Consider the following 57,131-nt stretch of genomic DNA (forward strand, 5'->3'; position numbering starts at 1 on the left):
TCTCGCCCCCTCCCAGCGGCCGTAACCGAAGAGAGCAGGCCGCCGCCCCGCCCCCCCCCCCCCCCCCCCCCGGCCCTTTCTGTACGGGAACGTCAGACGCCGTGCAGGTCGGAGACCCGCCGCGGGCTCCGCCAGCGCGCCGGAATCTTGCTGTTCAGCCAGCGGTTCGCCGGCTCTTCGACGAACCGGTAGAGGGCCCAGGACATCACGAGGATGACAAGACCCATGCCGAGCATGGAGAAGAGCGCCGCGTCATTGTCCCTCAGCCGCCCGTATTCGTAGGTGGCCCAGCGACTCACGGAATGGTGCAGCAGATAGAAGCTGTAGGACCATACGCCGAGCAGGATCAGCGGCTTACTGTTCAGCAGGCCGCGGTGACCGGCGATCTCACGCTGTACGAAGGCCACGATGACGAGACCGGCCAATACGGCGAGCGTGGGGCGAAGCGTGTACTCGAGCTGCTGGTCCCAGAACTTCGGCAGCCGCGCTTGGGCCTGGTAGTACGCGAAGGTGTACGCAAGAAGCCCGAGAACCGGAACGGCCGGATGCAGCCGCGGCCGCCAGCCACGCTGGATGGCGAGCGCCAGAGTCATGCCGAGCAGGAACTGCGGCAGATAGACCACCGGGTGGCGCATCACCCAGCTCGCAGTCTTGGTCGCGAAGCTGCTGAAGGCCCAGTAATTGACGGCGTACATGCCGATGAGGCCGGCGACCGTCAGGAGCGCGATGTGCTGGGTGCGAAGGCGGACCGCCAGACGGGCCATGAACGGGAAGAGCGCGTAGAAGAGAATCTCGACACTGAGGGTCCAGGTGACCGGGTTTCCCGGAAGGCTCGGGTGCGCGTCGGGAAACCAGTTCTGCACCAGGAAGAGCGAGGAGATGAAGCTGCCCCAGTCCCGCTCTTCCTTCGCCAGCACGTAGAAGACGTAGTAGGCGAGTACGGCGGAGACCAGAACCGCGGGCCAGATCCTGGCTATTCGGCGCCAGTAGAAGGCGCCTATGTGCTGCTGCGGCTTGTACACCCAGGTGAGCAGGAAGCCGGACAGAACGAAGAAGAACGTGACACCGTGGGCGCCCATCTGGGAGTAGGGGAAAATCGCCGGTGCCGTACCGTAACCCGTCTTATGCCCAAGACCAGTGAAATGGTGGGCGAAAACGACAAACGCAGCAAAGAAACGCAGACTTGTCAGCGCGTCAAGCTGACGAGGCAAGGAGCCGGCCACTCCGTCAGCCGGGCCTGAAGGTGCCCGGCGGCGCGGACGGAGCGTCAAAGTCGAAGTCACGGCGGCAGTCCTGAATGTGAAGGGAACCCGAGTAATCGAACATCGGAAGAGCGCGTCATCCTACACAGCCCCTTCACAGCAAGGAGAACTGCGGGGGCTGTGACGTTCGTCCCCGCGTTCGAGGCAAAACCCGTACAAACAGAGCCGCCTGCCCGAAATGACACGGGCAGGCGGCTCTACAGGGTTCTGTGCGTTCGCGTTACCCGGCGCTGCGGTTCGCGACCCAGCCCGCCCACGCCGAGCCGATCATGTCACGGACGTCGTGCCGGGCCTTCCAGCCCAGCTCGTCGGCGATACGGTCCGCGGAGGCGACGACCCGGGCCGGGTCGCCGGGACGGCGCGGGGTGACGACCGGGGCGACGGAGTGGCCGGTGATCTCGTTGATCAGGTCGATCATCTCCGTCACGGAGACGCCCTCGCCACGGCCGATGTTGACCGTCAGGTCGCGCGGCTCACCGGCGGCGGCCCACTCGGCGAGCTTGCGCGCGGCGACGAGGTGCGCGTCGGCGAGGTCCTCGACGTGGATGTAGTCGCGGACGCAGGTGCCGTCCGGGGTGGCGTAGTCGTCGCCGAAGATCCGCGGGGCCTCACCGGCGTCGAGGCGCTCGAAGACCATCGGGACCAGGTTGAAGACACCGGTGTCGGCCAGCTCGGGGGTCGCGGCACCCGCCACGTTGAAGTAGCGCAGGCAGGCCGTGGAGATGCCGTGGGCCTTGCCGGCGGCGCGGACGATCCACTCGCCGGCCAGCTTCGTCTCGCCGTACGGGCTCAGCGGCAGGCAGGGCGTCTCCTCGGTGACGAGGTCGACGTCGGGCATGCCGTAGACGGCGGCCGAGGAGGAGAAGAGGAAGTTGCGTACGCCGGCGGCGGCCACGGCCTCCAGGAGGACGGTGAGGCCCTGCACGTTCTCGCGGTAGTAGTGGAGCGGGAGCTCGACGGACTCGCCGACCTGCTTCTTCGCCGCGAGGTGGACGACACCCGTCACGCCGTGCTCGGCGATGGTGCGGTCCAGGACCTCGCGGTCCAGGGTCGAGCCGACCACCAGGGGCACACCCTCCGGGACCCGCTCCGCGTAGCCCGTGGACAGGTCGTCGAGGACGACGACCCGCTCCCCCGCCTGCGTCATGGCACGGACCACGTGCGAGCCGATGTAACCCGCACCACCGGTGATCAGATAAGTCATTACGCCCCAAATCCCTTCGCTAAGAACGGCGCGAGAGCCGCCGGAGCCTGGCCCTGACCGCCCCGAGCCCGTCGCGGGCACCGGGTGCGATCCGCACCGCGAGCGAGCCGTTCGCCGTGGTGTACTGCTGCACCAGCAGTACACCGTACCGGCTGCTCGGGAGGACCGATCGCCGCTGGCAGCCCTCCGGCAGCCGCAGGGCCGTCGCGAAGGACTCCCCGTCGGCGCACGTCACCGTGATCCGGAGGTCCCAGAACTGGATCCCGGCGTTGCCACGGCTGCGGCCGGCCCGGGCCAGGCCGGTGAGGCCGGCCGGGACGCGGGCGGTCCAGCCGCCGTCCACCTCGGTCAGCTCGGCCCGCTCGGTGCGGGCGGGTGCGTCGGCGCCCCGGGGGACGAACGCGACCTCGGCGGTACGCGGGCCCGCCGTACGCACCCGGCCGTACAGATCGCGGACCGTGAACCGCAGCTCGGCCCCGGCGGCGGTGCGCAGGGCCGCGTCGACCACCAGCGGCAGGTCGGCCAGCGGCAGGGTGTCCACGCCGTCCAGTTCCACGTCGGGCAGGTCGTCGGACCAGACGGCGGAATCCCCCTTCCGGGCGTACGGCGGGAGCAGACGGGCGGGCTCGGCGGCGAGCCGGGACAGCCGCAGCAGGTCCCGGGGCTCCTCGGCGGCCAGCAGGAACCGGGCGGTCCAGCGGGCGGGCGCGGTCGCCGCGGCGATCTCGCTCTCCTCGAACGTCGCGAGGTGGTCGCGCGTCGACCGCCACCACGCGCGCTGGTACTCGGCACCGCGCTGCCTCAGCTCGCGGGCGTACAGGCGCAGGTCGTGTTCGAGGAACTTGGTGCGGCAGGCGGCGGCGAGCTCGGCGCGGCCGGCCTCCCGCAGGGTCTCCACGGCCTGGCGGTGGGCGGCGATCCGGGCCTGCCAGTTGGTGACGTCCTCCCGGGCGAGGGAGATCGACAGCTGGGCGGCGGCGCGGCGCACGTGCCAGACGTACACCGTGTCGGGGATCACCGCGACGCGCGGCGCGGCGGCCAGCACGCGGGCGGTGAAGAGGAAGTCCTCGTAGACGAACCGGCCGTCGGGGAACCGGATGGCGTGCTCGTCGAGGAAGGAGCGCCGGTAGATCTTGTTGACGCAGAGCGTGTCGTGCACGAGGGGGACGAGGTCGGCCGGGGTCTCCAGGAGGGCGGGCTCCCGGTAGAGGGCGGGCTGCCAGCGCACATCGCGGCCCTCGGGCAGCTCTCGTCGTACGCACACTCCGACCGCCACCGGGGTGCTGTGCCGCTCGGCCGCCGTGACCAGGGCCTCGGCCGCGCCCTCGGGCAGGACGTCGTCGCTGTCCAGGAACATCACGTACGGCGCCGACACCGCCTGGATGCCGTCGTTGCGGGGAGTGCCGCAACCGCCGCTGTTCTCGGTGCGGTGGACGACGCGCACCCGGGGGTGGAGGGCCGCCAGCTCGTCCAGGACCTTCGCCGTGGCGTCGCTGGAGTGGTCGTCGACGGCGACGACCTCCGCGACGACGGGTCCCTGGTCGAGCGCCGAGCGGATCGCCTCGCCGACCAGGTCCGCGTCGTTGTAGGCGATGACGACGACGCCGAGCTTGCCTTCTGTCGTGACTGGGGGCGCGCTACTCACAGCAGGATCCTACGGGAGCGGCCGATCTCATCGACCGCCCGCTCCCCGGGCCCGGAGCGGCCCTCGTTCCGGGCCCGGAACACAGTCCGTTCCGGGCCCGGAATCGCCCCTAGAACGGGTCGAACTCGTCGTACTCGCGCTGCGCGTCGTCGCGCTCCGCCTCGCGGACTGGCCCCCCATGGCCGCCCTCGCACGGATCGGCCCCAGGGGGCCTCACCGGCTTCGGACGACTGCTCCGGACTCTGTCCGTCGACCCTGGCGCACCGCCCCCGGCCTAGAACGGGTCGAACTCGTCGTACTCGCGCTGCGCGTCGTCCCGCTCCGCCTCGCGGTCGCGGCGGCGCTGGGCGGCCGGGCGCGGGGCTTCGAGGCGGTGGTCCTCGCCGCGGCGGCCGAGCATCTCGGCGCCGGCCATCATCGAGGGCTCCCAGTCGAAGACGACCGCGTTGTCCTCGGAGCCGATCGCGACGCCGTCGCCCGCGCGGGCGCCCGCCTTCATCAGCGCGTCCTCGACGCCCAGGCGGTTGAGGCGGTCGGCCAGGTAGCCGACGGCCTCGTCGTTGTTGAAGTCGGTCTGGCGGACCCAGCGCTCCGGCTTCTCGCCGCGCACCCGGTAGACGTCCTCGGCCTCGTCGTACGTGACGGTGAAGCCGGCCTCGTCGACCGCCTTCGGGCGGATGACGATCCGGGTCGACTCCTCCTTCGGCTTGGCCGCGCGCGCCTTGGCGACGATCTCGGCCAGCGCGTACGACAGCTCCTTCAGACCCGTACGGGCCACGGCCGAGACCTCGAAGACCTGGTAGCCGCGCGCCTCCAGGTCCGGGCGGATCATGTCCGCCAGGTCCTGGCCGTCCGGGATGTCGATCTTGTTGAGGACGACGATACGGGGGCGGTCGTCGAGGCCGCCGTACTGCCGCAGCTCCTCCTCGATGACGTCGAGGTCGGTGACGGGGTCACGGTCGGACTCCAGCGTCGCCGTGTCCAGGACGTGCACGAGGACCGAGCAGCGCTCGACGTGGCGCAGGAACTCCAGGCCCAGGCCGCGGCCCTGGCTGGCGCCCGGGATCAGACCCGGCACGTCGGCGATCGTGTAGACCGTCGAACCGGCGGTGACGACACCCAGGTTCGGGACGAGCGTGGTGAAGGGGTAGTCCGCGATCTTCGGCTTGGCGGCCGACAGGACGGAGATGAGCGAGGACTTGCCGGCGCTCGGGTAGCCCACCAGCGCCACGTCGGCGACGGTCTTCAGCTCCAGGACGATGTCCCGCGCCTCGCCCGGCTCGCCGAGCAGCGCGAAGCCGGGGGCCTTGCGGCGGGCGGAGGACAGCGCGGCGTTGCCGAGGCCGCCGCGGCCACCCTGGCCCGCGACGAACGTGGTGCCCTGGCCGACCAGGTCGGCGAGCACGTTGCCCTGCTTGTCGAGGACGACGGTGCCGTCCGGCACGGTGAGGACGAGGTCCTGGCCGTCCTTGCCGGAGCGGTTGTCGCCGGCGCCGGGCTGGCCGTTGGTCGCCTTGCGGTGCGGCGAGTGGTGGTACTCGAGGAGCGTGGTGATCGCCTGGTCGACGACCAGGATCACATCGCCGCCACGGCCGCCGTTGCCGCCGTCCGGGCCGCCGAGCGGCTTGAACTTCTCCCGGTGTACGGAGGCGCAGCCGTGGCCTCCGTTACCCGCGGCGACATGCAGCTCGACGCGGTCCACGAAGGTGGTCATGGTTCTGTGCCTCCAGTTACAAGGGGTACTACGAGGTGGAATGTCTATCTAGTAACACGCGAAAGGCGGACCCGCTTCCCTGTCGGGAAGTGAGGTCCGCCTCCGCGAAAGAACCGATCAGGCGACCGGAACGATGTTCACGACCTTGCGGCCACGGTGGGTGCCGAACTGCACCGAACCGGCCTCGAGGGCGAACAGCGTGTCGTCGCCACCACGGCCGACACCCGAACCCGGGTGGAAGTGGGTGCCACGCTGGCGGACCAGGATCTCACCGGCGTTGACGACCTGACCGCCGAAGCGCTTCACGCCGAGCCGCTGAGCATTGGAATCGCGACCGTTCCGAGTGGACGATGCGCCCTTCTTGTGTGCCATCTCTCCTCAGTCCCTTACTTCGCAGCCGTGGGGATGCCGGTGACCTTGATCGCCGTGTACTGCTGGCGGTGGCCCTGGCGACGGCGGTAGCCGGTCTTGTTCTTGTAGCGAAGGATGTCGATCTTCGCGCCCTTGTGGTGGTCCACGACCTCGGCCGTGACCTTGATACCGGCCAGCACCCACGGGTCGCTGGTCACGGCGTCGCCGTCGACAACGAGCAGCGTAGAGAGCTCTACGGTGTCGCCAACCTTGGCAGTGGAAATCTTGTCAACCTCAACGATGTCGCCGACAGCAACCTTGTGCTGGCGACCACCGCTGCGCACGATGGCGTACACGCGGATCTCTCTCTCACTCGGGAACGGACCCCTGATGCCAGCCGCTCACACGGGCCGGGGCCCGCGGTGATCCGGAAGTGGACGAGCGGCCTCTCCCGGCAGACCGGGAGGAGGGTGCTCAGGGGTGTGGCGGGTCTTACGACACGCCGATGGTCAAGGTTACGGGCCGGTGCCACAGGGGGTCAAATTCGGGTGACTCCCCCAGGGCCGGCCCCGGGGGCCGGGCCGGGGCAGGTGGGGCCGTCCCGTACGGAACGGCCCCACCCGACCGGGTCAGTCCTGCGCCGGAGCGGCCGTCTTCTTGGCGGCGGCCTTCTTGGCGGTCGTCTTCTTCGCCACGGTCTTCTTGGCCGTCGCCGTCTTCTTGGTGGCGGCCTTCTTCGCGGTGGCCTTCTTGGCCGTCTTGCGGGCGGCCGTCTTCTTGGCCGGGGCGGGGGCCTCGGGCTCGGCCTCCACGGCGGGTGCCGCGGCGGCGGCCGGGGTCTCGACCACCACGACGGCGGCCTCCTCGGCGCCCGTGGGCGAACCGGCAGGGGCGGTCACCTTACGGACGACCCGGCGACGGGCCCTCGGCGGGGCGGCCACGGGGGCCTCCTCGACGACCGGCGTCTGGATGACCGGCTCGGGCTCGGCGACGGGCTCGGCCTCGACGACCGGCTTCGGCGCGAGGGCCGGGACGGCCTCCACGAGCGGCTCCGGCGTGGGTGCCGGGGCCGGCGAACCGGCCGGGGCCGTCGCCTTGCGGGTGGCACGGCGGCGCGTACGGGGAGCCGGGGCGGCCTCCTCGACGGCGACCGGGGCCTCGGGCTCGGGCTCGACGACGAGCGCAGGCTCCTCGACCACGACCGGGACCGGGGCGACCGGCGGACCGGCCGGCGCGGTGACCTTGCGGGTCGCGCGACGGCGGCCACGACCACGCGTGGCGGCGGCCTCGGCCTCGGCGGCGCTGCTGTACAGCTCCTCGTCGGCGCGGAAGGGCTCCTCCACGGCCACCGGGGCGGCGATCTCCGCGGCCACCTCGGCCTCGGTCTCGACCTCCTCGGCCTCCTCGATCTCCGCGGCCTCCACGACCTCGTGCTCGTGGACGTGCTCGGCAACGCCACGGCCACGCTTCTTCGCGCGCTTGCCGCCACCGCCGCCGCCCGGGGCGGTCGGCTGCTCCATGTGCACGATGACGCCACGCCCGTTGCAGTGGACGCAGGTCTCGGAGAAGGACTCCAGCAGACCCTGGCCGACCCGCTTACGGGTCATCTGGACCAGGCCCAGCGAGGTGACCTCGGCCACCTGGTGCTTGGTCCGGTCCCGGCCCAGGCACTCCAGGAGGCGGCGCAGCACCAGGTCGCGGTTGGACTCCAGGACCATGTCGATGAAGTCGATGACGACGATGCCGCCCAGGTCGCGCAGGCGCAGCTGGCGCACGATCTCCTCGGCCGCTTCGAGGTTGTTCCTCGTCACGGTCTCCTCGAGGTTGCCGCCCTGCCCGGTGAACTTGCCGGTGTTGACGTCGACGACGATCATCGCCTCGGTCTTGTCGATCACCAGCGAGCCACCGCTCGGCAGCCAGACCTTGCGGTCCAGCGCCTTCATCAGCTGCTCGTCGATCCGGTACGTCGCGAAGACGTCGACCTCGCTCGTCCACTTGGACAGGCGGTCGGTCAGGTCCGGGGCGACGTGGTTGACGTACCCGTGGATGGTCTCCCAGGCCTCGTCGCCGCTGACGATGACCTTCGTGAAGTCCTCGTTGAAGATGTCGCGGACGACGCGGACGGTCATGTCCGGCTCACCGTAGAGAAGGGTCGGAGCGTTGCCGTTCTTCGCCTTCTTCTGGATGTCCTCCCACTGCGCCTGCAGACGCTCGACGTCACGGCGCAGCTCGTCCTCGCTCGCGCCCTCGGCGGCGGTGCGCACGATGACGCCCGCGTCCTCGGGAACGATCTTCTTGAGGATGGTCTTCAGCCGGGCCCGCTCGGTGTCCGGGAGCTTGCGGCTGATGCCGGTCATCGAGCCCTCGGGGACGTACACGAGGTAACGGCCCGGCAGGGAGACCTGGCTGGTCAGACGGGCGCCCTTGTGGCCGATCGGGTCCTTCGTCACCTGGACGAGGACGGACTGGCCGGACTTGAGGGCCGTCTCGATGCGGCGCGGCCCGTTGGCCATGCCGAGCGCCTCGAAGTTGACCTCACCGGCGTACAGGACGGCGTTGCGGCCCTTGCCGATGTCGACGAAGGCGGCCTCCATCGACGGCAGCACGTTCTGGACCTTGCCCAGGTAGACGTTGCCGACGTACGAGGTGGCCTGCTCCTTGTTGACGTAGTGCTCGACGAGGACGTTGTCCTCCATGACGCCGATCTGCGTCCGGTCGCCGTTCTGACGGACGACCATGACACGCTCGACGGCCTCACGGCGGGCCAGGAACTCGGCCTCCGTGATGATCGGGACGCGGCGGCGGCCCTGCTCGCGGCCCTCGCGGCGGCGCTGCTTCTTCGCCTCCAGACGCGTCGAGCCCTTGATGGACTGGACCTCGTCGGACGGCTCGGCCTTCTCGCGGGCCGGGCGGGGCTCGCGGACCTTGACGACCGTACGGACGCCCTCCTCCTCGCCCGCCTCGGCCTCGGCGGCGTCACCGCTGCGGCGGCGACGACGGCGACGGCGGCGCGAGCTGCTGGTGCCGGCGGCGGACGGCGTGCCGCCCTCGTACTCGTCGGCCTCGCCCTCCTCCTCGGCCTCTTCTTCCTCGGCGCGGGCCTCCTCGGCCTCTTCGGTCTCCTCGGCCTCCTCCGCCTCGGCGAGCTCACCGCGGCGACGGCGACGGCCGCCACGGCGGCGACGGCGGGACGGACGGTCCTCGTACTCGTCGGCCTCCTCGGCCTCCGCCTCGGGCTCCTCGGCCTCGACCTCGGGCTCGTCGGCGACGGTGGCGGGCACCGGCTCGACGACGACGGGCTCGGCGGTGTGCTCGACGGCGGGCTCACCACGGCGGCGACGACGGCGCCGGCCGGCGGGCTCGGGACGCTCGACGACCTCCTCGACCGCCTCCAGCGCCTCTTCCTCTTCCTCCTCCACGGCCTCGGCGGCGGCCATGGCGGCCGCGGTCTCCGGGGTCTGGAACATGGGCTCGGTGAAGACCGGGGCCTGGAAGACGGCGACGGAGGGACGCGCGGCGCGGCGGCCGCGCGGGGCCTCCTCCGCCTCGGGGGCGGCGACCGGCTCGGCGGTGAACTGCGGCGAGGTGGCGCGGCGGCGGGTACGGCCACGGGTGGCGGCCTTCTCGGCGGCGACGACCTCGGGCTCGGCCTCTGCGGCGGTGATCTGCTCGACGGTCTCCTGCGGCAGACTCTCGCCGCCGGCGGCGACCTCGGGCGAGGTGACCTTACGGGTGGCACGGCGACGGGTGCGGGCCGGGGCGGGCTCCTCGACGGGAGCCTCCTCGACGACCGGCGCGGCCTCGACCTCGACGGCCTCGGCCACGGGCTCCACGACCGGCTCGGGCGTGGTGGCCTTACGCGTGGCACGGCGACGGGTGCGCGCCGGGGCGGGCTCCTCGACGGGAACCTCCTCGACGGCCTCGACGGCCTCGGCCACGGGCTCCACGACCGGCTCGGGGGTGGTGGCCTTACGGGTCGCACGGCGACGGGTGCGCGCCGGGGCGGGCTCCTCGACGGGAGCCTCCTCGACGGCCTCGGCCACGGGTGCGGCCTCGGTCTCGACCACGGCCGGCTCGGGGGCGGCGACCTTGCGGGTGGCACGGCGACGGGTGCGGGCCGGGGCGGGCTCCTCGGCGGGCTCCGGCGTAGCGGCCGGCGTCTCCACGACGACCTCGGCCGCGGTGTCGGTGACCTCCGCCGCGACCGGCGGACCGGCAGGGCGGGAGGCCGCTCGGCGCCTGCGGCGCGGCGGCAGCTTGTCACCAGGTGCGTTGTTGTTTTCCGTGTTTTCTTCGTGCTGCTCGAGCATGCGGGCGGTTCTCCCGTCACGCCCCCGGGCGCCGCGCCTTGGTCCGGTCCAGCGGCACGATCGCGCGAACTGCGCGGTGCCGCCGTCCGGGGCGCGGGCGCCGCACGGGAGCTGATGTCTGGCTCGCCGGTTCCGTACGCGTTGTGCGTACGGCCTGGCGAAAGTCTCCTGGTCTGTGCGCTGCCCGACCCAGGTGGCTCCCGAGTGCCAGGGCGGCGCTACGACGACCGCTCCCTACGCGGAACCGGTACCCGGCGCCGTCGCTGAGGCGGTCGCGGCGGCCGTGGGTGGAGCGGCCGTGACTGCCTCGCGGTCGGGCGCGAGCGGGTCGGTCACCGTGCCGGACTCCTCGTCGAAGAGCCCCTGCGCCAGCCTGGTCACCGCTGCGGGGACCGGCGGCGCCAGGTCGGCCACAGCTCGGAGACCGGACAGGACGTCGTCGGGTCGCACGGCAGGTGCTACGTGCCGAACAACCAGCCGCAGTATCGCACAGGCATTGTCCAGGGGCCTATCAGCCTGTGGACGGTCGGCGACGAGGTCGGCGACGGCGGAGCGGGCGTCGAAGGTGCGGATGCCGTTCTTCGTCTTACGTTGTACTTCCACGGTCTCGGCCGCGAGGAACGCCCCGACGGCCTTCTCCGCTTCCTCGAAGGTGACGCCGTCGAGCCGGAGCTCCCACACGGAGGCGGTGAGCCGGTCGGCGAGTCCCGAGGTGCGGGCCTCGACGGCGTCGGTGATGTCGAGGCCGGCCGGGAGCGACTCGTCGAGGAGGGCCCGCAGAGTCTCGGGGTCCCGTGCCTCGGTGAGGGCGATCTCCAGGTACTCGGCCTCGGAGCCCGTACCCGTGGGGGCGGCGTTGGCGTACGACACCTTGGGGTGCGGGGTGAATCCGGCCGAGTACGCCATGGGCACCTCGGCGCGGCGCAGCGCGCGCTCGAACGCGCGCTGGAAGTCACGGTGGCTGGTGAACCGGAGGCGGCCGCGCTTGGTGTAGCGCAGTCGGATGCGCTGCACCGCCGGTGCGGGCGGCGGGCCTTCGGGCTGTCGCTTGCCCAGTGGTTCTTCTCCTCGGTGCGGAGCGGGCGCGGGTGGCGCGCCGCCCTCGAAATACGGGTGGCCTCTGGGGGTCCCGGCCGGCTCACCCCTGCTTTCGCAGGGAGATCTCGGGTGCGGGCGCCGCGCCGGAGGCGGTTGTTGTACTACCCAGAGTACGCGTAGAGGCCACCACAGGTTCCACAGGCTCGGTCACCCGGGGTGCCCCGACGAGCGCGCGCCAGGCGTCCCTGCGGGCCTGCCGTACGGTCTCGCGTGCGGAGGCGAGCGCGCCCCTGGCGACCCGCCCGGCCTCGACGGCCGCCCGCCTGGCCGGCGCCCAGACCTGGTCACGGACCCAGTGCCCGACGGGGGTGCAGACGCTCCGGTAGACCCAGGCGGTGGGCCGCCCGACGAGATTCCAGGCCACCCACTTGAGTGCACGGCCGACGGCCCGGGAGATGTACCCGGCGACGCGCCAGCAGACCCGGAACGCGTCGGCGATCTCCCGCCCGAGGGGCACGAGGACGCGCCGCCAGAGCCATCCGAGGGGAACGACGATCCCGTACCGGACGCCCGGCACCAGCACGTACCGCCACAGCCCGACCCACGGCCACACGAACAACGCCTTGATGAGCCAGCCGAGGCCGTGACCGAGCGGGGTGAGCACGGCCCGGTACAGCCAGGCGGCCGGGATCGCGATCCCGTACCGCCACAGCCCGACGGCCAGGAAAGCGAGGCCCTTGCCGAGCGGGGCGAGGATCCACCGGTACGCCCAGGCGACCGGGACACCGATCCCGTACCGTCCGAGCGGCACGAGCACGTACCGCCAGAGCCCGACCCACGGCCATACGAACAGCGCCATGCCGAGCCAGTGACCAGCGCGGCCCAGCTGGGCGAGGGCCCACGCGAGACCGTGGCCCAACGGCGTCAGGACCTGCCGGTACACCCACACGACCGGCACCACGACCCCGTACCGCCCCAGCGGCACGAGCACGTACCGCCAGAGCGCAACCCAGGGCCATACGAACAGGGCCCTGCCCAGCCACAGGCCGGCGACGCTCGTTCCGCGCCACAGTCGCACGGCGAGCCACCCGAGGCCCTGGCCCAGCGGGGTGAGCACCGAGCGGTACAGCCAGGTCAGGGGGATCGCCACCGTGTACCGGAGGAGCCAGGCGATCGGGGCGACGATCAGCGTCCGCAGCGCCCAGGCCAGGCCCCGGCCCAGGGGGCGCAGCACCGTGCGGTCGAGGGTCCGGGCGGAGACCACCAGCGCGTCCCAGACCATGCGGACGGGGACGACGGCCACCAGCACCACGATCCGTACCGGAATCCTGACGAACGCCGTCAGGCAGCCCTCCGGCTCGGGGTGTCGGGGCTGCGGCTTCTCCATGCTCATGCAGGGAATGACGCCACGGCCCGCCGGAGGGTTTCCGCTCGCGCCCGATCGTGGCCGCGGAGAAACAATGACGCCCATGCCCGAACCCCGAACCGACGCCACCGCCACGGGGTGGCAGGACCTGTGGCGCCGCACGGGCCTCGCCGGGGCCGCCGCCTACGCCCTGCGCCCCGCCAACTACCTGTACTGGTCCCTGGCCGCGCGTCGGTCGGGGTGCTGATCGGGCTGCGGGTGGCGCAGGGTCTCGCGGCGGCGGTGATGCTTCCTCAGGTGCTCTCCGGCATCCAGGACTTCTTCCCGCCCGACCGGCGGCCGCGCGCCCCGGCATTGGCGCTGGCCACCGGCGTACTGGCCTTGCGCCTGCCCGGCCCCGCGAGCCCCGCCCCGGACACGCGAGAGGCGTCCGGACCGTGACGGTCCGAACGCCTCTCGTCAGCTGGCTACTTCTTGCGGCTACTTCTTGACCGTCAGCGGCAGCAGCTTCTTGCCAGTCGGGCCGATCTGGATGTGCGTGTCCATCTGCGGGCACACGCCGCAGTCGAAGCACGGCGTCCAGCGGCAGTCCTCGACCTCGGTCTCGTCGAGCGCGTCCTGCCAGTCCTCCCAGAGCCAGTCCTTGTCCAGACCGGAGTCCAGGTGGTCCCAGGGCAGGACCTCCTCGTACGTGCGCTCGCGGGTGGTGTACCAGTCGACGTCGACGCCCATGGACGGCAGCGTCTTCTCGGCGCACTGCATCCAGCGGTCGTACGAGAAGTACTCGCGCCAGCCGTCGAAGCGGCCGCCGTCCTCGTACACCGCGCGGATGACCGCGCCGATGCGGCGGTCGCCGCGCGAGAGCAGGCCCTCGACGATGCCGGGCTTGCCGTCGTGGTAGCGGAAGCCGATCGAGCGGCCGTACTTCTTGTCGCCGCGGATCTTGTCCCGGAGCTTCTCCAGGCGCGCGTCCGTCTCCTCCGCCGACAGCTGCGGGGCCCACTGGAAGGGGGTGTGCGGCTTCGGGACGAAGCCGCCGATGGAGACCGTGCAGCGAATGTCGTTCTGACCGGAGACCTTTCGGCCCTCGGCGATGACCTTGACCGCCATGTCGCCGATCTGGAGGACGTCCTCGTCCGTCTCGGTCGGCAGGCCGCACATGAAGTACAGCTTCACCTGGCGCCAGCCGTTGCCGTACGCCGTCGAGACGGTCCGGATCAGGTCCTCCTCCGAGACCATCTTGTTGATGACCTTGCGCATGCGCTCGGAGCCGCCCTCGGGGGCGAAGGTGAGACCCGAGCGACGGCCGTTGCGGGTCAACTCGTTGGCGAGGTCGACGTTGAAGGCGTCGACGCGGGTGGAGGGCAGGGAGAGGCCGATCTTGTCCTCTTCGTACCGGTCCGCCAGGCCCTTCGCGATGTCACCGATCTCGGAGTGGTCCGCGGAGGAGAGGGAGAGGAGGCCGACCTCCTCGAAGCCGGTCGCCTTGAGGCCCTTCTCGACCATCTCGCCGATGCCGGTGATGCTTCGCTCCCGCACGGGGCGCGTGATCATGCCGGCCTGGCAGAAACGGCAGCCGCGGGTGCAGCCGCGGAAGATCTCCACCGACATCCGCTCGTGGACCGTCTCGGCGAGCGGGACGAGCGGCTGCTTCGGGTACGGCCACTCGTCGAGGTCCATGACGGTGTGCTTGGACACGCGCCACGGCACGCCGGAGCGGTTGGGGACGACGCGGGCGATCCGGCCGTCGGCCAGGTACTCGACGTCGTAGAAGCCGGGGATGTAGACCGAGCCCGTCTTCGCCAGCCGGAGGAGGACCTCCTCGCGGCCGCCGGGGCGGCCCTCGGCCTTCCAGGCGCGGATGATCTCGGTCATGTCGAGGACGGCCTGCTCGCCGTCTCCGATGATCGCCGCGTCGATGAAGTCGGCGATCGGCTCGGGGTTGAAGGCGGCGTGGCCGCCGGCGAGCACGATCGGGTGGTCGACGGTGCGGTCCTTCGACTCCAGCGGGATGCCCGCCAGGTCGAGGGCCGTGAGCATGTTGGTGTAGCCGAGCTCGGTGGAGAAGCTCAGGCCGAAGACGTCGAACGCGCCGACGGGGCGGTGGCTGTCGACGGTGAACTGCGGGACGCCGTGCTCACGCATCAGCTCTTCGAGGTCCGGCCACACGCTGTACGTGCGCTCGGCCAGGACGCCCTCGCGCTCGTTCAGTACCTCGTAGAGGATCATGACGCCCTGGTTGGGCAGACCGACCTCGTACGCGTCCGGGTACATGAGTGCCCAGCGGACGTCGGCGGACTCCCACGGCTTGACCGTGGAGTTCAGCTCTCCACCGACGTACTGAATCGGCTTCTGCACGTGCGGGAGCAGGGCTTCGAGCTGCGGGAAGACAGACTCGGCAGCAGACATCTCGAACCTTCGTGAGCTGGCAGGGGGCGACTCTCAAGCGTACCCGGTGCTCAGTGGGTCAGTTTCGCCCTCAGTTCCGGGGCGGAGGCCTTCGCCCAGACCTCGGGGAACTCGCGCTCGCGGGCCGCGCCGGCCGCCTCCTCCTGGCCGTGGAGGAGTCCCCAGGTGAAGGCGGACTCGCCGGCGGCGTGCGCCTGGATCGCGAGGTCGCGGAGGGCCTCGCGGGCGACGACGCTGTCCTGGTGGTCGCCGAGGACGGTCTGGACGGCCTTCATCCGCTTGGCGAAGCGCTGGGCGGGCTTGCCGAGGGTGGGTGTGGCGGCCTCGGCGGCGTAGCGGGCGCGCTTGGCGGCCTTGCGGGCCTCGTGCATCGACAGGTCGCGGTCGTGGCCGGGGTCCTGAGCGAGGGCGTGGTCGACGCGGGTGGCGAGGCGGTCGTAGTCCTTGAGGACGGCGCGGGAGAGGACGCTCTCCGGGTCCTTCGCGGCGGCCTTCCGCAGGGGCGGGTCGGCGAGCAGGGCGTCGAGGCTCTTCAGCAGCGCCAGGTGGCGGTCGGAGTCGAGGGCGGCGATGGCCCTGGTGCGGGCGTCGTCGCCGTGGGAGGCGGCCTCCCGCCGGAGCCGGGCGCGGACGGGGCCGAGGAGCAGGGTGTCGGGGAGCTCGTCGATCCGGGAGCTCAGCCGTGCGATGAGGACCTCCTGGTCGCGGGCGGCGCCGAGCTCGCCGGCGAGCCACTTGAGCTCCTCGCCGATCGGGTCGGTGACGGTGCGGTCGAGGACCTTGCGGTAGGTCTTGAAGGCGCTGCGGAGGCGTCGGCAGGCGACGCGCATCTGGTGGACGGAGTCGGGGAGGTCGCGGCGGACGGCGGGGTCGAGGGCGACGATCGCGTCGCGCTGTTCCCGTACGTAGGCGAGGACACGGCCGCCGGCGGTGTCCTCGGCGACCGCGCCCTGCTCGCCGGCGGCGGGCTCAGCTGCGTCCTCGGCGCGTTCCGCCACGCCTGTGGTGGCCGCGGGCGCCGTCTCCTCCAAGGCCCTCGACAGTTTCGACGGTGCCGACGACGGGTGGATGCCTGCCTTCTTCAGGTGCTTCTCGACCGTGTCGAGGATGGCCGGGTCCGCGTCGTCCGCCAGTTCGACCTCGATCTCCGTCCAGGAGGTGTCCGGGCCCTTCGGGAGGCGTTCGGCGTGGACCGTGTCGACGGAGACCTCCGCCAGTAGCGCGCCCGTCTCGTCCACGAGGTGGTGGACGGCGCGGGAGGAGCGGAGCCGGACGACGGGGACGACGTCTTCGTCGCGGGTGCGGGAGCGGACCAGGCCCGCCAGGGACTTCGGGAGCGTGTCGGAGAGCGGGGCCCTGATCTCGTCGCGGATCCCGGACGCGACCGGGAACTTGAGGTGCCAGCCCTCGTCCTCGCCGCCCGTGCGGCGGCGCAGGGTCAGGGAGTCGGCGGCGAGCCGCAGATCCGGGGTGTCGTAGTAGACCGCGTCGAGTTCGGTGACGCCCCTGTCCAGGGCCGACGCGACCCCGGCCGCCCGCGTCAGGTCGGGCAGCTCCGTCCGGGCCGTGGCCTCGTACTTCCGCTCGATCTCGCGCTTCGTCTCCGCCATGAATCGAATCTAGACGCGAAGTGAACGGAAGGGGAGTGCGCCTCAGGCCGTCATCGGCCGCTGCACCCTGATGGACTGGAGCAGTCCGATCGCCACCCACACCGCGAACATCGACGAGCCGCCGTACGAGACGAACGGCAGCGGAAGGCCCGCCACCGGCATGATGCCGAGTGCCATGCCGATGTTCTCGAAGCACTGGAAGGCGAACCAGGCGATGATGCCGGCCGCGACGATCGTGCCGTAGAGCTCCGTGGTCTCCCGGGCGATCCGGCACGCCCGCCACAGGATCACGCCGAGCAGCACGATGATCAGTCCGCCGCCGAGGAAGCCGAGTTCCTCGCCCGCCACGCTGAAGATGAAGTCGGTCTGCTGCTCGGGCACGAACTGGCCGCTGGTCTGGTGGCCGTTGAACAGTCCCGCGCCGTACAGGCCGCCGGAGCCGATCGCGATGCGCGCCTGGTTGGTGTTGTAGCCGACTCCCGCCGGGTCGAGCTCGGGGTTGGCGAAGGCGGCGAAGCGGTTGATCTGGTACTCGTCGAGCAGACCGAGCGCGGCGACCATGACGGCCCCCGCCACTCCGGTGCCGATGAGGCCGAGGACCCAGCGGTTGGAGGCTCCGGAGGCGAGGAGCACGCCGAGCACGATGACCGCCATGACCATCACCGAGCCGAGGTCCGGCATCAGCATGACGATCGCCATGGGGAGTATGGCGAGGAGCAGGGACTTGGCGACGGTCCGGTGGTCGGGGTGCACCTGGTCACCGGCGTCGACCTTGGCGGCCAGCATCACCGCCATGCCCAGGATGATCGTGATCTTCACGAACTCGCTGGGCTGGAGCGAGAGGCCGCCGATCACGAGCCAGGCGTGCGCGCCGTTGATGGTCGCGCCGAGCGGGGTGAGGACGGCGAGGATCAGCAGGATCGAGATGCCGTAGAGGATCGGCACCGCGCCGCGCAGGGTGCGGTGGCCGAGCCAGACGGTGCCGATCATCAGCACGAGGCCGATGCCGGTGTTGAGCGAGTGCCGGAACAGGAAGGCGTACGGGTCGCCGTCGTTGAGCTCGGTGCGGCCGCGGGTCGCGGACCAGACGAGCAGCGCGCCGAGGAAGGACAGGGCGAGCGCGGAGAGCAGCATCGGCCAGTCGAGCCGGCGCACCACCGAGTCGCGGGCGAGGAGCTTCGCCAGCGGGCCGCGCTCGGGGGCGTACCGGGAGACGGAGAAGCCGTGGGGTGCGGTCATCGGTTCAGTCCCTCTGCCAGACGGGTGGCGGGCCCGCGAGTGGCTGCTCTCCGTCTTTCTTCTTGAGCGGGTCGACGAGCTGCGCGGCGGGGTCGTACGCCTTGACCTCCGGCGCGTCGATGGAGCCGTCGGGCTGGACCTTCGGCAGTTCCTTCTGCGGCTTCGGCAGCAGGGCGCGCTTGAGGTCCTGGTTGCCCTCGTCGTCGAGGCCGTAGATGGCGTCGTAGATGTTGCGCACGGCGGGGCCGGAGGCGCCGGAGCCCGTACCACCCTGGGAGATCGTCATGACGATCGTGTAGTCGTCGGTGTAGGTCGCGAACCAGGAGGTGGTCTGCTTGCCGTAGACCTGCGCGGTTCCGGTCTTGGCATGCATCGTGATCTTGTCCTGGGGCCAGCCGCCGAACCGCCAGGCGGCGGTGCCGCCGGGCTCGACGACGGAGCGCAGGCCCTTGTCGATGTCGCTGATCGTCTGGGCGTCGATCGGCAGCCTGCCGTGGGGCTTGGGCGCGATCTCCTGGATCTTCTTGCCATCGGCGCTGATCACGGCCTTGCCGAGGGTGGGGCTGTAGAGGGTGCCGCCGTTGCTGATGGCGGCGTAGGCGGTGGCCAGCTGGATGGGGGTGATGAGCACGTCGCCCTGGCCGATGGCGAAGTTGATGCTGTCGAAGGCCTTCAGCTGGTTGCCTTCGAGGCAGCTCTCATAGGCGATCTGCTCGACGTACGTGCCGCCCTTCTTGCCCTGCTTGCACCAGGCGTCCTTGTTGGCCTCCCAGAAGCTCTTCTTCCACTGGCGGTCCGGGATGCGGCCCGTGACCTCGTTCGGCACGTCGATGCCGGTCTCGGCGCCGAATCCGAAGTCATGGGCGGTCCGGTAGAACCAGTCGTTGGGGTTCTTGGGCTTGAGGCCGCCGTCGCGGTTCCACTCCTGGTGACCGAGACGGTAGAAGACGGTGTTGCAGGAGAACTTGAGGGCGTCGCCGAGGGTGATGGGGCCGTGCCCCTTGGACTCGAAGTTCGCGAAGCTCCGGTTGCCCATGCTGTAGGAGCTGCTGCAGAGGTACTTGTCGTTGAAGTCGTAGCCGGCGCGCACGGCCGCGCTCGCCGACACCACCTTGAAGACGGAGCCGGCGGGCGCCTGGCCCTGGATCGCCCGGTTGAGCAGCGGGTAGTTGGAGCTCTTGTCGGTGAGCCGCGCGTAGTCCTTGGCGGAGATGCCGCCGATCCAGGTGTTGGGGTCGTAGTCGGGCTGGGAGGCCATCGCGACGACGCGGCCGGTCTTGGACTCCAGGACGACGACGGCGCCCGCGTCGGCCTCGTACTTCCGGCCGGTGATCTTGTCGGTCTCCTGCCGGACGGTCTTCATCGCCTGGTGGAGCTCGTACTCGGCGACCGCCTGGACCCGGGCGTCGATGCTGGTGACGAGGGTGGAGCCGGGCACGCCCGGCTCGGCCTCGGTCTGGCCCATGACCCGGCCGACCTTGTCGACCTCGTACGACGTGACGCCCGCCTTGCCGCGCAACTCCTTGTCGTAGGTGCGTTCGAGGCCGGAGCGGCCGACCTGGTCGGAGCGCAGATACGGCGAGTCGCTGTCCTTGGCCTTCTGGATCTCCTCGTCGGTGACCGGCGAGAGGTAGCCGAGCACCTGCGCGGTGCGGGCCTTGCCGGGCGCGGTGTAGCGGCGTACGGCGGTGAGTTCGGCGGTGATGCCGGGGAAGTCCTCGGAGCTCTCCCGGATCCGCAGGGCCTGCTGCGTGGTGGCCTCGTCGGTGATCGGGATCGGCTGGTAGGGGGAACCGTTCCAGCAGGGCTTCGGGGTCTGGGAGTCGCAGAGCCGGACCTTGTCCATGACCTCCTTGGGCTTCATGCCCAGGACGCCGGCGAGACGGGTGAGGACGGCCTTGCCGTCGTCCTTCATCTTCATCAGGTCGGTGCGGGACGCGGAGACCACGAGGCGGGTCTCGTTGTCGGCGAGGGGGACCCCGCGGGCGTCGAGGATGGACCCGCGGACGGCGGGCTGGACGACCCGCTGGACGTGGTTGCTCTTCGCCTCGTCGGTGTACTCCTTGCCGTTGCGGATCTGGAGGTACCAGAGGCGTCCGCCGAGCGTGAGCAGAAGGGAGAAGACGAGGATCTGGATGACGACGAGCCGGATCTGGACCCTGGGAGTCCGCCCGGTCTCCGGGATGTTGCTCATACTGCCGGTACCCCCTCGGTCACAGTCGCTTGACTCCCTTGATGCGTCCGGCGCGTGCCGCTCTGGTACGGGCGGCCTTGACGCGCAGGCCGCCGCGCTGGGTGCCGATCTGGAGGCCGGTGCCGGAGCTGAGCCAGCCGGAGGCGACGTCGGTTCCCCCGGAGGTGTCGGCGAGCGGGTCGTTCTCCGCACGCCGGGCCAGCGCCATGATCAGCGGCACGGTGAAGGGCGCGAGGAGCAGGTCGTAGACGGCCGCGGTGAACAGCAGGAAGCCGAGGCCGACATGGCGGGCGGCGGTGTCGCCGACGAGGGCGCCGACACCCGCGTACAGCAGGGTGGAGCCGATCGCGGCGGCGACGACCACGGCCATCGGCCCGCTGGCGGACTTGAGTTTGCCGTTGTCGGGGCGGGCGAGTCCGGCGAGGTAGCCGATGACGCAGAGGACCAGGGCGTAGCGGCCGGCGGCGTGGTCGGCGGGCGGGGCGAGGTCGGAGAGGAGGCCGGCCCCGAAGCCGATGAGGGAGCCGCTGACCGGCCCGTACACGAGTGCGAGGCCGAGGACGGTCAGCAGGACGAGGTCGGGTACGGCGCCGGGGAGCTGGAGGCGCGCGAGGACCGAGACCTGGACGACCAGGGCGACGACGACGAGTGTGCTGGAGAGCAGGATCCGGTTGAACTTCACGGCGTCTCCCCCTGATCCTGCTGGTCCTGCTGCGTGTCCTGCTGGGCCTGCTGGTCCTGCTGCTGAGTCTGCTGGTCCTGCGGGTTCTGCTGGGCCTGCTGCTCGTCCTCGGGCTTCCGTCCCTGCTCCGACTGCTGTCCGGCCTGCTCCCCCTCCGGTGGCGGCGGGGTCACCGTGACGGTGACGGTCGGCGCGGGTTTGGGCTTGGGCGGCAGGACCGTGTCGCGGGGGTTCGTGCGCGGGGCCTGGACGACGACGCCGACGATGTCGAGCTTGGAGAAGCCGACGAACGGGCGGACGTAGATGTTGCGGGTGAGGCCGCCGCCGAGCGGGTCGACGCGGACGACCTCGCCGACCGGCACGCCGGGCACGAAGGGCTTGTCGGCCTGCGAGCCGAAGGTGACGAGCCGGTCGCCGGGCTTCACCCTGGACTTGCCGTTGAGGAGCTGGACGAGGAGGGGCCCGTTGCCCTGGCCGGTGGCGAAGCCGAGTTCGTCCGTCTTCTCCATGCGGGTGCCGACGGTGAAGTCGGGGTCGTTGGCGAGGAGCACGGTGGCGGTGGAGGGCCCGACGGTGGTCACGCGGCCGACGAGACCGGAGCCGTTCAGTACGGTCATGTCCCGCTCGATGCCGTCGTCGGCTCCGGCGTCGATGGTGACCGTCCAGGAAAAGCCCTGGGCCGCTCCTATGGCGATGACCTGGGCGCCCTTGATGCCGTACTGACCGGCGCCGGCCGTCTTGAGCAGGGTGTCGAGCTCGCGGAGGCGGCTGCGGTTGCGGTCGTCGCTGCCGAGCTTGGCCTTGAGGGCGGCGTTCTCGCGCTCCAGGGTGGCGATGCGGTCGTGCCGCTCACCGGAGTCGCGTACCGCCCCTATGGCGTTGCCGATCGGATCGACCGCCGCCGCGACGCCGTTCTCGACGGGGCCGAAGACCGCGGCGGCTGCCTGCCGGGCGCCGTCGACCGGTGACTCCTCGCCGCCGCGGATGTCCACCGTGATCAGTGCGAACGCGATGGCGATCAGCAGCACCAGGAGCAGCCGGCTCTCTCGTGTGTCCCTCACGTGCGGCGGCCGTGCCTTTCCTCTTGGTTCGATTGGTCCGTGCGGTTTGTGTCGTGCGGTTTGTGTCGTCCGTTTGTGTTGCTATATCAACGATCGGCTGTACGGGGGGTCTTGCCACCCGTACAGCCGATCGCGAGCCAAATGCTGCGCACTTGTTATCGGCGGGGCTGGGCGTCCAGGACCTGCTGGAGAGCCTCGAACTCCTCCACGCACTTGCCCGATCCCAGCGCCACGGAGTCCAGCGGGTCCTCGGCGATGTGGATCGGCATCCCGGTCTCGCGGCGCAGCCGCTCGTCCAGGCCGCGCAGGAGAGCACCGCCACCCGTGAGAACGATGCCGCGGTCCATCACGTCACCGGAGAGCTCGGGCGGGCACTTGTCGAGCGTCGTCTTGACGGCGTCGACGATCGCGTTGACCGGCTCCTCGATGGCCTTGCGGACCTCGGCGGCCGAGATGACCACGGTCTTGGGCAGACCGGAGACGAGGTCACGGCCGCGGATCTCGGTGTGCTCGTCCTTGTCGAGGTCGTAGGCCGAGCCGATGGTGATCTTGATCTGCTCGGCGGTGCGCTCACCGAGGAGGAGCGAGTACTCCTTCTTGATGTGCTGGATGATCGCGTTGTCGAGCTCGTCGCCGGCCACCCGGATCGACTGTGCCGTGACGATTCCGCCGAGCGAGATCACGGCGACCTCGGTGGTGCCGCCACCGATGTCGACGACCATGTTGCCCGTGGCCTCGTGGACCGGCAGGCCCGAGCCGATGGCCGCGGCCATGGGCTCCTCGATGATGTGCACCTGGCGGGCGCCGGCCTGGGTCGAGGCCTCGATGACGGCGCGGCGCTCCACTCCGGTGATGCCGGAGGGCACGCAGACGACGACCCGGGGACGGGCCAGGTAGCGGCGCTTGTGGATCTTGAGGATGAAGTAACGGAGCATCCGCTCCGTGATCTCGAAGTCGGCGATCACACCGTCCTTCAGAGGCCGGACGGCGACGATGTTGCCGGGAGTCCGGCCGATCATCTTCTTCGCCTCGGCGCCGACCGCCAGGATGCCGCCGGTGTTGGTGTTGATCGCGACGACGGACGGCTCGTTCAGAACGATGCCTCGACCCCTGACGTACACCAGCGTGTTGGCGGTCCCGAGGTCGACAGCCATGTCACGGCCGATGAACGACATTGAGTTCCCCTTGTTTCCCATGAGGATGCGTCGAGCCTTCCCAATCGGAGCGTTGACGGCTTCTCAGGTAGGCGAGGTGGTGGGTGTTCGGGTGCTGCGGCGTGGAGTTTTCCATCGTAGTGCCGCCCACCCGGATACCGCGCGGTGGTCCACCTCTGTACAGGTGACGACAGGACGGTGCGATGCGTTCCCGATCGCGCCGTTCATATGCCCGGGGGCGACCGAATTCCTTCGGTCGCCCCAGGTTGTTGCGGTGGATGGCTGACACCCGGTCAGAATGGGACAGACCGGTCAGCCCTGGATCACGCCAGGCCGGGGAAGAAAATCTTCAGTTCCCGAATGGCGGACTCCTCGGAGTCCGAGGCGTGAATCAGGTTCTCCCGGACGATGGTGCCGTAGTCACCACGGATGGAGCCGGGGGCGGCGGCGATCGGGTCGGTCGGGCCGGCGAGGGTCCGCAGACCCTCGATGACACGCTCGCCCTCGACGACCAGGACGACGACCGGGCCGGACTGCATGAAGCCCATCAGCGGCTCGTAGAAGGGCTTGCCCTTGTGCTCGCCGTAGTGCTGCTCCAGCGTGTCCTGGCTCAGCTCGCGCAGTTCGAGCGCGGAGATGGTCCAGCCCGCCTTGCGCTCGATACGGCCGATGATCTCGCCGATCAGGCCACGGCGGACGGCGTCGGGCTTGAGCAGGACGAGCGTGCGCTGGCTCACGGTAGAGACTCCTTACGAATACGGTGTGCGGGACCTCAGAGGCTACAGGGCCCGCACGTCCGCCGATTACGCAGCGTCAAGCCCTGCCGAGGGGGTTACCCCGCCTCCGCCTCCGCCGCGTCCTGCGCCTCGGCCTGGGCGGCCCAGCGGGCCTTGGCCTCGTCGATCTTCGCGCCGTAGTGGATCGAGGCCCACCACAGGGCGGTGAAGGCCGCGCCCAGGAAGAACATCACCGGGACGACGAAGCCGCTCACGATCAGCGCGATCTGGAGCGCCCAGCCGAGCTGGACGCCGCCCGGGCGGGTGAGCATCCCGCACAGCAGCACGGAGAGCAGCATCGCGGCGCCGCAGACCCACCAGACCGTGGCCGTCGACAGGCTGTCGTCCTTCATGGCGACGAGCCCGGCGAAGCCGATCACGAAGAACTCGCCGATCAGCGTCGAGGCACAGAGCGTACGCATCGGATTCAGCGCCTTCCCAGCAGCAGCCGGGCGTCCCCGACCGTGAAGATCGAACCGGTCACGAGCACACCCGCGCCCGCGTACTCGCCCTCTTCCTCCGCGAGCGTGATGGCGGCCTCGATCGCGTCGTCCAGACGCGGCTCGACCACCACCCGGTCCTCGCCGAAGACCTCCACGGCGATCGCCGCGAGCGCGTCCACGTCCGTGGCGCGGGGGTTGGAGTTCGCCGTGACCACGACCTCCGCGAAGATCGGCTCGAAGGCTTCGAGCAGGCCCTTGGCGTCCTTGTCGGAGCTGGTGGAGACCACGCCGATGAGCCGGGAGAAGCCGAACGACTCGCTGATCCCGTCGGCCGTGGCCCGCGCGCCGTGCGGGTTGTGCGCCGCGTCCAGGACGACCGTCGGGGACTTGCGGACGACCTCCAGGCGGCCCGGAGAGGCCACGGAGCCGAAGGCCCGCCGGATGGTGTCGATGTCCAGCGTGCGGGCGTGCTCCGCGCCGATGCCGAAGAACGCCTCGACCGCCGCGAGGGCGACCGCCGCGTTGTGCGCCTGGTGCGCGCCGTACAGCGGCAGGAAGACGTCCTCGTACTCGCCACCGAGCCCGCGCAGGGTGAGCAACTGCCCGCCGACCGCGATCTCGCGGGAGACGACGCCGAACTCCATGCCCTCGCGGGCCACCGTCGCGTCGACCTCGACGGCCTTCTTCAGCATGACCTGGGCCGCGTCCACCGGCTGCTGGGCCAGGATCACCGTCGCGCCCTGCTTGATGATCCCGGCCTTCTCCCCCGCGATCTCGCCGGGCGTCTCACCGAGCCGGTCGGTGTGGTCCAGGTCGATCGGGGTGACGACGGCGACCTGCGCGTCGATCACGTTCGTGGCGTCCCAGGTGCCGCCCATGCCGACCTCGACGACCGCCACGTCCACCGGCGCGTCGGCGAAGGCCGCGTACGCCATGCCCGTGATGACCTCGAAGAAGGAGAGCCGGTACTCCTCACGGGCGTCGACCAGCTCCACGTACGGCTTGATGTCCTCGTACGTCTCGATGAACCGCTCGGCGGAGATCGGGGCGCCGTCCAGGCTGATCCGCTCGGTGATCGTCTGCACGTGCGGCGAGGTGTACCGGCCGGTGCGCAGCTCGAACGCGGCGAACAGCGCCTCGATCATCCGGGCCGTGGACGTCTTGCCGTTCGTACCGGTGATGTGGATGGAGGGGTACGCCCGCTGGGGCTCGCCGAGGACGTCCATCAGCGCCGCGATACGCGTCACCGAAGGCTCCAGCTTGGTCTCGCCCCAGCGGGTCGACAGCTCGGTCTCGACCTCGCGCAGCGCTTTGTCCACCTCCGGGTCGGAGGGCCGGGCGGGCACGGGGTCAGCCTGGGGCGACCCGGCCTGCGCGCGCAGGGTGCGGCTGCCGGCCTCGATCACCGCCAGGTCGGGGTCTCGGTCGGTCTCTGCATCGACGATCTCGTCGAACGGGTCGGACTCGTCGAACTGGTCGCGGGGCTCACTCACGGACCCAGTCTACGGAGGGGCACCGACAGCACCGTGGACCCACCCCTTTCGGGACGTTCGCCCCACCGTCCGCCGAACCGGAGGTGTACGCGTGAGGGGTCCGGAACCGACCGGTTCCGGACCCCTCACCCACGCTTACCGGCGCTTACCAGCGCTTACGCCTGCGGCAGGCGGTCCAGCTGCGCCTGGATGCGGGCGATGTCCTCGTCCGCCTTGGCGAGCCGCGTACGGATCTTCTCGACCACGTTGTCCGGCGCCTTCGCCAGGAACGCCTCGTTGCCGAGCTTCCCGTTCGCCTGCGCCTTCTCCTTCTCGGCGGCCGCGAGGTCCTTCGCGAGCCGCTTGCGCTCCGCCGCCACGTCGATCGTGCCGGACAGGTCGAGCGCGACCGTGGCACCGGCGACCGGCAGGGAGGCGGTGGCGGAGAAGCCCTCGCCCTCCGGCTGGAGCCGCAGCAGCTGACGGATGGCCGCCTCGTGCGGGGCGAGGGCGGTACCGGTCAGCTCCAGACGGGCCGGGACCTTCTGGCCGGGCTGCAGGCCCTGGTCCGAGCGGAACCGGCGGACCTCGGTGACGACCCGCTGGACCAGCTCGATCTCCTTCTCGGCGGCCTCGTCGCGGAAGCCGGAGTCGGTGGGCCAGTCGGCGATGACGACGGACTCCTTGCCGGTGAGCGTGGTCCAGAGCGTCTCGGTGACGAACGGGACAACCGGGTGGAGCAGCCGCAGCATCACGTCCAGGACCTCGCCGAGGACGCGGCCGGAGACCTTGGCGCCCTCGCCGCCGGCGAAGAACGTGGTCTTCGACAGCTCGACGTACCAGTCGAAGACCTCGTCCCACGCGAAGTGGTAGAGCGCGTCGGCGAGCTTCGCGAACTGGAAGTCGTCGTAGTACGCGTCGACCTCGGCGACCGTCTTGTTGAGCCGGGAGAGGATCCACCGGTCCGTCGCCGACATCTCGGACGGGTCCGGCAGCGGGCCCTCGACCGTCGCGCCGTTCATCAGCGCGAAGCGCGTCGCGTTCCAGATCTTGTTGGCGAAGTTACGGGACGCCTTGACCCAGTCCTCGCCGATCGGGACGTCGACACCCGGGTTGGCGCCGTTGGCCAGGGTGAAGCGGACGGCGTCGGAGCCGTACTCGTCCATCCAGTCCAGCGGGTTGACCGCGTTGCCGAAGGACTTCGACATCTTCTTGCCGAACTGGTCGCGGACCATGCCGTGCAGGGCGATGGTGTGGAACGGCGGGGTGCCGTCCATCGCGTACAGGCCGAACATCATCATCCGGGCGACCCAGAAGAAGAGGATGTCGTAGCCGGTGACCAGGACCGAGTTCGGATAGAACTTCTTCAGGCTCTCGGTCTGCTCGGGCCAGCCGAGCGTGGAGAACGGCCACAGGCCGGAGGAGAACCAGGTGTCCAGGACGTCGGTGTCCTGGTGCCAGCCCTCGCCGGTCGGCGCCTCGTCGTTCGGTCCGACGCAGACGATCTCGCCGTTCGGGCCGTACCAGACCGGGATGCGGTGGCCCCACCACAGCTGGCGCGAGATGCACCAGTCGTGCAGGTTGTCGACCCAGTCGAAGTACCGCTTCTCCATCTCCTGCGGGTGGATCTTGACCTTGCCGTCGCGGACCGCATCACCGGCGGCCTTGGCGAGCGGGCCGACCTTGACCCACCACTGCATCGACAGGCGCGGCTCGATGGTGGTCTTGCAGCGCGAGCAGTGGCCGACGGAGTGGACGTACGGGCGCTTCTCGGCGACGATCCGGCCATCGGCGCGCAGCGCGGCGACGATGGCGGAGCGGGCCTCGAGGCGGTCCAGGCCCTGGAAGGGGCCGTGGGCGGTGATGACCGCGCGCTCGTCCATGACGGCGAGGTTCGGCAGCCCGTGCCGCTGGCCGATCTCGAAGTCGTTGGGGTCGTGGGCGGGGGTCACCTTGACGGCGCCGGTGCCGAACGCGGGGTCGACGTGCTCGTCGGCGACGACCGGGATCCGGCGGCCGGTCAGCGGCAGCTCGATCTCGGTGCCGACCAGGTGCCTGTACCGCTCGTCGTCCGGGTGGACGGCGACGGCGGTGTCACCGAGCATCGTCTCGGCGCGGGTGGTGGCGACGACGATGGACGCGTCGCCCTCGCCGTACCGGATGGAGACGAGCTCGCCGTCGTCGTCCTGGTACTCGACCTCGATGTCGGAGATGGCCGTCAGACAGCGCGGGCACCAGTTGATGATGCGCTCGGCGCGGTAGATCAGCTCGTCGTCGTAGAGCTTCTTGAAGATGGTCTGGACGGCCTGGGAGAGACCCTCGTCCATGGTGAAGCGCTCACGGGACCAGTCGACGCCGTCACCCAGGCGCTTCATCTGGCCGGAGATCTGACCACCGGACTCGGCCTTCCACTGCCAGACCCGCTCGACGAACGCCTCGCGGCCCAGGTCGTGGCGGGACTTGCCCTCCTTGGCGAGCTCACGCTCGACGACGTTCTGGGTGGCGATACCGGCGTGGTCCATGCCGGGCTGCCACAGCGTCTCGTAGCCCTGCATCCGCTTGCGGCGGGTGAGGGCGTCGATCAGCGTGTGCTCGAAGGCGTGGCCCAGGTGGAGCGACCCGGTGACGTTCGGCGGCGGGATGACGATGGTGTACGGCGGCTTGTCGCTGCCGGCGTCGGCCTCGAAGTAACCACGCTCTACCCAGCGCTCGTACAGCTTCCCCTCTACTTCGGCCGGCGCGTACTGGGTCGGCAGTTCGGGGTTGGCTGCTGGCTGCTGCTGAGTGTTCTCGGTCACGGGGTCAGTTTAGGGGTGCGGCGGGGCTGCCCCGAAACTCGATTTTGACTGCTCCCCTCCCTGAGTGGAGGGGATTCCCTCTTTAAAGGGCTGAGCGGGGATTTCTGGCTCACGCCGCCCGGCGGGACGGCGTCCCGTCGGGTCTTCCGCGATCGGCACCAGCCGGGTCCAGACCAGCCCGGACGAGCATCACGCGTGCGGAGTTCTTGTCTCTCGGAGAGGACGATCCACATGCAGTGCAGGTGTACGTGCGCTCACCCAGCGGCAGTACGTGCTTGGCTCTCGCTCCGCACTGCGCGCAGTCCATCGTGGTGTGCGCGGGGTGTACCAGGTGCACGGTCCGCCCGTGCTTGCGGCCCATGTCGAGCAGGGCCTTCTTGGTGGCGCCGATGGCGGCGTCAGCAGCCTTGCGGGCCATGGAGGTCTTGGCAAGAAACTTCGGCCGGAAGTCCTCCACCGCCACGGTGTCGTGGTCGCGGACCACGCGCTTCGCCCATTTACGGGCGGTGTCCTGCCGCTGCCGGGCAACCTTCCTGTGCACCTTCGCGGCCTGCCGCTGAGCAGCCCTGTATCCCCTGGACCGGGCTCTACTCCTAGGCCGTCGACGGCGGGACATCATCCGCTGATACCGGGCCAGCCGAACGGCAGCCTTCTTGCCGTGCTCGGCGTGGGGGAGGTCGTGGGTATCGCTCGTGGTGGTCGCGGTCTCCTTCACACCCCAATCCACGCCGATCACCCGACCCGTGTCGGCCAGGGGGTCGGCCTGAGCGGGCACGACGAAGGAGGCGTACCAGTGGCCGAGCCCGTCGCGGTACACGCGCACGGACGACGGGTCGGCAGGCAGGTCCCGGGACCACACCACCGTCAGGACGACGCCGCCCACCAGATGCAGGCGACCGCCCTTCACCCGGAATTTGGGACGGGTGTAGTTCAGGCTTGGAGCAACCTCACGCTTCTTCTTGTACTTCGGCATTCCGGCGCGGCGGTGCATCGGCAGCCGGTCCTTGATGTCCTTCTGCGCCTTGGCACGAGACTTTGCGAAGTCCCAGATGATCTGTTGCTGAGGAACTGAGGACCCCTCACGCAACCAGGCGGTGCGGGCGCGGGCCTGGGTCAGCATCTTATGGAGCTGCGCAGGACCGCAGGTGCGCTTGATCTCCCCCACGGCCAGGCTCTGGTTGTGGGCGTGTGTCTCCTTGGACTTGGCTACACACTCGTTCCAGACCCACCGGCACCGCGCCCACTCCGCTTCGAGCGCATCGAGCGCGGTGGACGAGACGCGAAGTCGGTACGTGTACCTGGCGTGTCCCATGCGGCTCGCGGTCTCATCCATCACACCTGCCCCCTCTCGAACGGTTCAACGAGTGACTCCGGCGGTGGTCACGCGTTCGCGGTCCGAGCATGCGTGCCTCCCGGCAGCGTCACAGCCGTGAACCAATCGACACCCCGACGCTCCAAGCGGACCGAGGTTCCGACAGGATGTTCGCTACGCATAAACATCCTGTGAGGGGAACCTGTCCATGAGCTACAACCAGCCGGGTCCGTACGGCGGTCAGCCTCACCAGCCCGGACCGTACGGCCAGCCGGGCCAGCCTGGTCCCTACGGCCAGCAGCCTCAAGCGCCCCAGCCCGGCTACGGCTACCCGCAGCAGGCACCCCAGGGTGTGCCGCAGCAGCCGTACGGCTACCCGCAGCAGCCCCAGCAGCCAGGTCCGTACGGCCAGCCCCCTCAGCAGCCGCCTTACGGCCAGGCCCCCGGCGGCTACATGCCGCCCCCGCCGCCTGCGCCGAAGAAGAAGACCGGTCTGGTCGTCGGCGGCGCGGTCGTGGCGCTGGCGCTGATCGCCGGTGGCGCCTGGTACTTCACCGCCGGTGGCGGGAACAGTGATGTGGCAGCCGACACGAAGGGGTACAAGATCACCCCGGCGGCCACGGTCGGCGAGTACAAGAAGGAAGGCACCGAAAAGGGCAGCGACCTGTCCGACGAACAGAAGATCGCCGCCGAGGCCATGACGATCAAGAACCCGAAGTCGGTCCAGGCCGAATACAAGTCCGGCGACTCGAGCGACCCGCTCAAGGGCAAGAGCATGAGCCTGAACGGGATGTGGGGCGAGGTCGCCGACCCGGAGAAGGCGATCGACGCCGCGTTCGCGAACTACGGGAAGAACCAGGGCGGCAAGGACGAGGACGTCAAGGTGACGGCGGTCGGCAGCCCCGAGACCAAGACGCCGGCCGGCTTCGAGGGTGCGCTGATGAAGTGCCAGGACCTCAAGATCGAGAGCACCTCGACGGAAACGAGCCCCGGCCCCAAGTCGTTCACGGTACCCACCTGCATCTGGGCGGACTACAGCACCGTGGGCGTCGTCAACGCCATCGACCTCGGGACGATGCTGACCGGCGGCGCCGGCTTCACCCAGGACCAGGTCGCCGACCTGACGGCCCAGCACTACAAGGCGTCCCGCACCAAGGCCTGATCCCCCCGGGAGACGCGATGATGGTTGGCCGGTTCATCGAGCCGGCCAACCATCACGAATGAGCGCCGCAGAGCCTCTCGGCTAGGCCAGGTTGCAGGCCTCTCGCGCGTGCTCCGTCCTTACACCCAGTTGCACGAGCTCCCCGTAGCACAGGCCCCATTCCCAGTAGTCGCCGAAGCCGCAGGCACGAGTGACCCCCGGGCCGACGATGTACCCCTTGTTGTGCAGATATGTCTGGCATTGGGTGATCGAGGCCTGCGCAGGGGCTGCGGTCGCGACCGGCAGGATGCCCGCAGCAGCGACTACACACGCGGCGGTCAAGGCCCGCCGGATCCTAGCGGCGGCACGAGTACGCCCGGGCCGGTCACCGAACCGACCCGGGCGCCCACTTCGCGCGATAGCGGCTACGCGCTCTTCTCGTGTCGCCCGTCGTTCTTCACGATGCGCGGCACCAGCGTCGGGTTCACGTTGTTGTGGACGACGTCCGAGGTGATGACCACGCGGGCCACGTCCTTGCGGGACGGGACCTCGTACATCACCGACATCAGGACCTCTTCCATGATGGCCCGCAGGCCGCGCGCGCCCGTGCCGCGCAGGATCGCCTGGTCGGCGATGGCCTCCAGGGCCGGGCGGTCGAAGTCCAGCTCCACGCCGTCGAGTTCGAAGAGGCGCTGGTACTGCTTCACCAGCGCGTTGCGGGGCTCGACCAGGATCTTGAGCAGGGCCTCGCGGTCGAGGTTGTGGACCGAGGTGATGACCGGGAGTCGGCCGATGAACTCCGGGATCATCCCGAACTTCACCAGGTCCTCCGGCATGACCTCCTGGAACTGGTCGCTCGCCTCGATCTCGCGCTTCGAGCGGATCGTCGCCCCGAAGCCGATGCCCTTCGCGCCCGCACGCGACTCGATGATCTTCTCCAGGCCGGCGAAGGCGCCGCCCACGATGAAGAGCACGTTCGTCGTGTCGATCTGGATGAACTCCTGGTGCGGGTGCTTCCGGCCGCCCTGCGGCGGGACCGAGGCCGTCGTGCCCTCCAGGATCTTCAACAGGGCCTGCTGGACGCCCTCGCCCGAGACGTCACGCGTGATCGACGGGTTCTCGCTCTTGCGGGCGACCTTGTCGATCTCGTCGATGTAGATGATCCCTGTCTCGGCCTTCTTGACGTCGTAGTCGGCCGCCTGGATCAGCTTGAGCAGGATGTTCTCGACGTCCTCGCCGACATAGCCGGCCTCCGTCAGCGCCGTCGCGTCGGCGATGGCGAACGGGACGTTGAGCATCCGGGCCAGGGTCTGCGCCAGGAGCGTCTTGCCGGAGCCGGTGGGGCCGAGCAGCAGGATGTTGGACTTGGCGAGTTCGATCGCGTCGTCCCGGCCCTGCCCGCCGCCGTTCTCGCCGGCCTGGACGCGCTTGTAGTGGTTGTACACCGCGACCGAGAGGGCCTTCTTCGCGGGCTCCTGCCCGACGACGTACCCCTCGAGGAACTCGTAGATCTCGCGAGGCTTGGGAAGCTCCTCCCACCGCACCTCGCTCGTCTCGGCGAGCTCTTCCTCGATGATCTCGTTGCAGAGGTCGATGCACTCATCGCAGATGTACACACCGGGTCCCGCGATGAGCTTCTTCACCTGCTTCTGGCTCTTTCCGCAGAACGAGCACTTGAGCAGGTCGCCGCCATCACCGATGCGTGCCACGAGGTGCTTCCCCTTCGCCTGGGAGCGCTTGGTTCAGCGACTCCTGGTGCCTCATATTCGACGGTACCTTGCCGGGCCCCCCGTTCGGGCCCCCCTTGGCACGGTTCACATGGTCGTGATTCGGCCACGCGGACCGTGCCAGGGGAAGGTCGAGCGTCAGGCTGCCGCGGCGGCCGTGCTCTTGCGGGTCGAGACGATCTGGTCGACCAGGCCGTACGCGAGGGCGTCCTCGGCGGTCAGGATCTTGTCGCGCTCGATGTCGTCGCGGATCTTCTCGATCGGCGTCGAGGAGTGCTTGGCCAGCATCTCCTCCAGCTGCGTGCGCATGCGCAGGATCTCGTTGGCCGCGATCTCCAGGTCGGAGAGCTGCTCACGGCCGGTGCCGCCGGACGGCTGGTGGATCAGCACGCGGGCGTTCGGCAGGGCCATCCGCTTGCCGGGCGTACCGGCGGCGAGCAGCACGGCCGCGGCAGAGGCCGCCTGGCCCATGCAGACCGTCTGGATGTCCGGCTTCACGAACTGCATCGTGTCGTAGATGGCCGTGAGGGCGGTGAAGGAGCCGCCCGGGCTGTTGATGTAGATCGAGATGTCGCGGTCCGGGTCCATCGACTCCAGGCACAGCAGCTGCGCCATGACGTCGTTGGCGGAGGCGTCGTCGATCTGCACGCCGAGGAAGATCACGCGCTCCTCGAAGAGCTTCGCGTACGGGTCGTACTCGCGGATGCCCTGCGAGGTGCGCTCGACGAAGCGCGGGACCACGTACCGGTTGTCCATCGGCGCGCCGGTGTAGAGGCCGCTCGGGGAGAGGTTGTTCTGCATCTGGATGTTCACCGTCCTGGTGGCGTTCGGCGGGGGCTGGGGCTCTTCAGCGGTCTGCCGGGCTCAGGCGCCCGTGCCGCCGCCGCCGGGAACGCCCGCGGCGTGCGTGATGATGTCGTCGATGAGGCCGTAGGCCTTGGCCTCCTCCGCCGTGAACCAGCGGTCGCGGTCACCGTCACGGATGATCGTCTCGACGGTCTGGCCCGAGTGGAGCGCGGTGATCTCGGCCATGCGCTTCTTCGTACGGAGAAGGTACTCGGCCTGGATCTTGATGTCCGAGGCCGTACCGCCGATGCCGGCGGAGCCCTGGTGCATCAGGACGTCGGTGTTCGGCAGCGCGAAGCGCTTGCCGGCGGCGCCGCCGGTGAGCAGGAACTGGCCCATCGAGGCCGCCATGCCCATGCCGATGGTGACGACGTCGTTCGGGATGTACTGCATGGTGTCGTAGATGGCCATGCCGGCCGTCACCGAGCCACCGGGGCTGTTGATGTAGAGGTAGATGTCCTTCTCCGGGTCTGCGGCCAGGAGAAGCATCTGCGCGGTGATCTTGTTGGCGATCTCGTCGTCGACCTGCTGGCCGAGGAAGATGATCCGCTCGCCGAGCAGCCGGTTGTAGACATGGTCGCCGAGGCCACCACCGATGGACGGCTCACCCGCGGCGTAAGGCTTCAGATTCGTCACGTATCCACCTGCTCGTCTCCGACGGCTCCGGCCGTCTCAGCGTCTCGTTCTGAGGGCATTGCCCCCGTATTCATGGACCCTAACGCGCAGGTAGGACAACGCCATCCCGGTTCCCGAACTGTTCGCTGGGAGCGCAAGGTTACGAGGGCTCCACGGGCCCCCGAGGACGGGCACGGGCCCGGCGCACAGCAGTGCGTCCGGGCCCGTGGACCTGCGGTTCGGAGCGAGGCGGCTCAGGCCTCGTTCTTCTCCTCGGCGACCTCGGCCTCGCCGGTGACGGCCTCGACCGCCTCGGCGGCGGCCTCGACCACCTCGTCCTCGTCCTCGAGGTCCACGACCTCACCGTTGGTGTCGACGACCTTGGCGGCCTCGACGACGACCGCGAGGGCCTTGCCGCGGGCGACCTCGCCGACGAGCATCGGCACCTGGCCGCCCTCGACGACGGCCTGGGCGAACTGGTCGGGGGACATGCCGGAGGAGGCGGCGCGGCGCATGAGGTGCTCGGTGAGCTCCTCCTGGCTGACGTTGAGCTTCTCCTTGTTGACGAGCTCATCGAGGATGAACTGCGTCTTGATGCCCTTCTCGGCCTGCTCCTTGGTCTCCGCCAGGAACTCCTCCTCGGTCTTGCCCTGGATCTCCAGGTACTTCTCGAGGGTGAGGCCCATCTGGCCGAGCTGGTGGTGCTCCAGGTTGTGCTTGCGGGTGTTGATCTCGTCCTCGAGCAGCTTCTCGGGCATCGGGACGTCCGCCAGCTTCAGCAGCTCGTCGAGGACGCGCTCCTGGGCCTGGGTGGCCTGGTCGAACTGCTTCATGTTCTCGAGGCGCTTGCGGCTGTCGGCCTTGAGCTCGTCGAGGGTGTCGAACTCCGACGCGAGCTGAGCAAAGTCGTCGTCGAGCTCGGGGAGCTCACGGGCGGCGACGGCGGTGACCTTGACGGTGACCTCGGCGTCCTTGCCCTCGGCGGAGCCGCCCTTCAGCTGCGAGGTGAAGGTGGCCTCGCCGCCGGCCTCCAGGCCGGTCACGGCCTCGTCGATGCCGTCGAGGAGCTCGCCGGAACCGATGGTGTACGAGACGCCCGTGGCGACACCGTCGGGGAGGACCTCGCCGTCGACCTTGGCCTCGAGGTCGATGGTGACGACGTCACCCTCGGCGGCGGGGCGCTCGACCGGGTTGGTGGAGGCGAAGCGCTCGCGCAGCTGCTGCACGGACTTCTCGACGTCCTCGTCGGTGACCTCGACCGCGTCGACGGTGACCTCGATGCCGGAGTAGTCCGGGATCTCGATCGTCGGGCGGATGTCGACCTCGGCGGTGAAGGCCAGCAGCTCGCCGTCCTTCAGCTCGGTGATGTCGACCTCGGGCTGACCCAGCGGGTTGACCTCGGCCGCGTTGACCGCCTCGGTGTAGAACTTCGGGAGGGCGTCGTTGACGGCCTCCTCCAGCACCGCACCACGGCCGAACCGCTGGTCGATCACACGAGCCGGGATCTTGCCCTTGCGGAAGCCCTTGACCGTGACCTGCTGGTTGATCTTCTTGTACGCCGCGTCGAGGCTGTCCTTGAGCTCCTCGAAGGGCACCTCGACAGTGAGCCGAACCCGGGTCGGGTTCAGGGTCTCCACGGCGCTCTTCACGGTTCGGTCTCCTTGGTGGCTGATTCTTGGATTCTGCCGATGCCGCTTGGTGGCGGTTCCGGCCGATCGGCCCGGTCAGAGAGACACACGGGCACGCAGCTTGCATAGTAACCGCAAGCGGGATGACGCCCACAACGCGATCTTGTGATGCGTGATCTTGGTGGTCGGGGTGGCGGGATTTGAACCCACGGCCTTCCGCTCCCAAAGCGGACGCGCTACCAAGCTGCGCCACACCCCGTCGGTGCGACACGTAGGGTACATGCACGGAGACAGTGCGACGCCCCCTCTATACGGGGCGTGCGGGGACCGCCCGGGACCCGCTACGATGCTGTCCGTGCCGCGGCCCTCGTGACCTGCGGCGCGTCCTGTGCGGGCGTAGCTCAATGGTAGAGCCCTAGTCTTCCAAACTAGCTACGCGGGTTCGATTCCCGTCGCCCGCTCTTCCGGCCCCGAGGCGTTTTCCGTGGTGCGGCCGGAGAATGGGCACTGTCCCCACTGTTTCTGCCGCATCGGAGGCAGCCGTGAAGGATCTCAAGTTCGAGCAGAGCCACCCGCTGTCACGGATCGAGGCGGCGGATCTGCTGACGGAGCTCGCGGAGGCGATGAGGAAGGGCGAGGAGGCGGAGCTGTCGCTCATCACCGGGGTGCTGAGCCTGCGGATCCCCGACGAACTCTGGGGCGAGGTGGAGTGGGAGGTCGGCGACGGGAAGATCGAGCTGGAGATCGAGTTCACCTGGCCGATGGGGACGTCCCGGGAGGCCACCGCGTCGGCACCGGCGGCCGCGGAGAAGCCTGCGCGGAGCCGGAAGGCCGCGCCCGCCAAGCGCACACGGACGAAGCGGACCGCCGCCGCCGCGAAGAAGGCCTGAGCAGCAGCGGGTCCCGCGCCGTTCAGAACTTGATGGAGCCCACGGTCTGCGTTATCGAGTCCAGGAAGCGCTGGATGTCGTCGGCCATGCCCGTGGAGGCAAGGAAGAAGCCGAAGAGCACCGCGACGACGGCCGGGCCGGCCTTCAGGTTTCCGCCGCGGATCAGCACCACCAGGATGATCGCCAACAGCAGCACCACAGATAGCGAAATGGCCACAACTGATCACACCCTCGGTCGGTCCCACCTTGCCGCCCGGGAGCGCACGTCACAGAACACCCCCGCTGCATCCATCGTGCCACCAACTTCTTGCCCACCGGCGCCGGGTGACGAATCGTCGGGGTAGGAATCGAGCCAACCCGCACGGTTTTCGTCTTGATCGTTACGGGCGGACGCCGTCCGTCGTCAGTCGGGTGGGGAGCCCGAGCAGTCCGCGTACGGTGGCGTACTTGGCGGTCAGCCGGGTCCGCGTCGCCTCGTCGAGAACGGCAAGGCGGGCGGGGTCCGCGTTGTGCGCGAGGTCGGCCTCCTTGACGAGGAGGGCGCCGGGGACCGCGAGGATGCGTGCCGTGTACGACTCCGGCGACTCCCCCGGTCGTTTGGTGAGCGCCAGGACCATGTCCTTGACCGCGCGCGGGAGTTCGGCCGATTCCAGCCACTCTGCGGAGAGCGCGTCGTCCTCGACGGAGTCGTGCAGCCAGGCCGCCGCGATCTGCTCCTCGCTCCCGCCCCGCGCCCGTACCCCCTCGGCCACCGCCCGCAGATGCTCGGCGTAGGGGCGGCCCGCCTTGTCGGTCTGGCCCTCGTGGGCCGCGACGGCGAGGGATTCGACCTGGGCGAGGGTGAGGTACGCCATGACGTCAGCCCTTTCGGCTGATGAGGAGGAGCGCGCGGTCGTCGTTGACGTCCTTGGCGCAGGCCTCGATCAGGTGCCAGGCCGCGCCCTCGAAGCCCGCGGCGACATAGCGGTCGGCCTCGCCCGTCAGGCGGTCGATGCCCTCGGCGATGTCCCGGTCGGCGGACTCGACCAGTCCGTCGGTGAAGAGCATCAGCACGTCCCCGGGCCGCAGGGAGCCCTTGACCGGGTGGAACTCGGCGCCGTCGTAGACGCCGAGGAGCGGGCCCTCGGCGGCCTTCTCCTCCCAGCGCCCGCTGCCCGCGTGGAGCTGGAGCGCGGGCAGGTGCCCGGCGGAGAGGAGCTCGTAGTCCCCCGACTCCAGGTCGAGGACCAGGTGGATCGAGGTGGCGAAGCCCTCGTCCCAGTCCTGGCGCAGCAGATAGCCGTTGGCGGCCGGCAGGAAGCCGTGCGGCGGCAGCGAGCCGAGCAGTCCGCCGAACGCGCCGGAGAGCAGCAGGGCGCGGGAGCCCGCGTCCATGCCCTTGCCGGAGACGTCGGTGAGCAGCACCTCCAGAGTCCGGCCGCCGTGGGTGCGGGCCGCGACCACGAAGTCGCCGGAGAAGGACTGGCCGCCGGCCGGGCGGAGCGCCATCTCGCGGTGCCAGCCCTTGGGGAGCCGGGGCAGGGCGCTCTGCACCCTGATCCGTTCGCGCAGGTCGAAGAGCATCGTGCCGCCGCGCCGCCAGGGCACGCCGACGCGGGCCCTGAACTGGGCGATGAGCAGCCCGAAGAGCCCGCAGGCCGCGACGACCAGGACCGTGCCGGGGGTGACCCGGGCGGGGCCCTGGGTGTACGGGCCGAGCACGACGGACTCGACGATCAGGGCGCCGGCTGCCGCCGCGTACAGACCGAGCAGGCTCGCCGGACGCAGCAGCAGTCCCCCGGCGACGATCGGCAGGACGAGCGCGGCGGGCGCGCACCACACCGGATCGGCCAGCGTTCCCCAGGTGATCGCCGGGATGGTGAGCAGCAGCGCGACGAAGGCGACCCAGTCGGAGCCCTCGCCGCGGAAGTAGTCGACGCCGGATCTGCGCAGCGCGATACGGGCCCGGTGGGCGCTCCTGCGCATCCGGGCCGGGTACGTGGCGACACCCGCGCGATTTCTCATTGGCCTGGACCCTATCCACCCGGTCGGACCTCGCGCAGGGGGACCCCTGAGACATTGCGCGTGAAAACGGGTCGCCCCGGGCCGGTGCCCGCTGGTATCGATGGCATATGACGACTGAACTGCGGGTGTTCGATCCGGCCGAGTGGGACGAGTGGTACGGGACCCTGGAGCTCGCGTTCGGCGGGGTGCCGGAGGCGCCGGAGGAGAGCGCTCTCTGGCGGGAGCTGACCGAGCCGGATCGTTTCCTCGGGGCCTGGGACGGCGAGCAGTGTGTCGGTACGGCCGGGGCGTTCTCGTTCCGGCTGTCCGTCCCGGGCGGGGCGATCGTGCCGGCTGCGGGCGTCACGATGGTGAGCGTGGCCGCGACGCACCGGCGCCGCGGGATCCTCACCTCGATGATGCGGCGCCAGCTCGACGACGTACGGGCGTGGGGCGAGCCGCTGGCCGTGTTGACGGCCTCGGAGCCGGAGATCTACGGCCGGTTCGGCTACGGCGTCGCCACGTACACGACGCGGGCGACGATCGACACGAACCGGGTGCGGCTGACCGTGCCCGAGGGCACGGACGACGTGGTGCTGCGGCGGACCGATCCGGCGAAGGCGGCGGGGGCGTGCGAGGCGGTGTACGCGCGGCGGGTCTCGGCACGGCCAGGGATGCTCGCCCGGCAGCCCGGGTGGGAGCAGCTGCCGCTGCTCGACCCGGAGGGCGAGCGGAGTGGCGCCTCACCGCGGCAGTGCGTGCTCGCGGAGCGGAACGGGGAGGTCGTCGGGTACGCGCTGTACGCGATCAAGCCGGAGTGGTCGTATGCCGGACCCGAGGGCAGCGTCCTGGTGAAGGACCTGGAGGCGCTGGATCCGGTGGCGGGGGCGGCGCTGTGGCGGTTCCTCTGCTCGATCGACCTGACGTCGTCGGTCCGGTTCCAGAGCCGGCCGGTGGACGACGCGTGGCAGCACCTGGTGACGGATCTGCGGCGGTGCGAGCCTACGCAGCGGGACGCGATGCATGTGCGGCTCGTGGACGTGGGCGCGGCGTTGTCGGCGCGGGCGTATCAGGCGCCGGTGGATGTGGTGCTTGAGGTCGCGGACCCGTTCTGTCCTTGGAATGAGGGGCGGTGGCGGTTGAGGGGTGGGGCGGAGGGGGCGGTGTGCGTCCGTACGGACGAGGCCGCGGATCTTTCGTTGTCCGTACGGGAGTTGGGGGCGGCGTACCTGGGTGGGACCTCGCTGGTCTCGTTGGCCGCGGCCGGGCGGGTGCGGGAGCTTCGTGACGGGGCTCTCGTGGAGGCGTCCGTGGCGTTCGGGTCGCCCGTGGCGCCGTGGTTGCCGCACGGGTTCTAGCGCACCGGCCTCGTGGGCGCCGGGCGGTCGGAGCGGACGCGCCCGCCAGGGCGCCGTTCCGTTGTGCCCACCCGTTCCGCCCCAGCGGAACGAATGCCCACAACGAGGGTCAGCGGTGCTGGCAGCGTGGGCACCAGAAGAGGTTGCGGGTGGCTAGGGGGGCGGTGCGGATCTCGGTGTCGCAGATGTGGCAGGCCTGGTGGGCCCGGCGGTAGACGTAGACCTCGCCGCCGTGGTCGTCGACGCGCGGCGGGCGGCCCATTGCCTCGGGGGTGTGTTCGGGGCGGACGGTGTCGATGCGGTTGTTGCGGACGCCCTCGCGCATCAGGGCGGTCAGGTCCGTCCAGATCGCGGCCCACTCCTCGCGCGTGACGTCCTTGCCCGCGCGGTACGGGTCGATGCCGTGACGGAACAGGACCTCCGCCCGGTACACGTTCCCCACGCCCGCGATGACCTTCTGGTCCATCAGTAGGGCTGCGATCGTCGTCCTCGATCGGGAAATGCGGCGCCAGGCCTTTTCCGGGTCGTCGCCCTTCCGCAGCGGGTCCGGGCCCAGGCGGTCGTGTATCGCCTGCTTCTCGGGGTCCGCGATCAGGGCACATGTGGTCGGGCCGCGCAGGTCGACGTACGACTCGGGGTTCGCGAGGCGCAGCCGGACGGTGTCCGTGGGCGGCGGCGCGGGCGCGTCGCCGAAGGTCACCTTGCCGAAGAGGCCCAGGTGGATGTGGACCCACTCCTCCCCCGGGAAGCCGAGGAAGAGGTGCTTGCCGTGGGCCTCGGTGGACTCCAGGACCGTGCCGTCGAGCAGCGCCGCCGAGTCGGCGAACTTGCCCTGTGGGCTGGTCACCCGCACGGACCGGCCGCCGAACCGTTCCCGGTGGTCGGCGGCCAGTCGGTGGATCGTGTGCCCCTCGGGCATCAGGCGGTGGGCTCCTGCGGGTGGTGGGCCGGGATCGGAGGCATGACGCCCTCGGTCTCGTACGCCGTCAGCATGTCGATCCGGCGGGTGTGACGCTCGTCACCGGAGTACGGGGTCTTGAGGAAGACCTCGACGAAGGTGGTGGCCTCGTCCTGGGTGTGCATCCGGCCGCCGATGGCGACGACGTTGGCGTTGTTGTGCTCGCGGCCCAGGGCGGCGGTCTGCACGCTCCACGCGAGGGCGGCGCGCACCCCCTTCACCTTGTTCGCGGCGATCTGCTCGCCGTTGCCGGAGCCGCCGATGACGATGCCCAGGCTGTCCGGGTCCGCGGCCGTCTTCTCGGCGGCGCGCAGGCAGAACGGCGGGTAGTCGTCCAGGGCGTCGTAGATGTGGGGACCGCAGTCGACGGGCTCGTGGCCGTGGGCCTTCAGCCACTCGACGAGGTGGTTCTTGAGTTCGAAGCCGGCATGGTCGGAACCGAGGTACACGCGCATGGATCCGAGTGTGGCACGGCGGGGCCCGGGTAGCGGTCAGCGGGGTCGGGGCCTTGGTACGGATTGGTGCGGACCTTTGGCCCTCACGTGGCCCTTACGCAACGATCCGGAATCGGGTCTTCCGATCACCCCGTCCCTCGGTGTTCAATTCTCGGGCTCGCGACCCGAGCGCCCCCCATACTTAAGGAAGCGTTCATGATTACGCAGCCGACCCTTACGAAGGAAGGCGGGACGGCCGGAAACCCCGGTGATTCCCAGACCTCCGACGGGCTCAAGGCCGGTCTCAAGAACCGTCACCTCTCGATGATCGCCATCGGTGGTGTCATCGGCGCCGGCCTCTTCGTCGGCTCCGGCTCCGGCATCGCCGCGGCCGGCCCCGCCATCCTCCTCTCGTACGCACTCGTCGGCGCGATGGTCGTCTTCGTGATGCGGATGCTCGGCGAGATGGCCGCCGCCCGGCCGACCTCCGGTTCGTTCTCCGCCTACGCCGACCAGGCGCTCGGCCGCTGGGCCGGCTTCACCATCGGCTGGCTGTACTGGTTCTTCTGGGTCGTCGTCCTCGCCGTCGAGGCGACCGCCGGCGCGGTCATCCTGGAGAGCTGGATCCCGGCCGTGCCGCAGTGGGCCTGGGCGCTCATCGTGATGGTGGTGCTGACCGCGACCAACCTCGCCTCCGTCTCCTCGTACGGAGAGTTCGAGTTCTGGTTCGCCGGCATCAAGGTCGTCGCCATCGCAGCCTTCGTCGTCGTCGGCTTCCTCGCCGTCTTCGGCTTCCTCCCGGGCTCGGACAACCCGGGCGCGGGCTTCGCGCACCTCTCCGACGCCGGGGGCTTCTTCCCGATGGGCGCGGGCGCGATCCTCACCGGTGTGCTGATGGTCGTCTTCTCCTTCATGGGCAGCGAGATCGTCACCCTGGCCGCCGGTGAGTCCGAGGACCCGCAGAAGGCCGTCACCAAGGCCACCAACAGCGTGATCTGGCGTATCGGCGTCTTCTACCTGGGCTCGATCTTCGTCGTCCTGACCCTGCTGCCGTGGAACGACAAGTCGATCGTCGAGAAGGGCTCGTACGTCGCCGCCCTCGACTCCATCGGCATCCCGCACGCCGGCCAGGTCATGAACGTGATCGTCCTGACGGCCGTCCTGTCCTGCCTCAACTCGGGTCTCTACACCGCCTCCCGCATGGCCTTCTCGCTCGGCCGGCGTGGGGACGCCCCGAAGGCGTTCGCCAAGACCAACGCACGGGGCGTGCCGACGGCCGCCATCCTCGCCTCCGTCGTCTTCGGCTTCGTCGCGGTCTTCTTCAACTACTGGCGGCCGGACGACGTCTTCGCCTTCCTGCTGAACTCCTCCGGTGCGGTCGCGCTCTTCGTCTGGCTGGTCATCTGTCTGACCCAGCTGCGGATGCGCGGGATCATCCTGCGCGAGACGCCCGAGAAGCTCGTCGTGAAGATGTGGCTCTTCCCGTACCTGACCTGGGCGACCGCCGCCATGATCGTCTTCGTCCTCGGCTACATGGTCTACGACGGCGGCAGCAACCGTGAGCAGGTCGTGCTCTCGCTGCTCGTGGCCGGGCTCGTCCTCGCGATCGGCCTCGTCAAGGACCGGTTCGCGAAGCGCTCGGAGCTCACGGAGCTCACGGACAAGTAGTTTTACTGCCTGACGGACCGTCAGGAAGCGAAGGCTCTCCGTACACCGATGACCTCGGGAACGGAGAGCCTTCTCGCGTCAGCCCTTGCGGCCGATGAGCTTCCACGCCGTCGGCAGCGCGCCCATCGCCAGCGCGGCCTTGAGCGCGTCGCCGATCAGGAACGGGGTCAGGCCGGCGGCGACGGCCTGCGGGAGCGACATGCCGGTGGCGAACGCCAGGTACGGCACGCCGACCGCGTAGATGATCAGGGAGCCGAGCGCCATCGCGCCCGCCGTGCGGAGCACGGAGCGGTCGGCACCGCGGCGCGCGAGGGCGCCGACGACGGTGGCGGCGAGCAGCATGCCGAGGATGTAGCCGAAGGACGGCATCGCCCAGCCTGAGGACGCCTCCGCGAACCACGGCACGCCCGCCATGCCGACCAGGGCGTACAGCGCGAGGGAGAGGAAACCGCGGCGGGCGCCGAGCGCGGTGCCGACCAGCAGGGCCGCGAAGGTCTGGCCCGAGACGGGGACCGGGGAGCCGGGGACCGGGACGGCGATCTGCGCGGCGATGCCGGTGAGGGCGGCGCCGCCGACGACGAGCGCGATGTCGCGGGCGCGACTGGAGGGCAGCAGGTCGGCGAGGACCGTCCCGGAGCGGAGGGAACGGACAGGGGCGACGGCGGTGCTCATCGGTACTCCGCGGGGTGAGGGTGTGTGCAGGATGCATCGACCGTAGTCGAGGAGCGAACGACCGATCACCATCAGCCGCCCACAAAGGGGAGGTTGAGCCGTTCGTCGAGACCGGACAAAGAACCGCGCCCACACCTCGCGCCACGTGATGCTCGTCACGAGGAGGACCTGGCGAGAGGTCCTTTTTGCGCCAGAGGACGGTCAACAGCGAGACTGTGGGGTCTCCATAAACCCTTCCGCAACGCTTCCGAAGGCACGAGCCCCCCACATGCACGACGCACCTCCTGTCGCCCCGGCTCCCCTGGCCCCCGGACCGGAGCCCCTCTCCCACGGACTGAAGCAGCGTCACCTGACGATGCTGGGGCTCGGCGGGGTCATCGGGGCCGGGCTCTTCGTCGGTTCGGGAGCGGGCATCGCGGTCGCCGGGCCCGGCATCGTCCTCTCGTATCTGATCGCGGGCGCGCTCGCGATGCTGATCATGCGGATGCTGGGCGAGATGTCGGCGGCGATGCCGGCCTCGGGCGCGTTCTCGGTTCACGCCGAGCGGGCGCTCGGCCGGTGGGCGGGCTTCTCGGTGGGCTGGTTGTACTGGTTCCTGCTGGTCGTCGTGCTCGCGGTGGAGGCGACGGGCGCGGCGCGGATCGCGCACGGCTGGGTGCCGGGCGTCCCGCAGTGGGGCTGGGTGCTGATCTTCATGATCGTGTTCACCGTCGCCAACCTCGCGGCGGTGAAGAACTTCGGCGAGTTCGAGTTCTGGTTCGCCGCGCTCAAGGTCGGCGCGATCGTCCTCTTCCTGGTCCTGGGCGCGCTGGCGATCGCCGGATGGCTCCCGGACACCGACCCGGTGGGGACGGCGAACCTGACCGGCCAGGGCGGCTTCCTGCCGAACGGCTGGGAGGGCGTCGTCTCCGGAGTCCTCGCCGTCATCTTCGCCTTCGGCGGTCTGGAGGTCGTGACGATCGCGGCCGCCGAGTCCGCCGACCCGGCGCGCAACGTGGCGCGGGCGGTGCGCAGCGCCGTGTGGCGCATCCTCCTCTTCTACGTGGGTTCGATGCTGGTCATCGTGACCCTGCTGCCCTGGACCTCGATGCGGCCGGGCCAGTCGCCGTACGTCGCCGTGCTGGACTCCATCGGGGTGCCGGCGGCCGGCCAGGTCATGAACGTCGTGGTCTTCGTGGCGCTGCTGTCGGCGCTCAACGCGAACCTGTACGGCTCCTCGCGGATGGTCTTCTCGCTCGCCGAGCGCGGCGAGGCGCCGAAGGGGCTGCTGACGGTCTCGGGGGGAGGGGTGCCGCGCCGGGCGGTGCTCGCGTCGGTGGCCTTCGGCTTCGTCTCCGTCCTGCTCAATCTGAAGTGGCCGGATTCCGTCTTCCTCTACATGCTCAACGCGGTCGGCGCGGTGCTCCTCTTCGTCTGGGGTCTGATCGCGGTCTCCCAGCTGCGGCTGCGCCGCCGGATCGAGCGCGAGGCGCCGGAGACCCTGACCCTGCGGATGTGGGGCTTCCCCTGGCTGACCTGGACGGCGCTGGCCGCGATGGCGGCGGTCCTGGGGCTGATGCTGACCGACGACGGGGCGCGGCCGCAGGTGCTGTGGTCGGGCGCGGCCACCGGAGCGGTCCTGCTGGTGGCGTGGCTGCGGGAGGTGCGCACAGTTCGGTCATGAATCTTCACTTTGCGTCAAGATCGTGACCGTATAGCGGACATGCGTGCCCTGTAAGCGGTGACCCACCCAGACTGTGGGCCGTTCCCCCGTCGCAGCCAATGAACAGGGCGGCCCATGTCACGGACCACCGCGCCCGCACCCGTCGACCGCAAGGACGACACGGCGCCCCCCTCGCAGGGACTCACCCACGGCCTCAAGCAGCGCCACCTCTCGATGATCGCCCTCGGCGGTGTCATCGGCGCAGGACTCTTCGTCGGCTCCGGTGCCGGTATCGCCGCCGCCGGCCCGTCGATCGTCGTCGCCTACGCCCTCTCCGGCCTGCTCGTCATGCTCGTGATGCGCATGCTCGGCGAGATGTCGGCCGCCCATCCGTCCTCCGGCTCGTTCTCCTCCCATGCGGAGCGGGCCTTCGGCTCCTGGGCCGGATTCACCGCGGGGTGGGCGTTCTGGGTGCTGCTCAGCGTCGCCGTGGGCCTTGAGGGCATCGGTGCGGCGAAGATCGTCACCGGCTGGCTTCCCGGTACTCCGGAGTGGGCCTGGGTGGCCCTCTTCATGCTGATCTTCTGCGGCGCCAACCTGGCGGCCGTGAAGAACTTCGGCGAGTTCGAGTTCTGGTTCGCCGCGCTCAAGGTCGGCGCGATCACCCTGTTCCTCGGCCTCGGCGTACTCGCCATCCTGGGCGTCCTGCCCGGCACCGACTCCCCCGGTACCGCCAACCTCTTCGGCGAGGGCGGGTTCCTGCCCAACGGCAGCGAGGGCCTGGTGATCGGTCTGCTCGCCTCGGTGTTCTCGTACGGCGGCATGGAGACCGTCACCATCGCCGCCGCCGAGTCCGAGAACCCTGTCAAGGGCGTCGCGAAGGCCGTGCGGACCGCGATGTGGCGGATCTCGCTGTTCTACATCGGCTCGATGGCCGTGATCGTCACGCTGGTCCCGTGGAACGACAAGGCCGTCGCCGAGAAGGGCCCGTACGTCGCCGCGCTCGACCACCTGGGCATTCCGGCCGCCGGCCAGATCATGAACATCGTGGTGCTGATCGCCCTGCTGTCCGCGATGAACGCGAACATCTACGGCTCCTCGCGCATCGCCTTCTCGCTGGTCCAGCGCGGCCTCGGTCCGAAGGTGCTCGGCACGGTCTCCAGCGGCGTGCCGCGCCCGGCCGTGCTCGCTTCCTGCTTCTTCGGCTTCGTATGCGTGGGCCTCAACTACTGGTCTCCCGAGACCATCTTCCCGTGGCTGCTGAACATGATCGGCGGCGTGATCCTGGTCGTCTGGATCTTCATCGCGGCCTCGCAGCTGGTACTGCGCCGCCGGCTGGAGCGCGAGGCGCCCGAGAAGCTGGTCGTGCGGATGTGGGCCTTCCCGTTCCTCACCTGGGTGGCACTGGCCGGCATGGCGGTGATCCTCTTCCTGATGGCCCGCGAGGAGGGCACGCGCGTGCAGCTCTACGCGACGGGCGCCATGACCGTGGTGCTGGCCGTCATCGGCCTCGTCCGGCAGAAGGCGACGGTCGCGCGCCAGGACGCCTGACGCCACCGCGTACTGTCGCAGAACGAGAACCCCCGGACCGGTCGGTCCGGGGGTTCTTCGCGTGCCGTCGATCTTGTTGCTGCTAACCTGCACTTGCATATGATGTGCAATAAGCAGTGGGAGGGCCCGGCATGGCGATCTACACACTTCCTGAACTTCCGTACGACTACGCGGCGCTGGAACCGGTGATCAGCCCGGAGATCATCGAGCTGCATCACGACAAGCACCACGCCGCCTACGTCAAGGGCGCCAACGACGCCCTCGAGCAGCTGGAGGAAGCGCGCTTCAAGGAGCAGTGGGGCGCGATCAACGGCCTGGAGAAGAACCTCGCGTTCCATCTCTCCGGCCACATCCTGCACAGCATCTACTGGAACAACATGGACAGCCCCAAGGACGGCGGCGGTGGCGAGCCGCTCGCGGCCGACGGCCTCGGCGACCTCGCGGACGCGATCGCCGAGTCCTTCGGCTCCTTCGCGAAGTTCAGGTCCCAGCTGACCAAGGCGGCCGCGACCACCCAGGGTTCCGGCTGGGGCGTCCTCGCGTACGAGCCGGTCAGTGGCCGGCTGATCGTCGAGCAGATCTACGACCACCAGGGCAACGTGGGCCAGGGCTCGGTCCCGGTCCTCGTCTTCGACGCCTGGGAGCACGCCTTCTACCTCCAGTACAAGAACCAGAAGGTGGACTTCATCGAGGCCATGTGGCAGGTCGTCAACTGGCAGGACGTGCAGAAGCGCTACACGGACGCCAAGGGGCGCACCCCGCTGATCGCCATCTGAAGAACGTCCTGCCCGTGATCGTCTTCTCAACCTTCACGTCGCAGGCGGAAAGAGGAGGAACCCCCGTGAGGAAGGGCTCACGGGGGTTCTTCCGTATGCCGGGCCCTCCCCGGCCGGGACTCCGTGCTCCCCCCACCCGGGTTCGAGCCTTGCTCGAGGCCGAGCGCGGAGTGTGGTCCGCGCCAGTGTTTCTGATACGGCGAGAGGCAGGGACTGGGATGTTCGGTACGGACGGAGGCCGGGTCATGAGGCCCCGCCGGGCCCGCGTGGACGGCGAGGTCGCGCGATGAGCCGGCGCGTGGTGATCACCGGTATCGGCGTACGCGCCCCGGGAGGTGTCGGCACCGCACAGTTCTGGGACCTGCTGTCGTCCGGGCGCACCGCCACCCGGGCCATCTCCTTCTTCGACGCCTCGCGGTTCCGGTCCCGGATCGCCGGCGAGGTCGACTTCGACGCCGAGGCCGAGGGCCTCACCCCGCGGGAGGTCCAGCGGATGGACCGGGCCACGCAGTTCGCCGTGGCCTGCACCCGCGAGGCGGTCGCCGACAGCGGCCTGGACCTCGGGACGCTCGACCCGCACCGCATCGGGGTCAGCCTGGGCAGCGCGGTCGCGTCCGCCACCAGCCTGGAGAACGAGTACCTGATGATGTCGGACGCCGGCCGCAAGTGGCAGGTCGGCACCGACTATCTGTCGCCGCACATGTTCGACTACCTCAGCCCCGGCGTGATGCCGGCCGAGGTGGCCTGGACCGTCGGCGCGGAGGGCCCGGTGACGATGGTCTCCGACGGCTGCACGTCGGGACTCGACTCGCTCGGCTACGCGGTGCAGCTCATCCGCGAGGGCACCGTGGACACGGTCGTCGCCGGGGCCACCGACACCCCGATCTCCCCCATCGTCGTGGCCTGCTTCGACGCCATCAAGGCCACCACCCCGCGCAACGACGACCCCGCGCACGCCTCCCGTCCCTTCGACGGCTCGCGCAACGGCTTCGTCCTCGCGGAGGGAGCAGCCATGTTCGTCCTGGAGGAGTACACCGCGGCGAAGCGGCGCGGCGCGCACGTCTACGCGGAGATCAGCGGCTACGCGACGCGCTGCAACGCCTACCACATGACCGGTCTGAAGAAGGACGGCCGCGAGCTGGCGGAGGCGATCAGGGCCGCTCTGGACGAGTCCCGTCTCGACCCCACGGGCGTGCACTACATCAACGCGCACGGCTCCGGCACGAAGCAGAACGACCGGCACGAGACCGCCGCCTTCAAGCGGAGCCTCGGGGAGCACGCGTACGACGTTCCCGTCAGCTCCATCAAGTCGATGGTCGGGCACTCGCTCGGGGCCATCGGGTCGATCGAGATCGCGGCCTGCGCCCTGGCCCTGAGGCACAACGTGGTACCCCCCACGGCCAATCTGCACACGGCCGACCCCGAATGCGATCTGGACTACGTCCCGATCACCGCCCGCGAGCACCGGATGGACGCCATCCTCTCCGTCGGCAGCGGCTTCGGAGGCTTCCAGAGCGCGATGGTGCTGCGCCGGCCCGAGGCGGTGGCGGCATGAGCACCCGTACCGTCATCACCGGCATCGGCGTCGCCGCCCCCAACGGCCTTGGCATCGACCGCTACTGGAAGGCCGTCCTCGGCGGCGAGACGGGCATCGGTCCCGTCACCCGCTTCGACGCCTCGGGCTATCCGTCCCGGCTGGCCGGCCAGATCGACGACTTCACCGCGTCCGAGCACCTGCCCGGACGGCTGCTCCCGCAGACCGACGTCTCGACCCGGCTGGGACTGACCGCGGCGGACTGGGCGATCGCCGACGCCGGGATCGGCTCCGGGGAGGTCCCGGACTACAGCATGGGTGTGGTGACCTCCAACGCCCAGGGCGGCTTCGAGTTCACGCACCGCGAGTTCCACAAGCTCTGGAGCAAGGGACCCGAATTCGTCAGCGTCTACGAGTCCTTCGCCTGGTTCTACGCCGTCAACACCGGCCAGATCTCCATCCGCAACACGATGCGCGGCCCGAGCGCGGCGCTCGTCGGCGAGCAGGCGGGTGGGCTCGACGCCATCGGCCACGCCCGCCGCACCGTACAGCGCGGCACCCGTCTGGTCGTGAGCGGTGGCGTCGACTCCGCGCTCGACCCCTGGGGGTACGCCTCGCAGCTGGCGAGCCGGCGCGTGACCAGCTCCTCCGACCCCGAGCGCGCGTATCTGCCCTTCGACGCCCACGCCTCCGGCTATGTGCCGGGCGAGGGCGGGGCGATCCTCGTGATCGAGGACGAGAACTCGGCCCGAGAGCGCGGGGCACCGCGCATCCACGGAGAGATCGCGGGATACGCCTCGACGTTCGACCCGCGCTCCGACTCCGAGCGCCCGCCCGGTCTGCGGCGGGCGGCCGAACTGGCCATCGCCGACGCCGGTCTCGCACCCGGCGACATCGACGTGGTGTTCGCCGACGGGGCCGGCGTGGCCGACCTCGACCGGGCGGAGGCCGAGGCCGTCACCGGTGTGTTCGGACCGCGGGCCGTGCCGGTGACCGCGCCCAAGGCGCTGATCGGCCGCCTGTACGCGGGCGGCGGCCCGGTGGACGTCGTGACGGCCGTCCTGTCGATCCGGGACGGGGTCGTCCCCGCCACCGGACGGACCTCCCGGGTCCCGGAGGCGTACGGCATCGACCTCGTCACCGGCGAACCGCGCGGGCTCGCGGTGCGCCACGCGCTGGTCCTCGCCCGCGGACGCTGGGGCTTCAACTCGGCCGTCGTCGTGAGCGCTCCGCAGAGCTGAGCCGCACGGAAAAGCACTTCACTCACCACCGCACCGACCAAGGAGACGACCACCCATGGCAGTACTGGAACTCGACGATCTGAAGCGGATCCTCGTGGCCTGCGCCGGCGAGGGCGAGGAGATCGACCTCAGCGGCGACATCCTCGACACCACCTTCGAGGACCTCGGCTACGACTCCCTGGCCCTCATGGAGAGCGCCGCCCGGATCACCCAGGAGTACGGCGTCGAGGTGGCGGACGACGCCCTCGCCGAGGTCGAGACGCCGCGCGCGCTGCTCGACCTGGTCAACGGGGCGGTCCCGGCCGTCGGCTGACCACTCCCCCCTGCCCACCCCCCACACACACGGTGCCCGCACCCGCGATCGCGGCTGCGGGCACCGTCACGATCCCGTCGCACCCACCGGAAGCAGGAGACCCGCGTCCATGAGCACACCCCAGCTCCACCGCACCGAGCACAGCCGTCAGGTGTCCGCGTCACCGCAAGCCCTCTACCGGCTGCTGTCGGACGTGACCCTGTGGCCCGCCGTCTTCGGCCCCAGCGTCCATGTCCAGCACCTCGAACGCGGTGAGCGTGAGGAGCGCTTCTCGCTGTGGGCGACGGTCAACGGCGCGGTCGCGAACTGGACCTCGCGCCGCACCCTGGACCCCGAGGGGCTGCGCATCACGTTCCGCCAGGAGCACAGCCGTCCGCCGATCGCCTCGATGGCCGGGGAGTGGATCCTGCGCGCGCTCCCCGGCGGCGGAACCGAGGTGGTGCTGCTCCATGAGTTCACCGTCGCCGACGCCGATCCGGACGCCGTGGGCTGGGTCACCGCGGCCCTGGACCGCAACAGCCCCGAGGAACTGGCCGCGCTGGCCCGGATCGCGGAGCTGGGCCATCCGGTCGAGGACGTCGTGTTCTCGTTCGTCGACACGCTCGCCCTCAAGGTCCCGGTGGCCGACGCGTACGCGTTCGTGAACCGGGCGGACCTGTGGGCGGAGCGGCTTCCGCACGTCTCCCGGGTGCGGATGACCGAGGACGTCCCCGGCGTCCAGGAGCTGGAGATGGACACGGTCACCGCGGACGGTTCCGCGCACACCACGCGCTCGGTGCGGGTGTGCCGGGCCCCGGAGTGGATCGCGTACAAGCAGTTGGTGACGCCGAAGCTCCTCACCGGCCACAGCGGGCTGTGGACCTTCGCCGAGGGCCCGGAGGGTCCGGTGGCGACGGCTCGCCACACCGTCGCGATCGACCCCGCGGCGGTGAGCGACGTCCTGGGCCCCGACGCCACGCTCGCCGACGCCCGCGCGTACGTCCGCGAGGCACTGGGCCGCAACAGCATGACGACCATGGCGCATGCGGCTTCCGCCCTGGGCTAGGACGCGCAGACGACGAGATGCCCGGCCGCGGATCGCGGCCGGGCATCTCGTCGTCCGAGGAGAGCGCGCGGGATCAGGAGGCCGGCACGCTGGCGACGATCAGGCGGCGCATGTCGATGCTCGCGCCCTGGCCGAAGAGCCGGCTGCCCTCCGCGCTCGTGTCGTCGCGGAACGTCTGCGGGGCGGGCGCGCCGGTGCTGGGCCGGAAGTAGCGGTTCTGCGCAGGCGACAGGCGGACCAGCGCGCTGTCGTCCCGGGCGCCCGGCCGCGCGCCGTCGAGGATGGAGAACAGGCCCATGCCGCAGCTGAGCTGACGTGGCCTCACCTCGGTCTCCGTGCCGCCGTGGTCGAGGATCAGGTTCTCGCGGGTGTTCAGGCGGTGTCCGATGCGGTCGACCGTGAAGACCTCCTTGCCGTCGAGCAGCCAGCGCACGACACCGGCGGACCGGTCGTAGGCGATCTTGAAGCGGTGGAAGTCGCCCGGGGCGCGGTCGGCGACCGGGATCGCGTAGGTGAAGGCGGCGTAGTCGCCGAGCCGCGCGCGGTTGTCGGTGACCCTCTCGTAGAAGACGTAGACCCGCTTGTTGCTGACGAAGAAGTCGAAGATCATCGACGTCTCGGGGTCGAGGACGGGCATGCCGGCGGAGGCCAGTCGCAGATCGTCGTCGGGGTCCTGCACCGCGGTGCCGAAGGGGTGGCCCGACGTGCCGTACGTACGGCCCGACATCGTCGTCTCGCAGGAGAGCACCCGGCCGGGTTCGGCATCGAAGCCCTGGTACCCGGCGGAGGACTGGTGGTTGGTGAACGCCAGCCACTTCACATGGTCGAGGCCGCCCGGCAGGCCACCCTCGGGCGACTCCTGCGGCACGGTGTGCGTGAAGGCGGGCTCCCCGGTACGCGGGTTGGTACCGCCCGCCACCAGTCGCAGGCCCTGGGCGGAGGTGCGGGTGACGCCGTCGTTCGTGATGAACGAGCCGGCCTGGGGGAAGGCCCAACGGGGCTTCTTCCCCTCGGGGTTGAAGCCGCTACGGAAGTCGTCCCAGACGATCCGGTACGGCTTCCCGGCGGCCGGCGCGGGGTCGGTCACGCGGTCGGTCGCGGTGCCGTTCGCGGCGGCCGAGCCCGCGGCGGGCAGGGCCGCCGCGCACACGGCCGTGAGGAGCGGGAGAACGGCCAGACGAGGCCAGAGTTTCATAGGAAATACCCTTGTCGCTGAGCGGCTAGAAGGTGACGACGACCTTGCCCCGGGTGTGCTTGCCTGCCACGAAGTCGACGTACGCCTGGCCGGCGCGGTCGGCCGGGTAGGTGGCGCTGACCTCGACCGCGAGCTCGCCCGCCGCGACCTGGCCGACGATGCCCTCGAGGAGGCCGATGCCGCCCTCGACGCCGACGTGGACGGGGGTGATGGAACGCTCCAGCGTCTCGGGGACGCCGATGGAGGAGACGAGCCGGCCGCCGTCCTTGACCGCCGCCGCCGTCGCCTCGACGGCCGGGCCGCCGTTGACCAGGTCGATCGCCACGTCCACGCCCTCGGGCCGCAGCCGGCGCGCCTCCTCGACGGTGTCGGTCACGGTGTAGTCGATGGCGTGCCGGGCGCCCAGACCGAGGACGTAGTCGCGGTCCGTGCCCTGCGCGGTGGCCAGCACCTCGGCGCCCGCGCGGGCGGCCAGCTGGACGAGGAACGACCCGATGCCGCCGGTGGCGCCGACGACCAGGACGGTCTGGCCGGGCTTCAGTTCGGCCGCCGCGAGGAGCGCGGAGGCGGTCATCGAGGTCACGGGGAGCGCGGCGGCCCTGACGGCGTCCAGGCCCTCCGGGCGGCGCACCAGACCGGGCCCCTCGGCCACGATGGTGTACTCGGCGACGGTGCCCGTGGTGTCGTGGGTGAAGGCGACGACCTCGTCGCCCACCGCGAAGCCGGTGACGCCCTCGCCGACGGCGGTCACGACACCGGCGGCGTCCATGCCCGGCACGAACGGGTGCTCGACGGGGAGGACGGCCTTGAGGCGGCCGGTGATGAGGATGACGTCGAGCGGGTTGAGCGCCGCGGCGTGGACCTTCACCTGCACCTGGCCGGGGCCGGGGGCGGGGACGGGCAGCTCGACGAGTTCGAGCGCCTCGACGGGGCCGTACGACGGGGAGACGAGGGCCTTCATGAGTGTGTTTCCTCCACTGCGTGATGCTGGGGTCGTGGGCTTCCTGCCGGGTCGACGCGCTGCCACGTGAGGACGCGGGGCTGCGTCCGGCCGGCGAGGACCGCCGTTCCCCGGAGCGTGAGCAGATCGCCCGTCAGCTCCCAGTCCCGTACGAGTTCCGTCCCGGCCTGGAAGGCGTGGGCGCTGACGCTCACGGCGTGCCGCACCTGTCCGGCGTCGAGGCGCCACGTGCCCGCGTACCCCATGAAGTGCGTGGCGTCCGCCGGGGCGGTCCGGTGGTCTCCGCGCATCATGGAGACCGACATGTGGCCCCCGGCCTGGTAGATCAACAGTCCTGTGGGGTCCGGGCCGAGCGGCCCTTCGGTGGGTTCTCCCGACGCGTCGAGGTCCACGTACGAGACGAGCCGCCAGACTCCGACCAGTTCCTCTGCTGACACTCCGCACCTTTGTCTCTCGTGTGCCGGTGTGACGGCCGCAACCGCGACCACGGACTGCAGATGTCATCCCAGGTGTACGGAGCGCCGGTGGAGGACCACTCAATTCCCGGTCGAGCCACAACTCCAGCGGAGTTTGAGCCGATTTCCACTGCTCCGGCCGAAAGTCTCCGCGGACAACATCCGGCCATCGGTTCGAGGAGTGCCCAAGCATGCTGGACCACGCGCAGCCTCACAACGGACTCGCTTCGGCAGCCGTCGACATCGCGGCGATCGCCGCCGATCGCGCCGCCTCGGCCGAGGCGGCGCGCAAACTCGACCCCGACGTGGTCGAGGCCGTCGTCTCGGCCGGCTTCGCCCGCCACTTCGTCCCCACGGAGCACGGCGGGAAGGCGGGCACGTTCGTCGAGCTGTCCGCCGCCGTCGCCACGCTCGGCGAGGCCTGCCCCGCGACCGCCTGGTCCGCCTCGCTCTTCGCCAATCTGGCCCGGATGGCGGCCTTCCTGCCGGCCGCCGGCTTCGCCGAGATCTGGGCCGACGGCCCCGACGCCGTCGTCACCGGCTCGCTGATCCCCGTCGGCAAGGCCGAGGCCGCCGACGGCGGTTGGCGGATCTCCGGCACCTGGCCCTACGTCAGCGCCGTCGACTTCGCGGACTGGGTGCTGCTCTGCGCCATGGTGCCCACCGAGCGGGCCCCTCAGCCGACGATGTTCGCCGTCCCACGGTCGGCCTGCGAGGTGATCCACGACTGGTCGAGCATCGGCATGCAGGCCACCGGCAGCAACACCGTGATCGTCCGGGACGTCTTCGTCCCCGCCGTACGGTCCTTCGACCGCGGCGACCTGTTCACCGGCCGGGCCGTGGACTCCACCGCCGCCTGCCACTCGGTCCCGCTCCAGGCCGCCAACGGCCTCTCGTTCGTCACCCCCGCCCTGGGCGCCGCGCGCGGGGCCCTCGCCTCCTGGACCGCGTACGTCTCCGAGAAGGTGCGGGTGGGCCGGCAGCCGGGACGGCCGATCGTCAGCCCCTCCCCGTACGAACTGGTCCTGGCCGAGTCCTCCACCGAGATCGACGCCGCCGGGATGCTCCTGGAGCGCGCCTCGGTCGTCGCGGACCGGGGCGCCGCCGTCACCAAGGAGGAGACGGCGCGCAATCTGCGGGACTGCGCGGTCGTGGTCCGCCGGCTGACCGACGCCGTGGACCGGCTCTTCCGCGCCGCCGGCACCACAGGACAGTCCACGGCCAGCCCCATCCAGCGCTTCTGGCGTGACGTCAACGCCGCCTCGACCCACGTGGCGCTCCAGCTGGAGCCCGCCGCGAGCACCTACGCCGACCACCACCTCAGGGGCTGACCCCCCGGGGAGACCGAGGAGAGAACCCATGGCTTCCACCCGACGCGAAGTACTCGCCCTGATGGCCGCGGCGGGCGGTTCACTGGCCGTCACCGGAGCGCTGTACGCCCGTGGCCTCGGCACGGTCGAACGGTCGCCGGGGGCTCTCGGGCCCGTACCGGCGGCCGACACGGCCACCCAGCTGGCCCCGATCACCACCCCGTTCGCCACCGCCATGCCCATACCGCCGGTGCTGAGACCCACCAGCACCACGTCCACGACCGACTACTACACCCTTCCGGTCCAGCCGGCGTCGGTGGAGATCCTGCCGGGCGTGCAGACGCCGGTCCTCACCTACGGCGGGACCTTCCCCGGTCCCACCATCCGGGCCAGGTCGGGCCGCCGAACCGTCGTCAAGCAGACCAACTCGCTCACGGCCGGCACCTCGATGCATCTGCACGGCGCCGTGGTCGACCCGGCGAACGACGGCGGCCCGATGGACCTGGTGCAGCCCGGCGCCACCCGGAACTACACGTATCTCAACCCGCAGGTCGCCTCGACGCTCTGGTACCACGACCACGCGCACCACAAGGAGGCGGAGCACGTCTACCGGGGCATGTCGGGGTTCTACCTGATCACCGACGACAACGAGGCCGCGCTGCCCCTGCCCAAGGGCCAGTACGACGTCCCGATCGTCGTCCGCGACATCGGTCTCAACCCGGACGGCTCGCTGTTCTTCGACCACCAATTCGACACGCGCCCGCAGATCCTCGTGAACGGCAAGCCCCAGCCCTATTTCCAGGTCGCCGCGCGGAAATACCGGCTCCGTATCCTCAACGGCTCCAATCTCCGCCCCTTCGAGTTCCGGCTCTCCACCGGTCACGAATTCACGCAGATCGCCTCCGACCGGGGCCTTCTCGCGGAGCCGTACGTGACGACGAGCCTGCCCCTCTCCCCCGGCGAGCGCGGAGACATCGTCGTCGACTTCTCCCGCTATCCGGTGGGCACCTCGGTCGTCCTCCAGAACTCGCTGTTCCCCCAGGACTCGACGAAGGAGATCATGCGCTTCGACGTCGTGCGCACCGCGTCCGACACGAGTTCCGTACCGGCCCGGCTCGCCACGCTGCCCGCACCGCTGAAGCCCACCG

At 70.2% G+C, this 57,131-nt stretch carries 49 protein-coding genes and 2 tRNA genes (1 of these 51 only partly in view); 16 read left to right on the forward strand and 35 right to left on the reverse strand.

All coding sequences use genetic code 11. The features are described 5' to 3' along the window. Nucleotides 1-92: 92 nt before the first annotated feature. The 9 genes from ACZ4VI_RS13080 to ACZ4VI_RS13120 form a co-directional block, all read right to left on the reverse strand. The gene (locus ACZ4VI_RS13080; protein ID WP_467999252.1) at nucleotides 93-1,283 is read right to left on the reverse strand and encodes an acyltransferase family protein; all 1,191 of its coding nucleotides are present in this window, start codon (nucleotides 1,281-1,283) and stop codon (nucleotides 93-95) included. Nucleotides 1,284-1,482: 199 nt separating this feature from the next. Continuing rightward, nucleotides 1,483-2,466, reverse strand: a complete 984-nt coding sequence (galE, locus tag ACZ4VI_RS13085) for a UDP-glucose 4-epimerase GalE (protein ID WP_467999253.1) — start codon at nucleotides 2,464-2,466, stop codon at nucleotides 1,483-1,485. A 19-nt stretch (nucleotides 2,467-2,485) separates the two neighbouring features. Next, complete coding sequence (locus ACZ4VI_RS13090) at nucleotides 2,486-4,111, reverse strand: glycosyltransferase family 2 protein (protein ID WP_467999254.1); 1,626 nt, start codon at nucleotides 4,109-4,111, stop codon at nucleotides 2,486-2,488. 274 nt (nucleotides 4,112-4,385) lie between these two features. Continuing rightward, a complete protein-coding gene (gene obgE / locus ACZ4VI_RS13095) occupies nucleotides 4,386-5,825 on the reverse strand; it encodes a GTPase ObgE (RefSeq protein WP_467999255.1) in 1,440 nt (479 codons plus the stop codon). A gap of 117 nt (nucleotides 5,826-5,942) precedes the next feature. After that, nucleotides 5,943-6,197: a 50S ribosomal protein L27 gene (gene rpmA, locus ACZ4VI_RS13100; protein WP_031107501.1), complete on the reverse strand. Its 255-nt coding sequence runs from the start codon at nucleotides 6,195-6,197 to the stop codon at nucleotides 5,943-5,945. A gap of 14 nt (nucleotides 6,198-6,211) precedes the next feature. Then, entirely contained in the window at nucleotides 6,212-6,532 is a 321-nt protein-coding gene (rplU, locus tag ACZ4VI_RS13105) for a 50S ribosomal protein L21 (protein ID WP_114036861.1), read from the reverse strand. A 273-nt stretch (nucleotides 6,533-6,805) separates the two neighbouring features. Beyond that, nucleotides 6,806-10,486, reverse strand: coding sequence for an Rne/Rng family ribonuclease (locus tag ACZ4VI_RS13110; protein WP_467999256.1), 3,681 nt, complete (start codon nucleotides 10,484-10,486; stop codon nucleotides 6,806-6,808). Between the two features lie 234 nt (nucleotides 10,487-10,720). Beyond that, entirely contained in the window at nucleotides 10,721-11,500 is a 780-nt protein-coding gene (locus ACZ4VI_RS13115; RefSeq protein WP_467999257.1) for a TIGR03936 family radical SAM-associated protein, read from the reverse strand. A 124-nt stretch (nucleotides 11,501-11,624) separates the two neighbouring features. Continuing rightward, nucleotides 11,625-12,917 (reverse strand): hypothetical protein, encoded by a 1,293-nt coding sequence (locus ACZ4VI_RS13120; RefSeq protein ID WP_467999258.1) that lies wholly within the window; start codon nucleotides 12,915-12,917, stop codon nucleotides 11,625-11,627. Nucleotides 12,918-12,993: 76 nt separating this feature from the next. Here ACZ4VI_RS13120 and ACZ4VI_RS13125 point away from each other — a divergent pair, with 76 nt between their 5' ends. Next, a complete protein-coding gene (locus ACZ4VI_RS13125) occupies nucleotides 12,994-13,137 on the forward strand; it encodes a hypothetical protein (RefSeq protein ID WP_467999259.1) in 144 nt (47 codons plus the stop codon). Nucleotides 13,138-13,148: 11 nt separating this feature from the next. Then, nucleotides 13,149-13,331, forward strand: a complete 183-nt coding sequence (locus ACZ4VI_RS13130) for a hypothetical protein (protein WP_467999260.1) — start codon at nucleotides 13,149-13,151, stop codon at nucleotides 13,329-13,331. A 39-nt stretch (nucleotides 13,332-13,370) separates the two neighbouring features. On the opposite strand, the gene ACZ4VI_RS13135 is transcribed toward ACZ4VI_RS13130, so the two are convergent. The 12 genes from ACZ4VI_RS13135 to ACZ4VI_RS13190 all read right to left on the reverse strand — a co-directional run bounded on the left by ACZ4VI_RS13135 (nucleotide 13,371) and on the right by ACZ4VI_RS13190 (nucleotide 30,040). Then, nucleotides 13,371-15,299 (reverse strand): TIGR03960 family B12-binding radical SAM protein, encoded by a 1,929-nt coding sequence (locus tag ACZ4VI_RS13135; RefSeq protein WP_467999261.1) that lies wholly within the window; start codon nucleotides 15,297-15,299, stop codon nucleotides 13,371-13,373. A gap of 50 nt (nucleotides 15,300-15,349) precedes the next feature. Further along, nucleotides 15,350-16,909 carry a CYTH and CHAD domain-containing protein gene (locus tag ACZ4VI_RS13140; RefSeq protein ID WP_467999262.1) on the reverse strand — a complete coding sequence of 520 codons (1,560 nt, stop codon included), beginning with the start codon at nucleotides 16,907-16,909 and terminating at the stop codon, nucleotides 15,350-15,352. Between the two features lie 42 nt (nucleotides 16,910-16,951). Further along, entirely contained in the window at nucleotides 16,952-18,148 is a 1,197-nt protein-coding gene (gene rodA, locus ACZ4VI_RS13145; RefSeq protein WP_467999263.1) for a rod shape-determining protein RodA, read from the reverse strand. A gap of 4 nt (nucleotides 18,149-18,152) precedes the next feature. Next, nucleotides 18,153-20,342, reverse strand: a complete 2,190-nt coding sequence (gene mrdA / locus ACZ4VI_RS13150; RefSeq protein ID WP_467999264.1) for a penicillin-binding protein 2 — start codon at nucleotides 20,340-20,342, stop codon at nucleotides 18,153-18,155. A gap of 19 nt (nucleotides 20,343-20,361) precedes the next feature. After that, a complete protein-coding gene (gene mreD / locus ACZ4VI_RS13155) occupies nucleotides 20,362-21,024 on the reverse strand; it encodes a rod shape-determining protein MreD (protein WP_467999265.1) in 663 nt (220 codons plus the stop codon). Then, complete coding sequence (mreC, locus tag ACZ4VI_RS13160; RefSeq protein ID WP_467999266.1) at nucleotides 21,021-22,085, reverse strand: rod shape-determining protein MreC; 1,065 nt, start codon at nucleotides 22,083-22,085, stop codon at nucleotides 21,021-21,023. The genes mreD and mreC overlap by 4 nt, the downstream gene beginning before the upstream one ends. Nucleotides 22,086-22,240: 155 nt before the next feature. Next, nucleotides 22,241-23,260 carry a rod shape-determining protein gene (locus tag ACZ4VI_RS13165; RefSeq protein ID WP_017239313.1) on the reverse strand — a complete coding sequence of 340 codons (1,020 nt, stop codon included), beginning with the start codon at nucleotides 23,258-23,260 and terminating at the stop codon, nucleotides 22,241-22,243. A gap of 302 nt (nucleotides 23,261-23,562) precedes the next feature. Further along, nucleotides 23,563-23,976, reverse strand: coding sequence for a nucleoside-diphosphate kinase (gene ndk / locus ACZ4VI_RS13170; RefSeq protein WP_467999267.1), 414 nt, complete (start codon nucleotides 23,974-23,976; stop codon nucleotides 23,563-23,565). A gap of 95 nt (nucleotides 23,977-24,071) precedes the next feature. After that, nucleotides 24,072-24,437, reverse strand: a complete 366-nt coding sequence (locus tag ACZ4VI_RS13175) for a DUF4233 domain-containing protein (protein WP_467999268.1) — start codon at nucleotides 24,435-24,437, stop codon at nucleotides 24,072-24,074. Between the two features lie 5 nt (nucleotides 24,438-24,442). Further along, a complete protein-coding gene (folC, locus tag ACZ4VI_RS13180; RefSeq protein WP_467999269.1) occupies nucleotides 24,443-25,951 on the reverse strand; it encodes a bifunctional tetrahydrofolate synthase/dihydrofolate synthase in 1,509 nt (502 codons plus the stop codon). Nucleotides 25,952-26,106: 155 nt separating this feature from the next. Next, nucleotides 26,107-28,728 (reverse strand): valine--tRNA ligase, encoded by a 2,622-nt coding sequence (locus tag ACZ4VI_RS13185; protein ID WP_467999270.1) that lies wholly within the window; start codon nucleotides 28,726-28,728, stop codon nucleotides 26,107-26,109. Nucleotides 28,729-28,837: 109 nt separating this feature from the next. Further along, the gene (locus ACZ4VI_RS13190; protein WP_467999271.1) at nucleotides 28,838-30,040 is read right to left on the reverse strand and encodes an RNA-guided endonuclease InsQ/TnpB family protein; all 1,203 of its coding nucleotides are present in this window, start codon (nucleotides 30,038-30,040) and stop codon (nucleotides 28,838-28,840) included. 208 nt (nucleotides 30,041-30,248) lie between these two features. Between ACZ4VI_RS13190 and ACZ4VI_RS13195 the strand changes: the two genes are divergently transcribed. Then, on the forward strand, nucleotides 30,249-31,202 hold the full coding sequence (locus tag ACZ4VI_RS13195) for a hypothetical protein (RefSeq protein ID WP_467999272.1): 954 nt from the start codon (nucleotides 30,249-30,251) through the stop codon (nucleotides 31,200-31,202). 404 nt (nucleotides 31,203-31,606) lie between these two features. Here ACZ4VI_RS13195 and clpX read toward each other — a convergent pair whose 3' ends face one another. The 5 genes from clpX to ACZ4VI_RS13220 all read right to left on the reverse strand — a co-directional run bounded on the left by clpX (nucleotide 31,607) and on the right by ACZ4VI_RS13220 (nucleotide 36,256). Then, entirely contained in the window at nucleotides 31,607-32,890 is a 1,284-nt protein-coding gene (clpX, locus tag ACZ4VI_RS13200; RefSeq protein ID WP_467999273.1) for an ATP-dependent Clp protease ATP-binding subunit ClpX, read from the reverse strand. 156 nt (nucleotides 32,891-33,046) lie between these two features. After that, nucleotides 33,047-33,709 carry an ATP-dependent Clp protease proteolytic subunit gene (locus tag ACZ4VI_RS13205; protein ID WP_137994695.1) on the reverse strand — a complete coding sequence of 221 codons (663 nt, stop codon included), beginning with the start codon at nucleotides 33,707-33,709 and terminating at the stop codon, nucleotides 33,047-33,049. 63 nt (nucleotides 33,710-33,772) lie between these two features. After that, a complete protein-coding gene (locus ACZ4VI_RS13210; RefSeq protein WP_467999274.1) occupies nucleotides 33,773-34,390 on the reverse strand; it encodes an ATP-dependent Clp protease proteolytic subunit in 618 nt (205 codons plus the stop codon). Nucleotides 34,391-34,623: 233 nt separating this feature from the next. Further along, entirely contained in the window at nucleotides 34,624-36,018 is a 1,395-nt protein-coding gene (gene tig / locus ACZ4VI_RS13215; RefSeq protein ID WP_467999275.1) for a trigger factor, read from the reverse strand. Between the two features lie 161 nt (nucleotides 36,019-36,179). Next, nucleotides 36,180-36,256: transfer RNA gene (locus ACZ4VI_RS13220), tRNA-Pro, on the reverse strand. A 131-nt stretch (nucleotides 36,257-36,387) separates the two neighbouring features. On the opposite strand from ACZ4VI_RS13220, the gene ACZ4VI_RS13225 reads away from it, so the two are divergent. Then, nucleotides 36,388-36,458, forward strand: a tRNA-Gly gene (locus ACZ4VI_RS13225). 81 nt (nucleotides 36,459-36,539) lie between these two features. Further along, the gene (locus tag ACZ4VI_RS13230) at nucleotides 36,540-36,887 is read left to right on the forward strand and encodes an amphi-Trp domain-containing protein (RefSeq protein WP_467999276.1); all 348 of its coding nucleotides are present in this window, start codon (nucleotides 36,540-36,542) and stop codon (nucleotides 36,885-36,887) included. Nucleotides 36,888-36,909: 22 nt separating this feature from the next. Here ACZ4VI_RS13230 and ACZ4VI_RS13235 read toward each other — a convergent pair whose 3' ends face one another. From ACZ4VI_RS13235 to ACZ4VI_RS13245, 3 genes are all read right to left on the reverse strand, one after another. Further along, complete coding sequence (locus tag ACZ4VI_RS13235) at nucleotides 36,910-37,104, reverse strand: hypothetical protein (protein ID WP_046905580.1); 195 nt, start codon at nucleotides 37,102-37,104, stop codon at nucleotides 36,910-36,912. Between the two features lie 163 nt (nucleotides 37,105-37,267). After that, the gene (locus ACZ4VI_RS13240; RefSeq protein WP_467999277.1) at nucleotides 37,268-37,741 is read right to left on the reverse strand and encodes an HD domain-containing protein; all 474 of its coding nucleotides are present in this window, start codon (nucleotides 37,739-37,741) and stop codon (nucleotides 37,268-37,270) included. 4 nt (nucleotides 37,742-37,745) lie between these two features. Then, nucleotides 37,746-38,891, reverse strand: coding sequence for a PP2C family protein-serine/threonine phosphatase (locus ACZ4VI_RS13245; RefSeq protein ID WP_467999278.1), 1,146 nt, complete (start codon nucleotides 38,889-38,891; stop codon nucleotides 37,746-37,748). A gap of 107 nt (nucleotides 38,892-38,998) precedes the next feature. Here ACZ4VI_RS13245 and ACZ4VI_RS13250 point away from each other — a divergent pair, with 107 nt between their 5' ends. Then, nucleotides 38,999-40,228 (forward strand): GNAT family N-acetyltransferase, encoded by a 1,230-nt coding sequence (locus ACZ4VI_RS13250; protein ID WP_467999279.1) that lies wholly within the window; start codon nucleotides 38,999-39,001, stop codon nucleotides 40,226-40,228. Nucleotides 40,229-40,337: 109 nt separating this feature from the next. On the opposite strand, the gene ACZ4VI_RS13255 is transcribed toward ACZ4VI_RS13250, so the two are convergent. Beyond that, nucleotides 40,338-41,147, reverse strand: coding sequence for an Fpg/Nei family DNA glycosylase (locus tag ACZ4VI_RS13255; protein WP_467999280.1), 810 nt, complete (start codon nucleotides 41,145-41,147; stop codon nucleotides 40,338-40,340). After that, nucleotides 41,147-41,641, reverse strand: coding sequence for a ribose-5-phosphate isomerase (locus tag ACZ4VI_RS13260; protein ID WP_467999281.1), 495 nt, complete (start codon nucleotides 41,639-41,641; stop codon nucleotides 41,147-41,149). Before ACZ4VI_RS13260 ends, ACZ4VI_RS13255 begins: the two co-directional genes overlap by 1 nt. A 195-nt stretch (nucleotides 41,642-41,836) precedes the next feature. Between ACZ4VI_RS13260 and ACZ4VI_RS13265 the strand changes: the two genes are divergently transcribed. After that, on the forward strand, nucleotides 41,837-43,288 hold the full coding sequence (locus ACZ4VI_RS13265; RefSeq protein WP_467999282.1) for an amino acid permease: 1,452 nt from the start codon (nucleotides 41,837-41,839) through the stop codon (nucleotides 43,286-43,288). 78 nt (nucleotides 43,289-43,366) lie between these two features. Here the strand turns inward: ACZ4VI_RS13265 and ACZ4VI_RS13270 are convergent, their stop codons facing one another. Next, complete coding sequence (locus ACZ4VI_RS13270; protein WP_467999283.1) at nucleotides 43,367-43,960, reverse strand: biotin transporter BioY; 594 nt, start codon at nucleotides 43,958-43,960, stop codon at nucleotides 43,367-43,369. A gap of 268 nt (nucleotides 43,961-44,228) precedes the next feature. On the opposite strand from ACZ4VI_RS13270, the gene ACZ4VI_RS13275 reads away from it, so the two are divergent. The 7 genes from ACZ4VI_RS13275 (at nucleotide 44,229) to ACZ4VI_RS13305 (ending at nucleotide 52,062) form a co-directional block, all read left to right on the forward strand. Continuing rightward, complete coding sequence (locus ACZ4VI_RS13275) at nucleotides 44,229-45,623, forward strand: amino acid permease (protein WP_467999284.1); 1,395 nt, start codon at nucleotides 44,229-44,231, stop codon at nucleotides 45,621-45,623. A 114-nt stretch (nucleotides 45,624-45,737) separates the two neighbouring features. Further along, nucleotides 45,738-47,153 carry an amino acid permease gene (locus ACZ4VI_RS13280; protein ID WP_467999285.1) on the forward strand — a complete coding sequence of 472 codons (1,416 nt, stop codon included), beginning with the start codon at nucleotides 45,738-45,740 and terminating at the stop codon, nucleotides 47,151-47,153. 131 nt (nucleotides 47,154-47,284) lie between these two features. Then, a complete protein-coding gene (locus ACZ4VI_RS13285) occupies nucleotides 47,285-47,929 on the forward strand; it encodes a superoxide dismutase (protein WP_467999286.1) in 645 nt (214 codons plus the stop codon). 286 nt (nucleotides 47,930-48,215) lie between these two features. Further along, nucleotides 48,216-49,484: a beta-ketoacyl-[acyl-carrier-protein] synthase family protein gene (locus ACZ4VI_RS13290; RefSeq protein ID WP_467999287.1), complete on the forward strand. Its 1,269-nt coding sequence runs from the start codon at nucleotides 48,216-48,218 to the stop codon at nucleotides 49,482-49,484. After that, nucleotides 49,481-50,704, forward strand: a complete 1,224-nt coding sequence (locus ACZ4VI_RS13295; RefSeq protein WP_467999288.1) for a ketosynthase chain-length factor — start codon at nucleotides 49,481-49,483, stop codon at nucleotides 50,702-50,704. The genes ACZ4VI_RS13290 and ACZ4VI_RS13295 overlap by 4 nt, the downstream gene beginning before the upstream one ends. A 55-nt stretch (nucleotides 50,705-50,759) precedes the next feature. After that, nucleotides 50,760-51,017, forward strand: a complete 258-nt coding sequence (locus tag ACZ4VI_RS13300) for an acyl carrier protein (protein ID WP_467999289.1) — start codon at nucleotides 50,760-50,762, stop codon at nucleotides 51,015-51,017. Between the two features lie 109 nt (nucleotides 51,018-51,126). Further along, the gene (locus ACZ4VI_RS13305; protein WP_467999290.1) at nucleotides 51,127-52,062 is read left to right on the forward strand and encodes an aromatase/cyclase; all 936 of its coding nucleotides are present in this window, start codon (nucleotides 51,127-51,129) and stop codon (nucleotides 52,060-52,062) included. 73 nt (nucleotides 52,063-52,135) lie between these two features. Here the strand turns inward: ACZ4VI_RS13305 and ACZ4VI_RS13310 are convergent, their stop codons facing one another. Genes ACZ4VI_RS13310 through ACZ4VI_RS13320 form a run of 3 tightly spaced genes read right to left on the reverse strand, consistent with a single transcriptional unit; the run spans nucleotide 52,136 to nucleotide 54,655 of the window. Beyond that, nucleotides 52,136-53,257, reverse strand: a complete 1,122-nt coding sequence (locus ACZ4VI_RS13310) for a DUF6081 family protein (RefSeq protein ID WP_467999291.1) — start codon at nucleotides 53,255-53,257, stop codon at nucleotides 52,136-52,138. 25 nt (nucleotides 53,258-53,282) lie between these two features. Continuing rightward, on the reverse strand, nucleotides 53,283-54,218 hold the full coding sequence (locus ACZ4VI_RS13315) for an NADP-dependent oxidoreductase (RefSeq protein WP_467999292.1): 936 nt from the start codon (nucleotides 54,216-54,218) through the stop codon (nucleotides 53,283-53,285). Further along, entirely contained in the window at nucleotides 54,215-54,655 is a 441-nt protein-coding gene (locus ACZ4VI_RS13320) for a lipocalin-like domain-containing protein (protein ID WP_467999293.1), read from the reverse strand. The genes ACZ4VI_RS13315 and ACZ4VI_RS13320 overlap by 4 nt, the downstream gene beginning before the upstream one ends. Nucleotides 54,656-54,864: 209 nt before the next feature. On the opposite strand from ACZ4VI_RS13320, the gene ACZ4VI_RS13325 reads away from it, so the two are divergent. Continuing rightward, a complete protein-coding gene (locus ACZ4VI_RS13325; protein WP_467999294.1) occupies nucleotides 54,865-56,004 on the forward strand; it encodes an acyl-CoA dehydrogenase family protein in 1,140 nt (379 codons plus the stop codon). A 28-nt stretch (nucleotides 56,005-56,032) separates the two neighbouring features. Continuing rightward, nucleotides 56,033-57,131: the 5' portion of a multicopper oxidase family protein gene (locus ACZ4VI_RS13330; RefSeq protein WP_467999295.1), read on the forward strand. 377 nt of this gene lie beyond the right edge of the window; the window shows 1,099 of its 1,476 coding nt (coding positions 1-1,099); the start codon lies at nucleotides 56,033-56,035; the stop codon falls past the right edge of the window.

Source organism: Streptomyces sp. NPDC029169, from assembly GCF_055563935.1.

Excerpts from the sequence above, each read along its gene's own strand:
- galE (WP_467999253.1), bottom strand. The coding sequence starts at position 2,466 with ATGACTTATCTGATCACCGGTGGTGCGGGTTACATCGGCTCGCACGTG.
- obgE (WP_467999255.1), bottom strand. The coding sequence starts at position 5,825 with ATGACCACCTTCGTGGACCGCGTCGAGCTGCATGTCGCCGCGGGTAAC.
- rpmA (WP_031107501.1), bottom strand. The coding sequence starts at position 6,197 with ATGGCACACAAGAAGGGCGCATCGTCCACTCGGAACGGTCGCGATTCC.
- ACZ4VI_RS13110 (WP_467999256.1), bottom strand. The coding sequence starts at position 10,486 with ATGCTCGAGCAGCACGAAGAAAACACGGAAAACAACAACGCACCTGGT.
- ACZ4VI_RS13120 (WP_467999258.1), bottom strand. The coding sequence starts at position 12,917 with ATGAGCATGGAGAAGCCGCAGCCCCGACACCCCGAGCCGGAGGGCTGC.
- ACZ4VI_RS13125 (WP_467999259.1), top strand. The coding sequence starts at position 12,994 with ATGCCCGAACCCCGAACCGACGCCACCGCCACGGGGTGGCAGGACCTG.
- ACZ4VI_RS13135 (WP_467999261.1), bottom strand. The coding sequence starts at position 15,299 with ATGTCTGCTGCCGAGTCTGTCTTCCCGCAGCTCGAAGCCCTGCTCCCG.
- ACZ4VI_RS13140 (WP_467999262.1), bottom strand. The coding sequence starts at position 16,909 with ATGGCGGAGACGAAGCGCGAGATCGAGCGGAAGTACGAGGCCACGGCC.
- rodA (WP_467999263.1), bottom strand. The coding sequence starts at position 18,148 with ATGACCGCACCCCACGGCTTCTCCGTCTCCCGGTACGCCCCCGAGCGC.
- mrdA (WP_467999264.1), bottom strand. The coding sequence starts at position 20,342 with ATGAGCAACATCCCGGAGACCGGGCGGACTCCCAGGGTCCAGATCCGG.
- ACZ4VI_RS13165 (WP_017239313.1), bottom strand. The coding sequence starts at position 23,260 with ATGTCGTTCATCGGCCGTGACATGGCTGTCGACCTCGGGACCGCCAAC.
- ACZ4VI_RS13175 (WP_467999268.1), bottom strand. The coding sequence starts at position 24,437 with ATGCGTACGCTCTGTGCCTCGACGCTGATCGGCGAGTTCTTCGTGATC.
- ACZ4VI_RS13190 (WP_467999271.1), bottom strand. The coding sequence starts at position 30,040 with ATGGGACACGCCAGGTACACGTACCGACTTCGCGTCTCGTCCACCGCG.
- ACZ4VI_RS13195 (WP_467999272.1), top strand. The coding sequence starts at position 30,249 with ATGAGCTACAACCAGCCGGGTCCGTACGGCGGTCAGCCTCACCAGCCC.
- ACZ4VI_RS13205 (WP_137994695.1), bottom strand. The coding sequence starts at position 33,709 with ATGCAGAACAACCTCTCCCCGAGCGGCCTCTACACCGGCGCGCCGATG.
- ACZ4VI_RS13240 (WP_467999277.1), bottom strand. The coding sequence starts at position 37,741 with ATGGCGTACCTCACCCTCGCCCAGGTCGAATCCCTCGCCGTCGCGGCC.
- ACZ4VI_RS13245 (WP_467999278.1), bottom strand. The coding sequence starts at position 38,891 with ATGAGAAATCGCGCGGGTGTCGCCACGTACCCGGCCCGGATGCGCAGG.
- ACZ4VI_RS13250 (WP_467999279.1), top strand. The coding sequence starts at position 38,999 with ATGACGACTGAACTGCGGGTGTTCGATCCGGCCGAGTGGGACGAGTGG.
- ACZ4VI_RS13255 (WP_467999280.1), bottom strand. The coding sequence starts at position 41,147 with ATGCCCGAGGGGCACACGATCCACCGACTGGCCGCCGACCACCGGGAA.
- ACZ4VI_RS13260 (WP_467999281.1), bottom strand. The coding sequence starts at position 41,641 with ATGCGCGTGTACCTCGGTTCCGACCATGCCGGCTTCGAACTCAAGAAC.
- ACZ4VI_RS13265 (WP_467999282.1), top strand. The coding sequence starts at position 41,837 with ATGATTACGCAGCCGACCCTTACGAAGGAAGGCGGGACGGCCGGAAAC.
- ACZ4VI_RS13270 (WP_467999283.1), bottom strand. The coding sequence starts at position 43,960 with ATGAGCACCGCCGTCGCCCCTGTCCGTTCCCTCCGCTCCGGGACGGTC.
- ACZ4VI_RS13275 (WP_467999284.1), top strand. The coding sequence starts at position 44,229 with ATGCACGACGCACCTCCTGTCGCCCCGGCTCCCCTGGCCCCCGGACCG.
- ACZ4VI_RS13280 (WP_467999285.1), top strand. The coding sequence starts at position 45,738 with ATGTCACGGACCACCGCGCCCGCACCCGTCGACCGCAAGGACGACACG.
- ACZ4VI_RS13285 (WP_467999286.1), top strand. The coding sequence starts at position 47,285 with ATGGCGATCTACACACTTCCTGAACTTCCGTACGACTACGCGGCGCTG.
- ACZ4VI_RS13290 (WP_467999287.1), top strand. The coding sequence starts at position 48,216 with ATGAGCCGGCGCGTGGTGATCACCGGTATCGGCGTACGCGCCCCGGGA.
- ACZ4VI_RS13295 (WP_467999288.1), top strand. The coding sequence starts at position 49,481 with ATGAGCACCCGTACCGTCATCACCGGCATCGGCGTCGCCGCCCCCAAC.
- ACZ4VI_RS13300 (WP_467999289.1), top strand. The coding sequence starts at position 50,760 with ATGGCAGTACTGGAACTCGACGATCTGAAGCGGATCCTCGTGGCCTGC.
- ACZ4VI_RS13305 (WP_467999290.1), top strand. The coding sequence starts at position 51,127 with ATGAGCACACCCCAGCTCCACCGCACCGAGCACAGCCGTCAGGTGTCC.
- ACZ4VI_RS13310 (WP_467999291.1), bottom strand. The coding sequence starts at position 53,257 with ATGAAACTCTGGCCTCGTCTGGCCGTTCTCCCGCTCCTCACGGCCGTG.
- ACZ4VI_RS13315 (WP_467999292.1), bottom strand. The coding sequence starts at position 54,218 with ATGAAGGCCCTCGTCTCCCCGTCGTACGGCCCCGTCGAGGCGCTCGAA.
- ACZ4VI_RS13325 (WP_467999294.1), top strand. The coding sequence starts at position 54,865 with ATGCTGGACCACGCGCAGCCTCACAACGGACTCGCTTCGGCAGCCGTC.